Origin of the sequence: Ferruginibacter yonginensis (assembly GCF_042651465.1) — a bacterium.
Lineage (GTDB): Bacteria > Bacteroidota > Bacteroidia > Chitinophagales > Chitinophagaceae > Ferruginibacter > Ferruginibacter yonginensis.
In genome coordinates this window covers 57,672-115,342 of the sequence record NZ_JBHSCZ010000005.1, presented here as the reverse complement: position 1 = coordinate 115,342, position 57,671 = coordinate 57,672, and the positions used below count along the sequence as shown (strand labels likewise).

Here is a 57,671-nt window from a genome sequence, read left to right as displayed (position 1 = left end):
GCCACGTTAGTTGGCATTCGATTATTATACAGTAAAGTTGTATGGTATTAATTTGTAATAGTATAGATATATATACGATAAATGAGTAGCGAATTTTCTACAAAGTAACTGTTTGTTTACGCAGCAATTTTACCCATGGCTGCTTGTTTCATGCGATGTGCCGTTTCTTTTCCTAAGAATGCATCAATACGATTTTCTAATAAATAAATGAGGGGCGTTAGTATAACTGCCACCGTAAATTTATACATATAGTTTACCATGCAAATGGCTAATACTTTTTGCAGGCTCCAATCTTTACCTAAATAAAAGGCAATAAACAACACAATAAAACTATCTACCAATTGCGATACTACGGTAGAGCCCGTTGCCCTCAACCAAACTTTTTTATCGCCTGTTACAGCTTTAATTTTATGGAACACTGTAACATCTACAATTTGACTTACCAAAAATGCTGCAATACTACCCAATATAATCCACATACCTTGGCCAAACACACTGTTAAATGCAGCACCCATATTGGGTACACCATCATTAACGCCTGTACCATACCAAAAATCGGCACCGGGTACACTCATAGCCATATAAAACATTAAGAATGCATATGAAATAAGTGCTACTGCAATAATTGAGATACGCCTTACTGCTTTAGGGCCATAATACTCATTCACAATATCCGTCATTATAAACTCTAAAGGCCATAATAACACACCACAAGTTAAACTCAACGACAACCCACTTTCGCCCAATAGTGTAAAGTTAAAAGGCGTAAAACCCAACAACTTTTCTAATGAAAAAATTTTGCCGCCAATACACTCTGCAATAAGCGCATTCGCTACAAAAAATGAAGTGATGATGATAAAAAGTTTGGTGCCTTTATCTTTTAAAATATCGTTGACCATGGTTACTTAATTTAATAAGCTTTAAAAAACGAATACCATATTTCAATTGGTAACATAATAATGTTAAACCATAATATATATCGATGTACAGGTATGCCTTTGCGGATTGATTTACGATACAACACAATAAATACAAAGGCACTGTTCAATAATATAGCAACTATAAAACCCAACACTACAATGGTACCTTCTACAAAAGGCAACGGTATAATACCATCCTTACTACCGGCTTTACGCATGGGTATTTCTATCAAACGCATGATAGATGATAATATAAAGCACAGGTTACAAACAGCCACTATTTTTGAAAAGAAACGCATGATGGTTTATTTATAAATGGTGATTAACCTTTACCTCTACCATAACCTATCCAATCGTTTAAATTTGCATATAACATCAATGAAAGCAAAATAACCATCCCTACAATTTGGGCTCTCTCTAAAAACTTTTCACTTGGTTTACGGCCAGATATCATTTCGTATAAAGTAAATAATACGTGCCCCCCATCTAATGCTGGTATAGGTAATAAGTTCATAAATGCCAACACAATAGAAAAGAAAGCAGTCATATTCCAAAACTGTTCCCAATCCCAACTTGTTCCTGAAAATACCGATCCCATTGATTTAAAGCCACCCACACCTTTTGCTGCACCAGTAGCAGGCGTAAATATTAATTTAAACTGTTGAATGTACTCTCCTAATTTTTCGCCAGCTAAACGAATGCCTGCCGGAAAAGCACTAAAAAATCCATAGCTTGTATGTTTTATTTTAAATACACCTAAACTATCATACTGTTGAGGTGTTAAAAAAGTTGGATTTATTTTTCCTTCTTCATTAATAGCTACTGGTAATTGTAGCGTATCGCCTTTGCGAAGCACCGTAAGTTGTACAGTTTTATTACGCTTGGTATCAAAATATGTTGCAGCTTCATCAACAAAATTTACTGGTAGCGTATCTACTTTTAATACTTTATCCCAATATTGTAAACCAGCTTTTTTTGCATTGCTGGTATCATCTTTATCAAAATCGCCTACAATAAAAGGTATTCGTTGTAATACTAAAGTTTTTACTTTCTTTTTTTCTACCAACTTCCCAATTAAATCAACCGGTATAGTAACATTAGTTTGCGTACCATTACGTTCTACTAAAATATTACCACCTCCACTAAATACAATCTTTTTAGAAATTTCTTCAAAGTTTTTAATAGTATCAGCATTTACCGCTAAAACCTTATCGCCAGTACGTAAGCCTATTTCATAAAATAACGAATCGGTTACCCAAATACCATTTTTAACACTGCTGTTTGGAATTTTATCATCGCCCCATTTCATTAAAATACCTGCATAAATAATGAATGCTAGTATTACATTGACCGTAACACCACCTAACATAATAATTAAGCGTTGCCAAGCTGGTTTGCTTCTAAACTCCCAAGGTTCAGCTGGTTTGTTGAGTTGCTCTTTATCCATGCTCTCATCAATCATACCGGCTATTTTAACATAACCGCCTAATGGCAACCAGCCAATACCATATACTGTTTCACCAATTTTCTTTTTAAAAATAGAAAACCATGGATCGAAGAAAAGGTAAAATTTCTCTACCCTACATTTAAACCATTTTGCAGTGATGTAGTGCCCAAATTCGTGTAATACAACTAATATTGAGAGCGATAATAATAACTGTGCAGCCTTTAAACCAACACTACCCCAGTTAATTGCCAATAATTCCATGTGTTATTATAATTGAATAAAATTTTGATTGGGTTACATTTTCATAATTGAAGCAGCGAAGTTACGAGCCTCACCATCGCTTTCAAAATATTCGGCTAAGTTAGGCTTTTCAATAAACGGAATTTTAGCCATCGTTTTTTCAACCACAGCGGTAATATCTAAAAAGCCAATACGGTTTTTTAAGAAAGCCCAAACTGCAATTTCATTAGCAGCGTTGAGTACACAAGGTTTGTTACCGCCTGTTTTTAATGCTTCAATAGCTAAGCCTAAATTTCTAAAGGTTTTATAATCAGGTTCTTCAAAAGTAAGTTGTGGGTACTTTTTAAAACTAAAACGTGGAAAATCATTTTTCAATCTTTCAGGAAAACCCAGGGCATATTGAATAGGCAACTTCATATCTGGCAAGCCCATTTGTGCTTTCATACTACCATCTTCAAACTGCACCATGCTATGGATAATACTTTGTGGGTGTACTACCACTTCTATTTGCTCAGGCTGTAAATTAAATAACCATTTTGCTTCAATCATTTCAAGCCCTTTATTCATAAGGGTTGCAGAGTCAATTGAAATTTTAGCGCCCATGCTCCAATTGGGATGTTGCAGGGCATGGTCTCTTTTTACATTTACTAAAAAGTTGGGCTTTTTCCCTAAAAATGGACCGCCACTTGCCGTTAAAATAATTTTTTCAATGGGGTTGCGTTGTTCGCCAACTAGGCATTGAAATATGGCAGAGTGTTCACTATCAACCGGAATAATGGGCGACCTATTTTCAAAAGCCTGTTGCATAACTATATCGCCAGCAACCACCAACGTTTCTTTATTAGCTAAAGCAATTACTTTACCTTTTTGTACGCCTTTTAAGGTAGATCGTAAGCCGGCAAAACCTACAATTGCGGTGAGCATAATATCATACGTATCAAAATCAGCTACTTCTTCTAAAGCAGCTTCGCCACTAAACACCTTTACATCGGTATGGGCTAATGCAGTTTTAACATCATTATAACGGTTGGTGTCGCCAATTACAACTGCATTGGGTAAAAATTCTAATGCTTGTGCAATTAAAAGTTGGTAATTGGTTTGGGCAGTAAGTATTTCTGCTTCTAACAAATGACTATGTGCACGAATTACATCGAGTGCTTGCGTACCAATAGAACCTGTTGAACCAAAGATGGCGATCCGTTTTTTAGGTGTTTGTTCAGCCATTATTTTTTAAAAATTGTGTAGCAAATCTAACTGATTAATTGTTGCAACGCAATTTTCACTTTATCAAAATTGAATTTATGAACAATCTGCTGCATGGCCGCTGTAATTTGCTCATTACACAAATTACCAATAGAGCCTTCATGCGTATGATGTACTACGGGTGAATATGAAAACGCACCTTGCTCAATTTCCGTTCCAATTTGCTTATAAGCATCTCTAAAAGGCATGCCTTGTAAAACCAATTTGTTCACAGCCTCCACACTAAATAAATATTGATACTGTTCATTTTCTAACAAATTAGGTGTAACCTCAATATGTTGTAACATCAAATGCATCATTTGCAAACACTGTTGTAATTGATCAAAAGCAGGCATGATGTGCATTTTAAGCAATTGCATATCACGTTGGTAGCCTGATGGTAAATTATTGGTAAGCAATGTTACTTGTTGGGGCAATGCTTGTATATTGTTACAATGTGCCCTTACTAATTCAAACACATCCGGATTTTTTTTATGGGGCATGATGCTGCTGCCCGTGGTGAGCTGTTCAGGAAAACTGATAAAATTGAATTGTTGGTTAACGAACAAGCAAACATCCATACACATTTTTGACAAGGTAGCAGCTATATTTGCCATAGCACTAGCCAATACCCTTTCGGTTTTACCCCTGCTCATTTGAGCATATACAACATTATAATGCAAATCATCAAAACCTAATAATTGTGTAGTAAGTGTTCGGTTTATAGGAAACGATGACCCATACCCTGCTGCCGAACCTAAAGGATTTTTATTGACAACAGTATAAGCTGCTTGCAATGCAATCATATCATCTACAAAACTCTCTGCATAGGCCCCAAACCACAACCCAAATGACGATGGCATGGCTAATTGCAAGTGCGTGTAGCCCGGTAATAAATGATGCTGATGTTGGTTACTTAGCTTTATTAATAGCTGAAACAATGATTGTGTATCACTCACTAATTTTTCTATAGCGGCCCTATAAAACATTTTTAAATCAACAAGTACCTGATCGTTTCTACTACGAGCACTATGTATTTTTTTACCAACATCACCCAACTGTTCCGTAAGCAAATACTCTATTTGAGAATGTACATCTTCTACATCATTACTAATGGTGAATTTTCCATTTGTTACGTCATTATAAATAGATTTCAAAGCAGTTTGTAACAATGTAAATTCTTGTAATGTTAATAAACCTACTGATTGTAACATTTGAATATGCGCCAATGAACCTAACACATCATATTGAGCCAAGTGCTCATCTAACAATCGATCATTACCTACCGTAAATTGATGAACAGCTGCAAGTGAATCAATATTTTTTTGCCAAAGTTTCATGCTGAATAGTTTAGATGCTGTTTTGAATTATAGAACGATATTGTTCAATAAATGAATATATACTGCTATGCCTTGCTGAATATCATCTAAATAAATAAACTCATCAGCAGTATGACTTCGAGCACTATCGCCTGGCCCCATTTTTAAAGTTGGAAAAGGCATTAAAGCTTTATCTGACGTAGTAGGCGAACCATAATAGGTTTTACCCATTGCCAAACCTGCTTGTACCAAGGGGTGCTCTAGTGCAATACTAGTTGATTTTAAACGGGTTGATCGAGGCGTTAATGTACTTTGCAAATTACTGCGTAACAGTTGTAAAATTTCATCGAACGTATACAGTTCATTAACACGAACATCCATTACAAAATGACAATGTGCTGGTACAATATTGTGTTGTGTATTTTCAGTATTAATAACAGTTACAGTAGCAAACGTAGCTCCCAATAAATTACTTACCCTATCAAAAGTATACTGCTGTAACCATTGAATATCATTTATGGCTTTGTACAAAGCATTGTCACCTTCTTTACGTGCCGCATGGGCTGCAGTACCCGTTGCAACAGCATCTATCACCATCAACCCTCTTTCAGCTACGGCCATTTGCATTTGGGTAGGCTCACCCACAATACCCATATCAATACGAGGCAAATGGGGTAACACTGCTTCTATACCATTTACGCCACTAATTTCTTCTTCGGCACTTGCAACAAAAATTAGGTTAAATGGCAATGCTTGTTGATGATAAAAATGAAGAAAACAAGCTAATAAACTTACCAAACAACCACCAGCATCGTTACTACCTAAGCCATATAATTTACCATTATTTTCAATAGGCTCATACGGATGTAAAGTGAAGCCTGCATTGGGTTTTACTGTGTCATGATGCGAATTGAGAAATATGGTAGGTTTCGCAGCATCAAAATACTTATTTTGGGCAATAATGTTATGTTGTATGCTTGTAAAAGGTATACCACGTTGCTCCAAAAAAGTACGGATAATAGCAGCAGTACCACTTTCATTTTTTGAAAAAGAAGGGGTCGCAATTAATTGTTTCAGTAACAATACAGCATCATTAAAAAGTAGGTTGGTCATGATGTTGTTATTAAAGTACCTTTAATATTATGGGTTGTATTTTGGATGATATTGCTGGCATGACCAATTAAAACCTCATGTACGCCTTGCTGAATAGCAGCAAAAGCATTATCAATTTTAGGTAGCATACCATCAAATAACAAACCTGCTGTTTTCATTTGATGATAAATAGTTGGTGTAATAAGTGGCACTACACTTTCATCATCATGAATATTTTGTAATACCCCATTTTTTTCAAAGCAATACATTAATCTTACTTTGTAGTGAGTGGATAATGCAGCAGCCAATACCGAAGCAATAGTATCGGCATTTGTATTGAGTATTTGAGCAGCGCCATCATGCGTTAATGGTGCAAATACTGGTGTTATGCCTTGTTGTATCAATGAAAGTAGCAATGAAGTATTAACATCATGAACCAATACATCACCTACAAAACCATAATCCACATTAGTAACTGAGCGTTTTTGAGCAGGCATAATGTTACCATCGGCACCCGTTAACCCAACGGCATTACAACCAAAACTTTGCAATTGTGCCACAAGTTGTTTATTGATGAGGCCGCCATACACCATCGTGACTAATTGAATAGTAGCAGCATCAGTAATGCGCCTACCACCTACATATTGTGATGTAATACCTAATTGATTGCCTATTTGTGTAGCAATTTTTCCGCCGCCATGTACTAATATTTTAGGAGCGTTAATGGTTGCAACATCTGCTAAAAATGAGTGGAGAGCAGTGGCATCATCCAACACATTTCCACCAATTTTTATTACGAATAATGATGGCATTATAATGTTTTTAAAATGGTTGATAATACAGCTTGCGCTGCCCAAACCCTGTTACCAGCTTGGGTATTCACTAAACTTGCGTTACTGTCTAATATTTCATCACTTAACTCAATATTTCTTCTCACTGGCAAACAATGCATTACTTTAGCTTGATTGGTAAGTTGTAACTTTTGCTCAGTTAACATCCATGAAGGATCATTACTATAAATTTTTCCGTAATCATGGTAAGTGCTCCAATTTTTGACATATACAAAATCAGCGTTTTGTAAGGCTTCATCTTGATGGTGGGTGATGGTGGCACTTTTGGTAAAAGTAGCATCCAAAGCATAATCTTCGGGGTGTGCAATTACAAATTCTGCTTCGCCCCAGTGAGTCATCCATTGCGAAAACGAATTAGCAACGCATTGCGGCAATGCTTTGATGTGGGGCGCCCAAGTTAACACCACTTTAGGTTTAGTAGGTTTATGCCAATGCTCTTTTATAGTCAATACATCTGTAAGCGATTGTAATGGGTGCAATGTGGCACTTTCTAAACTCACAATAGGCACCGCAGCATATTGCATAAACGCTTTCATTACTTGTTCACTATAATCATCTTGTTTATTTTGCAATGCAGGGAAGGCTCTTATACAAAGTATATCAAAATATTGCCCTAGTATAGGTGCCGCATCCTTAATATGTTCAACGGTATGTCCGCTCATAATAGCCCCTTCCTCAAACTCCAAAGCCCAGCCATCTTTATCTATATTAAACACTATGGCTTCCATACCTAAGTTACTTGCGGCAATTTGAGTACTTAAACGGGTACGTAAACTGGGGTTTAAAAAGAGTAATCCGATTCGTTTGTTTGCACCCAAATGCTGATCAATAAATGGATGTTGTTTGTAATGCATAGCTAACTGCACCATATCGTTCACGTTAGTAACATCATGTACCGAAATAAAATGTTTCAATAGCTGGTATTCATTTTTAATGTTAAAAATTAGGCAGTAGTTACTGCCGCTTTTAATGCTTGTAAAAAAAGGTCTGCTTCTTTTTGTGTAATATTTAATGCAGGTAAAAGCCTGATGATATTGGGTTTGGCTTCGCCAGTAAAAATTTTATACTTTTCTAACAACAACTTTTTTATATGACTTAAATGTGGTGGTAAAACAATACCTATCATCAAACCAACGCCTCTCACTGTTTCAATTTGTGGTATTTGTTGTAATTGCTCCATCAAATATTTACCCATATTTGTAGCGTTAAGCATTAACTGCTCTTGCTCCATTACTTCAAGCACTGCTAAAGCAGCTGCACAAGCCAAATGGTTACCACCAAATGTAGTACCCAACATAAAATGTTTTGCAGCAATTTTGGGTGCAATAGCTACACCAGCAACCGGAAAACCATTACCCATGCCTTTGGCCATGGTATAAATATCAGCTGCTACACCGCTGTGATCATGGGCATAAAATTTACCGGTTCGTCCGTACCCACATTGTACACTATCAGCAATAAAAATGCTATTGTAGGTATCACATAAATTACGAATAGCTTGTAAAAAAGAAGCAGTAGCAACATTAATACCACCAACACCTTGTATACCTTCAACAATAACAGCAGCAACGGTTTCACCATCAGTAGCAAAATATTGTTGCAAGGCTGCAACATCATTAAATGGTAAAAAAACGATGTTATCTGTTTCATTTACAGGAGCAATAATCGCAGGATTGTCAGTGGCAGCAACCGCTAAAGATGTTCTTCCATGAAACGCCTTTGTAAATGAAATGATTTTTTTTCGTCCGTTATAAAACGAAGCTACTTTCATGGCATTTTCATTGGCCTCTGCCCCTGAATTACATAAAAATAATTGATAGTCAGTTTTACCAGAAACAGCCCCCAACTTTTGTGCTAATTGCACTTGCAATGGTATTTTAATAGAGTTAGAATAAAAACCAACTTTATGTAATTGTGCGGTGAGTCGCTCCACATAATGTGGGTGAGTATGACCAATAGAAATGACCGCATGACCACCATATAAATCTAAATATTGTGCTCCTTTATCATCCCAAACATAAGCCCCTGCTGCCTTTTCAATGGTAATATCGTTAAGCGGATATACATCAAATAATTTCATATTTGTATCTTTTAAAAATAATTGGCTTTTAATTGTAACCCAGTGGTAGCAGCTAAACCAAACATGAGGTTCATATTTTGCACAGCTTGTCCGCTAGCACCCTTCAATAAATTATCTATTGCAGTATGTATCACTATTTGATTACCTATTTGTTCAATTTGAATTAAACATTTATTGGTGTTAACCACTTGCTTTAATGAAATAGCATTTTTACTCATTTTCACAAAAGGATCTTGCACATAAAATTGCTCATACATATGATACAATTCAGTAATAGCCATGCTACATGGCAGTTGGGTGCTCACAAAAATACCTCTGGTAAAATCGCCTCTCCAAGGCACAAAATTAATTTGGGGTACAACAGAGGCAGTTTGTAGCCCTTGTACGCTTGCATTAATTTCTACAAGATGTTGATGTGTTAAGGTTTTATATGCTTGGATATTATTGGCACGCCAGCTAAAATGACTGGTTTCGGCAAGGCCTTGTCCGGCACCAGTAGCACCCGTAATACCTGTTACATAAATGGAAGTAGGTAAAGCATTTGCTTTAGCCAATGGCAATAAACCAAGTTGAATAGCTGTTGCAAAACAACCAGGGTTAGCAATATTTTGTGCAGTTACAATTTCGTTGTAATGCAGTGCTGGTAGGCCATACACGAAATACCTATTATTAAATTGATTATGTTGCGGCAACCTAAAATCATTGGCTAAATCAATAATTTTTAAAGGAGCTGGTATATCATTGTCTTGTAAAAATTGTGTTGATTCTCCATGACCAAGGCATAAAAAAATAACGTCAACATCAGTTTTAATTGTAGCATCAAAAACCAAATCAGTATCTCCAATTAAATCTTGATGCACTTGTGCAATAGCTTTACCAGCATTGCTTTTACTGTGAATACACTGCAATTGTACATTAGGGTGGTGTAATAATATTCTTATTAATTCGCCTGCTGTATAGCCTGCGCCACCCACAATACCTACTTTAATTTTTGGTAGCATGTGCACTGTTTTTTACTTGATGATAAATAGCTGTTTGGTTACCAAATATTTTACTAAACCCACGTACATCATCTCCGGTGTAACCTGTATTCATTTCACCATACTTTCCAAATTCGGCACTCATTAAATCGAAGGCCGATTCAATACCTATTATTTGAAAATGATGTGGCAGCAATTGCAGTAGCACCTTGCCTGTAACTTGTTGTTGTGTACTTTCAAAATAAGCTTCAATATCTCTCATTACGGGGTCAAGTATTTGTCCTTCGTGTAACCAATTACCATAAAACAATGCTAATTGATCTTTCCAATTCAATTGCCATTTGGTAAGTACATGTTTTTCTAAAGCATGGTGTGCTTTAATAATTAGCATAGGAGCTGCAGCTTCAAAACCAACCCTACCTTTAATACCAATAATAGTATCACCAACATGAATATCTCTACCAATACCAAAAGGCGCAGCTAGTTGTTGTAAGTATTGAATAGCATCGCTTGGGTGCTCAAAAGTTATATCGTTTACAGCTACCATTTCGCCTTTTACAAAATGTAATGCAACTGTTTCGGTAGTATGTTTGGTAATAGGCGTAGGCCAAGCACTTTCCGGTAACATGCCCATACTTTCAAGGGTTTCAACACCACCTACACTTGTGCCCCACAAGCCTTTGTTGATGGAGTATTTGCTTTTTTCAACATTCATTTGTACCCCTTTACTTTGGAGGTAATTAATTTCAGCAGTTCTACTTAATTGTAAATCTCTTATAGGTGTTAAAATGGTAGTACCGGGTATCATTATATTAAAAATCATATCGAACCTTACCTGATCATTACCTGCGCCAGTACTGCCATGCGCTACAGCATCAGCGTTTAACTTTTTTGTGTGTTCGGCAATACACAAGGCTTGGCTCAACCTTTCGGCACTTACGCTTAAAGGGTATGTATTATTTTTTAAGCAATTGCCAAACACTAAATATTTAATGATGCTGTCGTAATAATTTTTAACAGCATCAATACATGTATGTGAAGTAACGCCCAATTGATACGCATGTTGTTCAATTTGAGCTAACTCAGTAGTAGTAAAGCCACCAGTATTTACAATAACGGTATGTACTTCATAACCTTTCTCTTCAATAAAATATTTTACACAAAAAGTAGTATCTAACCCTCCGCTAAAACCTAGCACTACTTTTGAACCACTTGGTAAACTGTGTTGTTCCATATTTAACATCGTTAATTTTTTAGAAATATTTTAAAAAAGCCTTAGTGATGCCCACACCATTGCCAGATGATTTATCAAAAATATTTTTCAATAATTTCCATTGTTTCAAACGCATGAGGCGTTCAATACCCTTCTTCTTTTTTTGAAAATATTGTTGCGTTTCCGCAGGCTCGTAATGATCGTTGGGGTCGTACAACATTGCAGTACACATGCAATTTTTTCGATCTTTACTCATTAAAATATCATAGTTAACACAGCTTTTACAACCAGCCCAAAACGCATCATCATTAGTAAGTTCGCTGTAAGTAACTGGCTCGTATCCTAAATCAGAATTTATTTTCATTACGGCCAAACCAGTTGTTAACCCAAATATTTTTGCTTGTGGATACATTTTTCTACTCAACTCAAAAATGCAGTATTTAATACGTTTGGCTACACCACTTTTACGATAGGCTGGTGCTACAATTAAACCGCTATTGGCCACAAATTGTTCATGTTCCCAAGCTTCAATATAACAAAAACCTACCCACTCGTTTTGAGGAGTTACGGCTATCACGGCTTTACCTTCTTTTATTTTTTGTTCAATATAAGCAGGGGTTCGCTTGGCAATACCAGTGCCACGGGCTTTTGCTGAAGCCGCCATTTCATCAGTAATGGTGTTGGAAAAATGTACATCTGCAATAGTAGCAGCACGTACAATAATGCTATTGTTGCTCAACTATGTAAAATTGAAATTGTTTAAAAATGTATGTGAAGTGAAGGTTAGGATTATCAATTTCATGCTAGGTGAAACATAACCCTATTGGTATCATCTCTCTTGTCGGGGTAAAGCATTGGTAACACTCATGCCAACGGTACGCATACTTAAAGCAAGTATCGTTTCAGGTGTTGGGCAATATGTTTGAATGTTACACAGCATTTGCTTAGTAGTTATGGTGCAAAACTATAAATAAAAAAGATACAGTAGGTAAAAAAATTTTCTACAGGTTAAAATAATGCTTGTAAAGTACGATAACCAGTTATAGATAATTATAGATGATGCCATACTTCATTAATACCATCAGTCAATAACTCAATGAGTTCATCATCCATAAATTCATACGTATCAGGAATATGTAACACAGTAATAAGTGGTACATCTAACTGTGTAAACATTTGTTGTAAGTGTATTTTTTGTGCAGGTTCCATCACCACAATTACATCAGCCCAAATTATATCAGCAGCGGTAATTTTTTTGGCGCTTTTTGAACTTAACCCTGCAGAGCGTATACTGAAACGATCATCATTTTTAAACAAGTGTTCAGCAGTTCTGCTACGCCTTTTGTTGCGGCCGCATACAACTAATAAGTGTGGTCTTTCTTTCAAGCAATAATGAATTATGGTTGCTTAAACATACTTTAATGCCGTTAATGCAGAGGCAATAGTACGATCATTACTTAGTTTAGGCACTTTGTTTTGTCCGCCCAACTTGCCCACACTTTTCATGTATTGTTTAAAACCATCTTTTTGTATGGGGGTAATTTTCAGTACTTGTAAAATATTACCTTTTATTAAATCATCGTAGTACACATTTTTTGTTCGCAATGCATCGTCAATGGCTTGTGCAAATGCCTCCATATTAAGGGGTAAATCTTCAAACTCAATAAACCATTCGTGGTAACTTTTGCCTTTATCAGCAGCTACATAAGGTGCCACCGTAAATTCATTGATGCGTACACCTGTGGCTGCTGTAGCTGCTAAAATAGCCGCCTCAGCTTCTTCTACAATTACATGCTCACCAAAAGCAGAAATAAAATGTTTAATACGACCACTTACTATAATGCGATACGGATTGGTTGAAACAAACTTAACCGTATCACCAATGTTATAAGCCCACAAACCTGCATTGCTACTAATGATTAAAGCATAGTTTTCACCAACCACTACATCTTTTAAAGTAAGCCTCGTTGGTTGTTCATTACCTAACGTATTCACCGGAATAAATTCATAAAAAATACCACTGTTGGTATTGAGTAACATTCCTTTTTCTTTTTGTGAATCTTGAAAAGCAAAAAAACCTTCACTTGCAGGAAACAATTCAATGGTATCAATTGGCTTACCAATACTTTCAATAAGCTTGGCTTTGTAAGGTTCATAGTTTACACCACCCTGCACCATCACACTGAAGTTGGGAAACAACTCACTTATTTTTTTACCAGATTTTTCTTGTAGCTTATCAAAATACATTTGCACCCAAGGTGGTATACCACTAATGAGTGTCATGTTTTCGTTGATGGTTTCATCAACAATTTTTTCCAACTTTTCTTCCCAGTCTTCAATACAATTGGTTTCGTATGATGGTAATTGGTTGCTGCGTAAATATTTTGGTACATGATGGTTTACAATGCCGCTTAAACGACCTGTTGGTATGCCTCCTACTCTTTCTAATGTTGGTGAACCACTTAAAAAAATGAGTTTACCATCAGCAAATTTGGTATTACCAGTTTCAACCATATAACACAACAATGCATTACGAGCAGTGTTAATGTGGTTAGGAATTGAATCTTTCGTGATAGGTATATACTTTACACCACTAGTAGTACCGCTGGTTTTAGCAAAATAAATGGGTTGACCTTTCCACAAAATATTGTGTTTGCCTTCTTTTATTTTGTTGATGTATGGCGTAAAAGCTTCATAATCTCTAATGGGTACTAGCTTCGCAAAATCAGCAGGGGTTTTAATGGTATCAAATTGATGATCTTTCCCAAAAACAGTTTTACCGCCGTTTTTTATAAGTTGCTGAAAAATTTGTTCTTGATCAGCAACGGCAGTTGCCATGCCTTTTTTTATTTGCTTGTATATGTAGTTGGCAAAGGGTTTTGCCAAAAATGATTTTATTTTCATTTCAAAAATGCACTTTTAAAATCGTAAAAAACGATTGTTAATGATCTTAAACGATCGCCACAATTTACGACGCACTTATCATAATTTAATTACAATATTGATGACTTATTTACAGTCACATGGCCAATCTTTATCTAAATCAATTACAGTTACCACCGTTACTTCGTTACCATGTGGAGCAAATACAATGCGAACATGCTGACCATCAACCGTTGTACCTTCTACGGGGTAAGTGGTGCCCCTATCATCTTTCTCAATTTTATTAAGATTAATGGTACCTTTTTCAAATATATCTTTTACTTCAGCTTCATCAATATGCCTACAGGCCATTCTGCAGGTGGCATGTTTGCTGTATACAATATTGGTTTTGCCCTCTTTTAAATCGGTATAAGCGGTTGTTACAGCATCAACAGTAACGGCAGTGGTATTTTTTTTACCACGTTGGCTCTTTTTTACCCAAAAGAAAAGTAAAACGGCCGCTAGCAATATTAAGTAAGGTAAATTTTTATTTTTCACGGACGCAATGTACAATAATTAAGCAACCAACTGCAGCCAAAACAGTAATTTTTAGCGTTTGTATGTAAGGCTACAAATAAAAAATAGCTAAATTTGCAACCCATGCAAAAAACAGTTGCTTTACATACATTAGGTTGCAAACTCAACTACAGTGAAACCACTGCATTAGGGCGTATGCTCGAAAATGATGGTTTTGAAAAAAGAGATTTCGATGAAGTAGCGGATGTGTATGTAATTAACACTTGTTCTGTAACTGAAAATGCTGATAAAGAGTGCCGACAAATTGTTAGAAAAATACAAAGAAAAGCACCTGAAGCATTGGTGGTTATTACAGGTTGTTATGCTCAATTAAAGCCTAAAGAAATTGCTGAAATACCTGGGGTTGATTTGGTTTTAGGTGCTGCAGAAAAATTTAATATTGCGCAACACCTTAAAGAAATTACCAAAAACGACGCCACCAAAATTTGCAGTTGCGATGTGGAAGATGTAAACATTTTTGTGCCTTCGCATTCTGTTAACGAACGTACCCGTATATTTTTAAAAGTGCAAGATGGTTGCGATTATAACTGTAGTTTTTGCACCATACCAATGGCTCGTGGTAAAAGCAGAAGCGATGCTATTGACAATGTAATTGCAAACGTTAAATCAATTGCTACTGGTGGCGCTAAAGAAATTGTTTTAACGGGTATTAACTTAGGCGATTTTGGAAAAGGCTATACTGGTGGTAAAAAACACGGTGAAAATTTCTTTGATTTAATTAAAGAATTAGATGCCTTAGACGATATAGAACGATACAGAATATCATCTATTGAGCCTAATTTATTAAGTAACGAGATTATTGAATTTGTTGCGAACAGCAAGCATTTTATGCCGCACTTTCACATACCATTGCAGAGTGGTAGTAACCATACATTGGCAGCTATGCGCAGGCGATATAAAAAAGCGTTGTATGCTGAAAAAGTTGGCTTAATAAAACTTTTAATGCCACACTGTTGTATTGGGGTAGATGTTATTGTGGGTTTTCCTGGCGAAACCAATGAACACTTTGCTGAAACTGTTGAATTTTTAAGAGGACTTGATATTTCATACCTACATGTATTTACTTATAGTGAAAGGGATAATACACATGCACTGGAATTAAAGCCTGTGGTACCTATGCAAGTAAGGCACGAACGCAACAAAATTTTGCGTAATCTCAGTTACGAAAAAATGCAAGCATTTACCCAACAGCACATGGGTGAAACCCGTAAAGTTTTATTTGAAAGTGTAAATAAAAATGGTATGATGGAAGGCTATACCGATAACTACATTAAAATTACCGCTCCACACCAACCAGCTTGGGAAAATAATATTATTGAGTGGGTTATTTAATTTTCCTCATTATTGGTTACTACATTCATTGCTTCATTATCCGCTTTTAATTGTTCTAAAAAAGCATCTAAGGTAACAGCATTAGCAGTATCAAAATCACCAATTTTGGTACGACGTAATTCACTTAAATAAGCACCACATTGTAATGCCTGTCCAATATCGTGTGCTAAGCTTCTAATATAAGTGCCAGTACTACAAGCAACCCTAAATTGAACAACAGGCAAAGCAACGGCTGTAATTTCAAATTCGTAAATGGTAATGGGCCTTGCTTGTAAATCAACATCTTTACCTCTCCTAGCTAGTTCATATTGTGCTACGCCATCTTTCTTAATTGCAGCATATACTGGCGGAAATTGTTCAATAGCTCCTACAAATTGCTGGGCGGCTTGTTTAATTTGTAGTTCGGTTATATGTTCAAAAGGCTGTTGATTTTCAGGATCACTTTCTTTATCGTAGGTAGCCGTAGTAGCACCTAAAGTAAAAGCACCTGTATACTCTTTTACTTGAGCCATGTATTCATTTATTTTTTTAGTAAACTTACCTGTGCAAACAATGAGGAGTCCAGTTGCTAAGGGATCTAAAGTACCTGCATGACCAACTTTTTTTATTTTGATGGAATTACGAATTTTTCTAACCACATCAAACGATGTCCAATGCAAGGGTTTGTCAATCAACAATACTTTACCTTCTTCAAAAGTTTTGCGTAAAGGCTCATGAATAGCCACTTGTTGCAAACGTTTTTGTGCTTGCTCCTCGGGTGTACCATGTATTTTTGCTTTGTGTTTTGCGTAGTATGAACCTTTACTTGCCACTTGTTTTTTTGCGAAAGTAATTAATAAATTGAAAAGCACTTTTATAATACTTGCTTGGCCTTTAAATCCAAATATTTATTAATACTATTTATGGTTAAGTTTTGGGGGGAACTAATGATAGAAGTAATACCGTATTGCTGCAATTCTTTCACCACCATTCGTTTTTCATAAGCTAGTTTTTCGGCAATGGTTTTTACATATACATCTTCAATATTAAAAGCTTTAGCTTGCGATAATGCAGTAAGGGCTGTGTTTTCAAAAAATACCACTAATAATAAATGGTGTTTTGCAATAGAGCGGAGGTAATTCAATTGTCGCTTTAAACCATTAAGCGATTCAAAATTGGTATATAAAATTAATAAGCTACGTTGCTTTATTTTGCTACGCACTTGCATGTATAACATTTCAAAATCACTTTCCATAAAGTCAGTGTTTTCTTTATACAGCACCTGCATAATATTTTCCCTTTGTATGGGCTTTCTATCTGCTGCAACAACGCTACCCATTTTATTAGAAAAACTAATAAACCCAATTTTATCTTGCTTTTGCAAACAGGTATTGGTTAATGCTAAAGTGGCATTAATGGCATAATCGAGCAACGTCATACCCTCAAAAGGCATTTTCATGAGCCTACCTTTATCAATAATACAATATACTTGTTGCGATTTTTCATCCGTATAATTATTGACCATTATACCACCTTTACGGGCAGTAGCTTTCCAGTTAATCGTACGAATATCATCACCCATTACATATTCTTTAATTTGCTCAAACTCCATACTCTGCCCTATTTTACGCATCACTTTGCTACCATGTTCGCTAATAGTAGTTTGAGAAATTAAACCATGTTTACCTAAGTTAGTAAACGATGGATATACCTTAACATTTATAGCAGCATCAACCAAAGTTTTACGTTCAACAAAACCAAGTTGCGATTGTATAAATAAAATGATGTTGCCAAACTGATAAACGCCACGTTGCAGCGGTTTAATTTGGTACTGTAATGTACCCCTCTCCTTTGCACCTAAAGTTTGTTGCATTAAAAAATTACGTTCTTGAAACTGCTGTGGTAACTCATCAATGATTTGTAATTGTATTACGAAGGGCATCTTATTAAAAATGCCAATGCTCACCGTGTGAGTATCACCATTACTTAACCGATCGTTTACTTGCCGGGTTACATGTGGATCTTTAAACAATAAAAAAACAACAATATAATCAGTAGCAACTAAGAGCAAGATAATAGTGAGTGCAATATTGCTTATAACAAAAAGCGCAGGTACAAAATAAGCTACTACGTACAGCAAGGCGCAAGCGCTTAAGGCTACATAAAAACGCAGCGTTACAAATAAGTTACCTATATATTTTTTATACAAACTCATTAACGAGGTACTTCAATAGATTTTAAAATGCTATCAATTAATTGATCAGGAGCTACACCTTCCATTTCTTTTTCGGGTGTTAACATAATACGATGGCGCAATACATGCGGTGCCATGGCTTGTACATCTTCAGGTATTACAAAATCTCTTCCATTAAGGGCTGCCGTAGCTTTAGCCGCTTTTAGTAATGCCAACGATGCCCTTGTTGAAGCACCTAAATACAAGGCTGCATTATTACGGGTTTCGTTTACAATGGTGGCAATGTAGGCAATCAATTTAGCATCGATGTTGATTTGCTGTACCAATGCTCTGTAACCGGCTATTTCTTGTGCAGAAATTATTTTATGAGCATGTTGCAATAACTCTTGTTGTGTTTTGCCCTGCTGTTGGGTAAGTATGGTAATTTCTTCTTCTAACGTAGGGTAACCAATTTCAATTTTGAATAAGAAACGATCGAGCTGTGCTTCGGGTAAACGATATGTACCTTCTTGCTCAATAGGGTTTTGGGTAGCCAATACCAAAAACGGATATTCCATTTTATGCGTAAAACCGTCTACGGTAACTTGACGCTCTTCCATTACTTCAAACAAGGCCGATTGGGTTTTGGCTGGTGCTCGGTTAATTTCATCAATTAAAACGATGTTGCTAAAAATAGGACCAGCTTTAAAATAAAAATTACCTTCTTTTGGGTTAAAAACGGCAGTACCTATTACATCACCAGGCATTAAATCAGGCGTAAACTGTAACCTCGAAAAATTAACATCAATAATATGTGCCAATAATTTTGACGCCAATGTTTTGGCCACCCCGGGCACACCCTCTAATAACAAATGCCCATCGCACAACAAACCAGTTAATAACAAATCAACTACTTGTTGTTGGCCTACAATTACTTTACCAATTTCGGCACGAATAATTTGTAACTTTTGATTGAGTTCGGCTACCGGACTCGTTTCTTGAAATAAAATATCTTCCATTATGATTGATTTTTTTGGAATGTTTCAATAAGATGATTGAGTTGTAACAGTTGTTCATCTGTTACCTTAATTGTATTTTCAATTTGATGAATTTTTTTAATGAGTGGTGTAGTTATATCAATGGATACACCTGATTTTCTGCTCAATGTTGCTGCAAAATGTTCATCTTGCAATTGAACTTGAATAAAATATTTGCTGCGAATTTGTTCTTTAAAATAAGTGATTATTTTTTCGGCAATATTATCATTGTCTTTTTTTGCTAAATATAAACCAGCAATAGCTTCTGCAAAAGCCACACTATTGTTTTCGTTCGGTTTTATTATTGGTACAATACGTTGTTTGCGTTTACTGTTAAAAAATAAATACAGTAACAACAACGCTAGTAATATGTAAAATGCTTTTGCTAAAGCTGGATATTTGAGTATGGTTGATAAGGTTGAACCATCACTATCGTTATTAGAAACGTAGTTTTTGCCCACATAATAATTATCCCAATAAATATAGTTAGGCGTTTCAGGAAACATTTTTATAAACTGTTGTAAGTACAAATAATTATTTTTTTGCAACAAAAAATAATTGCTCAACGTACGAGGTTCGCAATGAAAAAATATACGCCCTTTACCCCAAAAAAATACAAAACAATTGGCTTTGTTGTAGGCGTTGTAACCTACTACCCTTGCATATAATCCATTTAATTGCGAAAAATTATTTTCGAATGGATAAAAGTAATAGCCATAGGTTTCATCATATAAATTAATAGCATCATTAAAAGTGGTAACACTATTTTGGAACGAAGGTTTGCTGAAACCATAAATACCATTATAATTCACTTGTTTACAATACAGCCTATTCAGTAATAAGGTATCAAATTTATTAGCAGCAATAAAAGCAGTATTACCTTTTTCAACAAAATTGAGCAGGGCATCAATATCGGCATTGTTTACATAATAATTACGACTGATGTTAATGTACAACGAATTAGTATCTGCTGTATATGAATAATTTTCAGCAAACTCTTTTTGACTTAACTCGATGCTATTATCTGTATAAGCATTTTTAAAAATTGAATATGCCACTGCAGCACCAAAAGGCCTACTGTCTTTATAGCCGTAGGTTTCCTTTAAATCAGGCATATTGGCTTTGTTATTACCACAACCGATGGTTAAAAAAGCAACCACAAAAAAAATAATGATATGTATAGTAAACTTATACAAGCCTATAATTGATTTAAAAATTGTTGATATTGTTGTTGAATTTGATTGAACACATCGTTACTAATGGGTGTATTACCGTACCAAACGTATTCATAATACATGGCTAATTTGGCAAATTGATTGCGATGTTGTGCAGGCAACTCACTCATATAAATGGCATTGGTTTTATCAGCAGTATAATGAATCAATTCTTTTTGATGCAGGGTTTGAATGGTTTTTAAAAACAAATAACGCATGGCCATTTTTAAATTACCAGCTTGGTATGCTTTGTTTAACAGGGTATCAAAATCATTTTCCATAGAATCTTCCACCACCTCTTTTTCAACAACTTCAACAAGCTTTTTAGAGCTGCGTTGAAATATGCCTTTATTTAAAAACAATTGGTAAATGATATACAATACCAATAAAATAGCAGCACTCCACAAAATACCTTTAAGCCAAAGTGAGTTAAAAACATTTTCAAAAAAACCACCGCCGCCAGTGTCTTTTATAGGTATTTGTTTTACAGATGAGGCTTCTTCCTCTTGTTGACTACGTAGCTGCTTTTCAATATTTTTAAGCCAACTATACGCCGGTTTATTTTTTAAAGCAATGAGTGAATCTTTATCAACCATACGTTCATTAAAACTAACGCTGGTATCACCTATAACTTCTTCAGCAAAATCGTTGTAGGCGCTATCAGGTTCATTGTAGTTGGTAATTTCATCTATTTTATAAACAGAATCTATCGTTGTGATGGTTTCACTTGATTGTGCTTGCACATTTTGCAATAGCAACAACCCTACAAAGGTTATAAATAATGTTAGGCTATTTTTCATCTTCATTTAAACGGGCTACTATACCTTCTTTCTTAATAAAGAAACCTTTGTTATGTAATTTAATAGGCCAAATAATAAAGTACCAAATAATTAAAAATGCTGAAGCTGATAATATTAAAACACTTACCCATGCTGGCATACCGCCGGGTGCCCGGTCGTAAGTTTCACTCATTAAATGGGTGATATAACTTTCTAAAAATGCAGCAGCAATAAAAAACGGTATTAAACAAATTAAAATTTTTGCAGCATCTTTTGCATTGCGTTTAAATGACTCCATACGTTTGTATGTACCGGGGAACAAAATACCATTCGCTAAAATAAAACCAGCTGCACCTGCAATTACAATAGATGATATTTCAATGGTACCATGTATCCAAATCACTAAAATAGATTTTATACCGAGGCCGTTGGCAAAAAATATGTATTGAAAACTACCTAACAATAAACCGTTGCTCCACAATAAATTTAAGGTTAAAATACCCAAGGTAAAGCCCCCAATAAAAGTTACAAATGCTACCCTAATATTATTGAAAGCAATGCGGATAAACATGTTAAACTTACTATCATCTTTATACACACCAAATGGATCACCTTTGGCAATGTTATCTTCCGTCATGCGTACATAATCATCACCCAAAATACCTCTTACAAAATCAGGATCTTGAATGGATGCAAATACACCAATGGCAACAAAAACAGCAAACAATATAAACGTAAATAAAAAAGTACGATGATGGCGACGAATAATTAGCGGTAATTCATATTTAAAAAAACTAAATATGCGACTGTACTTTTCTTTTTTATTAATATAAATTTTTTGGTATACACTAGCAGCTAGTCCGTTTACCCATAATGTAGCTTTACTACGAGGATAAAATGTTTTAGCATAAGCCAAATCGTCCATTAAAGTAATGAAACGTTCGGCTGCTTCATCAGGGTTTGATGGGTCTTCCTGTTGGTAGGCTTTCCACTTTTCAGCATTCTTCTTAATAAACATCGCCTCCCTCATAAAAATAGTAACGTAGGTTGTAGGTATGATTTTGTAGGTACAATTTCATGTATTTTTATTTAATAAAAAAATATGCTTTTTGTACTTTAAAATAACTAAGTAGGTAAATTGCAAATAACATGGCATCTGTACAAATAAATACCGCATTTAATGTAGCCCTTGATTTTGAAATAGCCCCATTTCATAAACGTTTGGTAGCCTACTTTATTGATTTTATTTTGTTATTGACATACCTCTACTTTTGGAAGTACATGTTGTATGATGTAATGAACCTCGGCGTTAGAGAGCATATGGGGTTAGATATTTTACTAATATCAGTACCAATGTTGTTTTACTCTTTGCTAACGGAGTTGTTGATGAACGGACAAACGATTGGTAAAAAATTAATGGGTATCAGGGTAATTAGTTTAGATGGTGGCGAACCTACTTTAGGACAGTTTATGTTACGGTGGATCACCAAGTTTTTTGAGTGGCCTTTTCTTTTCGGGTACATTTACGCATCGCACATTATGATTATCATTTTTGCATTGTACACTTGTTTTTTTGGAATTGCAGTGGTTATACTAATTATAGCAACAAAAAACAGTCAACGCTTGGGCGATTTAGCGGCAGGTACCGTTATTGTAAATGCCAAAACAAGCATGAATATTAACGATACTATTTTTATGGAGATAGATGAAGCCACGTACCAAGTGAGCTTTCCGCAGGTAATGCAGCTTTCTGATAACGATATTAATACCATTAAAACCGTAATTACCCAAGCTAGAAAAAACAATAACCACAACGTGGCTATTAGAATTGAGTACAAAGTAAAAGATGTACTTAAAATAGAATCAAGACTTTCATCAGTTGACTTTTTAGAAAAGTTGATGGAAGATTATAATTACTTAGCAACGAAAGAATAGAACAAATAGATTACTGGTAATTGATAATTGAAGAGCAGTTACAACAATTGGTTATGACCAGTTGAAACGACCATTGGTATATCGCTTCTACATATCTGACCTTAAAATTTGCCTAGATTTTTCAAGACCATAGAAAATTAAATCATTGGTGAGGGAAACCACCACTGCATTTTTTACCAATAATTTACTTGCTACTCTTTTAGCTAGTAAAGAAATGTCAACTGTATTTTTATCGGATTCAATATAAAATTTTCCTTGCGGTAAAATGTATGAGTCGCCTGATTTTGCTACTATTTTATTTGAAAATCCTTCACTAAGCATCAAATCATTTAGTTTATTATAAAAGGAGGTAATGCCATTAGCACCTTCGAGGTCAATAGTAATTAAATAGTGGTTTACTAACATATTTAGGGGGTATGTTATGGGGTTAAAAAAATAAAATTACAATTAACTAACTAACATTAGTTACATTATTATGAGCAATTTTACATAAATCATACCATTAATAATGATAAGCAATTGCTTTTACAAGTATTTAACCAAAGGGTTAGATATGAGCTACATTGTTGAATAGCCGACCAAAATGAAGTAAGCTGTTAAGGAATAATTTATTACAGGGGCGAATTCACTTTTTGCAGGATGTTATTCACTATTTGCAGGGGTGAGTTCACGGTTTACAGGGGTGAGTTCATTGTTTGCAGGAGCTCGTTCACTGTTTGCAGGACTGAGTTCACTATTTGCAGGGGTGAGTTCACAGTTTGCAGGGGCTCGTTCACTATTTGCAGGCCCCAGTTCACTGTTTGCAGGACTGAGTTCACTATTTGCAGGGGTGAGTTCACTTTATACAGGACAAAGTTCAAGGTGTACTACTGCCAAGTTTCTTGAATTTAAGAGCCAAATTTATTGCTGTGCTGTGTTGTTTCAACACGAACAAGACAAATAGTAAAAGTTGAAAATAGTACAACCGCCCAATGGCTTCGGGATAGCAGCGGATAGCCCGGAACCCGAGGTACGAGGGTGAGGACTTGTAGCGAATAGCCCGACACCGCTGCTGATTGATACGCTACTGTTGACAGCCCCCCACATAAATAATATCGGTAAAACAAATAAGCACCTCTCTAAAGGTGCTTATTTTATTATTAAATGAATTGACGATATTAATATTTACCACCGTTGCGAACGGCTTCCATAAAAAATGCACCAAAAAATATGATATAAAAAATAATGATCAATAAAATAATAGCACCAATAACCAACCCAATGATAGAGCATATTCTGCCAGAGTTACTAGTACTTAAACTTGCTGGGGAATATACGCCAGGGTTATCGTTGTACAACCTACGATCTTTATTGGCTAATACTAAACCAATAATACCGCAAATAACACCTACAAAACCATAACAAAAACCACCAAGTATGGAAATAATACCAAGTACCAAAGAGGCCGTTGCATTGGGTAAATTAAGTTGTGGTTGATCGTTGGGGGTTAAATAATTTCGTTGATCCATTAGTAAGGAATTTAAAATGTTAGTTTATAAATGTAAGATAATATGATTATGCTAAAAATGAACAGCAATCCATATTTTAATAGCAACTGCTGTTGCACCACCGCCCAACGCTGGTTTACAACCACCAATAACAACCAAACGATAATAGGAATGAGTGCTGGATAGTACTGTACACTTTGCCACCACTGCCCTTGCAACAAAGCAATGGCACTGCGTTGCAACCCACAACTAGGGCATGCCACCCCAATTGTGCTTTTTACCAAACAAGGCAATTGGTGCTGCGTAAGCCATTGCGTTATGTTTAATAAAATGGTTTGCATACTGGCTATAATTTTAAAAAATCGCTACAACCCCTACCCCTCATTCATCATTCCTCATTCCTCATTCATAATTCCGCATTCATCATTCATCATTCATTAATAAGCCCTAGCAAATAACACCCTTTGCGTACTCGGATTACCCGTTAACACACAAACACCAGCTTCGGCTACATTATTTAATGGTATACAACGAATGGTTGCTTTTGATAGTTCTTTAATTTTTTCTTCTGTTTCAGGCGTACCATCCCAATGTGCTGCTACAAAACCACCCTTATTTTCTAACACATCCATAAACGCATCCCAACTATCTACAGGGGTAATATGTTCATTACGAAACGCTAAGGCGTTGTTGTACATATTCTGTTGAATAGTGGCCAATAATTGGTGTAAGTAGGTTGCTAATCCGTCCATTGAAACGGTTTCTTTGGCTTTGGTATCTCTACGGGCTACTTCTACTACATTATTTTCAAGGTCACGTAAACCCATGGCTACTCTTACAGGTACGCCTTTTAATTCGTACTCAGCAAACTTCCAACCTGGTCGTGCATTATCGCTATCATCGTACTTTACACGAACGCCCAATGCTTTTAATTCAGCAACCAAAGTAGCTACTTTACCATCAATAACTGGTTTGCTATCGTCGCCTTTATAAATAGGTACAATCACCACTTGTATAGGTGCAATTTTGGGTGGCATCATTAAGCCTTGATCATCGCTATGAGCCATTATTAACGCACCAATTAAACGGGTAGATACACCCCAACTGGTTGCCCATACATACGCTTGCTTGTTATTTTTATCGCTGAATTTTACATCAAAAGCTTTGGCAAAATTTTGTCCTAAAAAGTGGGAAGTACCTGCTTGCAGGGCTTTACCATCTTGCATAAGTGCTTCAATACAATAAGTATCTTCAGCCCCTGCAAAACGTTCGTTGGCTGTTTTTACACCTTTAATTACAGGTACGGCCATATATTCTTCTACAAAATCGGCATAAACATCAAGCATTTTTACAGTTTCTTCTACAGCTTCTTCTTTAGTAGCATGGGCTGTATGACCTTCTTGCCATAAAAACTCCGCAGTACGTAAAAACAAACGGGTACGCATTTCCCAACGTACCACATTGGCCCATTGGTTAATGAGGATGGGCAAATCACGGTAAGATTGAATCCAGCCTTTATATGTATTCCAAATAATGGCTTCGCTGGTAGGCCGTACCACTAATTCTTCTTCTAGCTTCGCCTCAGGGTCAACAATTAATTTGCCTTTATTGTTAGGGTCGCTTTTTAAACGGTAATGGGTTACCACTGCACACTCTTTTGCAAAACCTTCTGCATTGGTTTCTTCTGCTTCAAACAAACTTTTGGGCACAAACAAAGGAAAATAGGCGTTTACATGTCCGGTTTCTTTAAACATTTTGTCTAGCTGGTCTTTCATGTTTTCCCAGAGTGCATAGCCGTAAGGTTTAATAACCATACAACCCCTCACCGCTGAGTGATCGGCCAATTGGCTTTTTACCACAAGCTCATTGTACCATTGTGAGTAATCGTCGGCCCTTTTTGTAAGTTCTTTGCTCATAAAATTTGTATCTGTATAAAATCAAAATAAAGTTGCCTTATAGCAACGTTGTATAGTGGCGAAGATAACACTTGCTTATAAATTTAACGAACCACTTTTAAGGAAAATATATAGTGCAGCATGGATGGGTTGTTTTGTTCATCAAAAAATAGATACATAAATATACTTCTGCTGCTATCTTTGCCGCATGCAACATGATTTTATAAAGGCATTTAATGAACTTATTGTTACGAGGCGGTCTATTTTTCCTGATCAATTTGAAGCAGGTGCCACCGTTGACGATGCTGTTATTGAGCAAATTTTAACCAATGCCACCTGGGCGCCCAACCATGGTAAAACCGAGCCTTGGCATTTTACTGTTTTTACAGGTAAGGGGCTCGAAGTATTGGCAAAACACCAAAGCCAATTTTATAAAGACAATGCCGGTGATAACTACGTAGAAAGCAGGTACCAAAAACTACTGCAAAATCCTTTAAAAGCTTCGCATGTAATTGCTATACAAATGGTACGCACTACCACCAAAAACATTCCTGAAATTGAAGATATTGAAGCCGTAGCTTGTGCTGTGCAAAACCTTCATTTATCAGTACATGCCTATGGGTTAGGTGGCTACTGGACCACCGGAGGTATTACCTACAAACCAGCAGCTTGGTCGTTGTTGGGTATAGAACCACCCAACCAATTACTCGGCTTTTTTTACATAGGCAAAATTGCTACACCAAGCACCAATGCCAAACGCAAACCACTTGCCGAAGTAACACAATGGATACGATAAACTATAAAAATATTACCACTTTAAATATTACTACAAATGGATATTCAATTCAATAAAAACGAAGACGAACAAAAACTAGCTTGGAGCCAAGTGCAACGTCAATTGGAAAAAATTTATGAAGGTGGCGGTAAAAAAAGCATAGCCAAACAAAAAGAAAAAAACAAGTTGGTAGCAAGGGAACGCATTGCATATTTATGTGACCCTAATACGCCGTTTATTGAAATTGGTGCTTTTGCTGGCTTTGAAATGTATGAAGAACAAGGCGGTTGCCCTGCTGGTGGTACCGTTAGCGGTATTGGTTATGTAAGTGGCCGGCAATGTATTATTGTAGCCAACGACCAAACTGTAAAAGCTGGTGCTTGGTTTCCTATAACGGGTAAAAAGAATTTACGCATGCAAGAAATTGCTATGGAAAACCACTTACCCATCATTTATATTGTAGATAGTGCTGGTGTATTTTTACCGATGCAAGATGAAATTTTTCCTGATAAAGAACATTTCGGTCGCATATTTAGAAACAATGCCAAAATGAGTGCAATGGGCATTACCCAAATTGCAGCCGTTACAGGTGCATGTGTGGCAGGTGGTGCGTATTTGCCTATTATGAGTGATGAAACATTGATGGTAAAAGGTGCAGGCTCTATTTTTTTAGCAGGTCCTTACCTCGTTAAAGCTGCTATTGGTGAAGATATTGATGCAGAAACCTTAGGAGGAGCAGGCACACATAATGAAATTAGTGGTATTGCTGATTACCAATTTGATACCGAAGAAGCTTGTTTAGACCAAGTAAAACGCATTATCAGCAAACTAGGTAAACCAGCCAATGCAGGTTTTGATAGAATAACGCCTGTGTTACCTGCAAAAAACACCACTGATATTTATGGCGTTATTGCTGCAGATAACAGCAAACCTTATGATGTGTTAGATGTTATTAATTGTATTGTGGATGCTGATAGTTTCGATGAATTTAAAAAAGATTATGGCAAAACCATTACCTGCGGTTATGCTCGGGTAGATGGTTGGGCCGTGGGCATTGTAGCCAACCAACGCTTAATTGTAAAAAGCAAAAAAGGCGAAATGCAATTAGGTGGTGTTATTTACAACGATAGTGCTGATAAAGCAGCTCGTTTTATTATGAATTGCAACCAAAAGAAAATACCATTGGTGTTTTTGCAAGATGTAACAGGCTTTATGGTAGGCAGTCGCAGCGAACACAGCGGCATCATTAAAGATGGCGCTAAGTTGGTGAACGCAGTGGCAAACTCTGTAGTGCCAAAAATTACCATTATTACTGGTAACTCATATGGAGCTGGTAATTATGCCATGTGTGGTAAGGCCTACGATCCACGTTTTATTTATGCTTGGCCAGGCGCCAAAATTGCGGTAATGGGTGGCGAACAAGCAGCTAAAACCATGTTACAAATACAAGTAGGTGCCATGAAGGCAAAAGGACAAGAAGTGACACCCGAAGAAGAAAAAAATATTTTAGATAAAATAACAGCTAAATATGTGCAACAAACCAAAGCACAATATGCTGCGGCACGTTTGTGGGTAGATGCTATTATTGACCCTGCTCAAACAAGGCAAGTGATTAGTGAGGGTATTGCTGCAGCCAACCATAACCCTGATATTGCTGAATTTAAATCGGGTGTTTTTCAAGTATAAGTGATGGCATTTTTAACATTGAGAAAGGTTGCATGAGTAAAATATTATTATATACAGATGGTGCTGCTAGGGGCAACCCAGGGCCAGGTGGTTATGGGGTATTGTTGTTGTACGGACCACACCAAAAAGAATTATCTCAGGGCTTTAGGTATACCACCAACAACCGAATGGAATTATGGGCCATTATTGCTGGTTTACAAAGCATCACCAAAAAAGATATACCAGTACATATTTTTTCTGATAGTCAGTATGTGGTGAACGCTATTAACAAAGGTTGGCTCAACACCTGGATAAAAACCAATTTTAAAGGCGGTAAAAAAAATGCTGATTTATGGAAACAGTATTACGTACTAGCACAACAGTTTAACATCACTATACATTGGGTAAAAGGCCATGCAGATAACCCATATAACAATCGTTGCGATATATTGGCTACCACCGCTGCAGATGGTAAACAATTATTGATTGATAAAGTGTACGAAGAAGAAAACCAAATAGCTTAAATAACAAACAAAAAAGCCAACAATAATTGTTGGCTTTTTTAATAATATGAGTGGAGGGCTTAAGCAGCTTTTTTAACCAAAGTAGTTTTTGCCATAAGTACATAAGCACCAAAAAATACAGCTGCATAACATGCTGTTGCAAACAAACTCGTTTTTAAGAAAGGTAAGCCAGCAATCATATTTTCTACATAACCAGCAACTGTTTGTGGGTACATTTTATACACCGGGTTGCTAATAAAAAAGTTGGCCGTGTTTGATAATAAATAAAAACCTACACATGAACCCAAAACATAGCTCACCACAGTTGTGATATTTATTTTTTGTAAGTAACTTCCACAATAAGTAATACCAATTAATAAAGCATAGTTTACTAATTGCGACCAGCCATAAAACCCTGGTGCAATATTACATACCTCAAACAAAACATCTGATAAAAAAATGGCTGCAATGGGTATTAACAATGAAAAACGCTTATCGCTGATAACAGCACCGCCAAAAATAGACATTGCAATTAGTGGAGAAAAACTCACAGGGTATAACACTACTCTCGATAACGCTGCCGCAACAATCATGATAATGGCCACCGCTATAACTTTATTATTTTGTTTCATTTTTTTGTAAACTTTGATGCGAAAATAAAGAATAATTTGCTGATTGTATAACTAGAAATTATGGCTACCCACAATGAAACCGGAAAAACAGGCGAAAACCTTGCTGCTGCTTGGTTTACAAGCAACGGCTACAACATCATTCACCAAAACTGGCGTTATAAAAATTTAGAAGTAGATATTATTGCCCACCGCAACAACTGTTTACATTTTATTGAAATTAAAGCGACTACTACCCTAAAATTTGGGCATCCTGAAACGAAAGTAACACCCAAAAAAATAAAACACCTTATTGATGCTTCTGAAGCTTATTTGTACCAATACCCTCAATGGCAGCGCATTCAATTTGATGTGTTGGCCATCACCATCTTACCCAACAGCAACCCACAATATTTTTATATTGAAGATGTTTATTTGTGAAGCGTTAATGTAGCTACTCGATCTTTTAATTTTTGAACCATTAAAAATGTAGCCGGACAGTAATCTAAGTTTTGTTTGTGTACATGAGCATATTCTTCAAACTTCTTTTTTGATAAATGTGGAAACCCAGCACAATCCGCCGGACGAACTTCGTATATACTGCACATGTTGGTTTGTTTATTTAAAAACTGGCAAGGCTGTTTTACATTAACCCAATCGTTATTTTTATCTTTCAACAACCACTGTTCTTTAAATGCATCAACAGTTTGGTTAAAATGTGCTGCAATACGCTTTAAATCTTTTGCAGTAAAAGTAGGTGTCATTTTTTTACAACAATTGGCACATGAGGTACAATCAACTTGCTGCCATACTTCTGCCGCCACAATGGGCGTTAATTGATCAATTTTTGGCGCAGGTGTTTTTTCCATCTTATTTAGAAAGCTACGGTATGTTTTGCGATGGATGGCTAATTTTCTTTTAAACGAACGTAAATTTACAGCAAGCATATGTTTGATTGAAAGTTGAAATTGTTGCAGCAACGAAAATAATGTTTAATAGTATTGAAAAACCAAGTTTTTAAAAAACAAACAAAGCAATGTGGGTAGGTTATAAAAAAGGTTATAAAGCATGGCTGCAATTAGAGAAATCGTTGCAAGAAAATTCTGTTATGGCCTACCTACATGATGTGAATTTACTTACAACTTTTTTACAACAACAGCACCACAACAGCTCCCCCGAACAAATTACTTTACAACATTTAGAAGCTTTCACTAAATGGATACATGGGCTGGGCATCAGCAATACATCACAAGCCAGAATAACATCTGGCATTAAAAGTTTTTTTAAATATTGCTTGATTGAAGATATTATTAAAATTGACCCTTCTGCATTATTAGAAGCACCAAAGAGCAGCCGTAAATTACCCGACACTTTATCATTTGAAGAAATTGAACGCATTATTGGTGCTATTGATTTAAGTAAACCAGAAGGCGAACGTAACAGAGCCATGCTTGAAACCCTTTACAGTTGCGGCTTACGTGTTAGTGAACTCATCAATTTAAAAATTAGTTGTTTGTATTTAAACGAAGGTTTTATAAGGGTAATTGGTAAAGGCGATAAAGAACGATTGATACCTATTGGTAGTGATGCTATCAAATACATTAACATATACCACAACCATGTACGTAATAAACAACCTATAAAATTAGGGCAAGAAGATATATTGTTTTTAAACAGAAGAGGTAAACAACTTACTAGGGTAATGGTATTTTTAATGTTGAAAGATTTGGCCATAAAAGCAGGCATTGCAAAAACAATTTCGCCACATACTTTCAGGCATTCATTTGCAACTCATTTAGTAGAAGGTGGCGCAGATTTAAGAGCCGTGCAAGAAATGTTAGGGCATGAAAGTATTACCACTACTGAAATTTATACCCACCTCGATAAAACTTTTTTGAGAACAACCTTGCAACAATTTCACCCAGCATTTAAATAATGCTAAAAGGTTTTGGCCGCTACATCATGTGGTTTAACTGCTTCAATATCTGCAACGTTTACTTTTACTTTATGGCGATAATTTTTAAATAAGCTTTGCCATTTTAATTGCAGTACGCCCAAAATACCTTCTTTTATTATGCCTTTATTCATTTTACTGGCACCGAGTTTTCTATCTTTAAAAGTAATGGGTACTTCTACAATATTGAAACCCAACTTCCATGCAGCAAATTTCATTTCAATTTGAAAAGCATAGCCCACAAAACTAATGGCATCTAAATTAATGGTGCTTAACACTTCAGCCGTATAGCAAACAAAGCCAGCAGTAGGGTCTTTAACGGGCATAAAAGTGATGATACGTGTATAAAGTGATGCTCCTTTTGATAAGGCGATTCTGTTCATTGGCCAGTTTTCAACAGCGCCATTTTTAATATACCTTGAGCCCACAGCTACAGCAGCACCATCAACACAAGCTTGTTGCAAACGAATTAAATCTGAAGGGTTATGAGAAAAATCAGCATCCATTTCGCAAATGAATTGATACCCATTTTTCAACGCCCATTTAAACCCATGTATATAAGCAGTACCTAAACCAAGCTTGCCTTTACGCTCTTCTAAAAATAGTTGATTGGGGTATTGGTTGAATAATGATTTTACAATTTGTGCTGTACCATCTGGTGAACCATCATCAATAATTAATATATGGAACGATGCATTTAATGCCATTACTGCGGCAATAATAGCTTCTATATTTTCACGTTCGTTGTATGTTGGTATAATAACTACTTTCTTCAAAAAAGAATATTAACTTTTAAGGGGATATTCAAAAATAATTAAATAATATAAAGTGTGTCGTTAAATATTGTAAAAACTTACTTTTTTAAAAGAGTCCTATTAAAAATTTCGGTGAGTTTCTTTTTGGTGTGCATAGCAAAGTCGCCCCTCATCATCCAATCATAATACTGTGGCTCTTTCCTCAACACATCTTCAACAGACATTCCTTTGTATTTACCAAAGTTAAACACTTCAACACCTTTATCGTTAAAACTAAACCTACGGGCATAGTCTACAATTTTTTCTTCGCCAATACAAGCTAAAATGCTATCTACAGAATTACCTAGCTTATCATATTTTTTTAGTTGTGCTTCTAATACCTCTATTGTGGCATTAATATCAGCCTCTGCACTATGAGCATCCACCAAAGTTTTATTGCAGAAAAATTCATACGCTGCAGATAAGGTACGTGGCTGCATGGTATAAAAAATATGCTGTACATCAACCATACGGCGATTGGTTAAATCTACCTCTAAGTCTGCCCTTAAAAACTCTTCCATCAACATAGGTATATCAAAACGGTTGCTGTTGTAGCCTCCAAAATCACAGTTATCTAAAAACTGTTTTACTTCGTTTGATATTTGTTTAAATGTTGGTGCATCTTTTACCATATCATCCGTAATACCATGTATTTCGCTTGATGATGCAGGTATGGGCATTTGTGGATTGATGAGCCTACGCTTGGTAATACGAGTACCATCAGTATTAATTTTTACGATGGCTAATTCAACAATACGATCGGTTGAAAGGTTAACGCCTGTGGTTTCTAAATCAATAAAAGCAATGGGACGGGTTAGTTGTAACATACTTGTTCGTGGTTAATGGTGTTGTTTATTGTTGCAATATACATATTTGGTGAAAACTTAAGTTACTGCTAATATTTAATTGTAATGATGTTTGGGTTAAATGTTTAATTTATATTTGTAATAATTGTTTCAATTTTACGTTAAAGGCCTATCATTGTTGATATTATACCATCACAAAGTGTTTTAAATACATTTTTGTAAAATAAATGAAATAGGCATATTGAACATTTAAAATTTAAAAAAATGAAAAAGATTGTTGTAACATCAATGTTGTTGTTTGCTTTAGGGGCAATTATAACGAGTTGTGGTAGTAGTAGAAAAACAGGCTGCCCTAATAACCAAGGAATTGTACATTAATAAAAAAAATTATGAACTGGATTGATTTGCATGATATTGCTGGGATAGAAACCATTAAACAAAAAAGTAACGAAAAGGCACAAGTTATTTTTAAACATAGTACACGTTGCTCCATTAGTAGTATGGCTAAAAGTAGGTTAGAAAGAGCCACAACACCTGATGGTATTGATTTTCATTATTTAGATTTAATTGCCCACCGTGATGTATCTGCAGCCATTGCTGATACGTTTGATGTACAACATGAATCGCCTCAAATATTAATTATTAAAAACGGTACTTGTATTTTTGATGAAAGCCATAATGCAATAGATATGGATGAAATTGTAGAACAAGCGACTGTTTAAACAAATATTTACTAAAAAAACAACCCGTTAGTTAAGTTACTAACGGGTTTTTAATTTTTACAAAAAATTAAAAATATGTTACATGATTACGCTCTACACTTAGGCTATCATTTGAATATATTTACCCAATACAATACTTAACAGCCTATGTTAATATGAATTGTTATTACAACTATTGTTTTTAATTATTTGAAAGTTTCGCTATCACCTTACACAAAAACGTATTGTTATTTTTTAATGCGGCAATGAATCTCTCCACAAACCATACACCCAAGTACCCAATAAAGCACTTAATAAAGTAACGATAATAACGGTGGCACCTGTACCAATTTGTGCGTATAATGGTCCCGGACAAGCTCCCGTTATAGCCCAACCCAAACCAAATATTAACCCACCATACACTTGTCCTTTATTGAATTTTTTATCATGAAAAACAATGGCTTCACCATCAATCGTTTTAATATTGAATTTTTTAATCAACCAAACCGAAAGCATACCCACCACTACAGCACTACCTATAACACCGAACATGTGAAAAGATTGTAATCGGAACATTTCTTGAATTCTAAACCAGCTAATCACTTCTGATTTCACAAAAACGATTCCGAATAAAAGTCCTACCAATAAATATTTAAGAAGATGATACCATTTTTGTGTGACAGTGCTTTCATTGATACAAATGCTATCGAGTGAACGTATTGCTGCATCAGATTGAGACGTTGTGTTTATTTGCATAAAATTTTTTAAAGTGATAATATAAAAGGTAACAGTAAATGAGTCATAATAAAGCCACCCAACATAAAGCAACAGGTAGCCACAAGCGATGGCCATTGCAAGGTAGATAAGCCCATAATGGCGTGCCCACTTGTACAGCCACCTGCGTAACGAGTACCAAAGCCCACTAAAAATCCACCTACAACCATCATTACAAAACCTCTCATGGTTAATAAAGCTGGCCAATTAAAAATTTGTGTAGGTACCAACCCTTTATAATCTGTAATGCCGTAATGCCATAATTCGTTGGCTAATGATGCATTTACAACCACTGGATTAGGATTGGCTAATAATTGAACAGCAATGATGCCTCCTATAAAAATACCCAACACAAAGAATAAATTCCAACTTTCTTTTTTCCAATCGTATTTAAAAAAGGGAATATTAGCTGGTACACATGCAGCGCATATATGCCGTAATGACGAACTAATACCAAATGATTTATTACCGATTATTAATAAGGTAGGCACTGTTAGTCCTATCAAAGGGCCAGCAACATACCATGGCCAAGGTTGTTTTATGTATTCAAAAACGTTCATTTTACATTTTTATATTCTTTACAAAAGCAACAACATCAATACAAAACATTTAATAAAATATTTTATACATTTTAATATGCCTATTGTTAACCAAAATTACTTTTTTTATAAGCTTATTAAATAAAATTGCCAATAGAAAGATTATCTATTGGCAATAAAAAATTATTTAAAAACCTAGTATACCTTTTCACCTTTTTTTAGCCATATGCCCCAGGTTTTGCTGTATGCATGTACTTTGTTGGTAGCAGCACCCGTAACATCAACAACCGTATGATTGGTGTTTTTCCATTCAAAAATGCCACCATATAAATTACTCACATTGGTAAAACCATTGTTCAATAACTGTTGCGTAATTTTTTCACTACGATAGCCTACGGAACAATATACAATGATAGGTGTATCTTTTTTAAAAGATGCTACCCTACTCAAGCTAAAATCATTGTAACCAACCCAAGTAGCATTTTTTATATGACTTACTTCAAACTCGTTTTTTTCTCGTGCATCGAGGTAAACAATATTTGTATTGCTCGTATCTATTTGCAATACGCCAACCTCTTTTACTTTGTGTGATAATAAAGTATGCAACACTGCATTGTACATTTTACTTTTCACCATTTGAGCCATTGTAGAAAAATATATAAAACCTGTAATAAGTAGTACCGAAGCAATTTTTACTAAAAAATACGAACGCTTTTTAATTTGCATATACTGAAACAATTAAACAAACTACGATAGTTTTTCCATTACCTCCATTTGCGACTCAATAACCCTTCCCGTATCAGCCGGTGGTTCATGCTGCCAATTTTTATTATAGCCTACAAAAAATGACAACCACACCCTTCTTGCTAAGCGCATTAACCAAGGTTGTAAAGCAATTAATAAAAATGCATTGAAGCCAAGCCAATAAAAAATTCGATTATCATATAATGACAAACCAACAATAACCCACCATGCAATAAATGAAGCTACTGATATGGCTACTGTTAATGCATAACTCACATAACTTGAGCCGTAATAAAAACCTACCTCAATTTCTGAACGTTGCATACAAGCCGGACAATGCTCATGCATACGCATGAACCCCTTGGTGTATGCTGATTTTGTTACAAACAAATTACCAGTTCTACAACGTGGGCATTTATTTGATAACATGGCAATTATGTAATTCATACAATTGATTTAGGTGAGAACAGAAAATAACAACATGCAAATTTAAAAATTAAAAACAGTAATGCTGATTATAATATTAATGAACCAAGTTTTAAATAGCTATTTAACAGAAAAATCCTAATATGAAAAGCAGTAATGAGCCTCCTTTGATATTTGCTTATTTGAATTTTAAATTTAGCGAAATGATATTGGCATTCATATCTATACTTTTTTGATAATGCCCGTAACGCAACTCAAGCATGCTGAAGTGCTGCAAACCAAAAACACCTGTTGGTGGTACTAAACGTATACCAGCACCATAAAAATTACTACTGAATTTTGATAAATCATAATTGCTAGTGTAATATTGATTAGCAGCCGTGTGTGTTTGGTAGGCGGCAAAATATTTTGATGCTGTTTGATTATAGTACCTGTAAAAAGGTGCTACCGATATAAATGGAGTAATTTTTATTGGTACTTCAATATTGGCAGTATTAGATTGAATGCCCCAATTATCAGTGTAATAACGGTAATACGTTCTAATGATAAATTTATCACTCAAAAAATAATTTGCCCTAAAACCGAGTGGAAATTTGGTACGTGCATCCGGCAATTTTTCTTGATGAACAGAACCATCTTTAAAATACACCCTGTAAAAAGGCAAACTTAAAAAACCGTTTTGAGTTACCGCATCAGCCAATAAAGCAAAGTGAAATTTTTGATTTACGATTTGTGCATATGATAATGAACCAGCAAAAGTATTACGAGCAGCAGTACCATAGTTATAATCATCACCACGACCACCACCTGCTGGTCGTAACTCAATAGGTGTAACCAACTTTACCTGGTCAAGATAGGTTTGCAACTTTGCAGAAAACTCACCATTTTTATTCTTAGTTTTTTTGGCGAATAATACATTTGCTCCAAATGATTGGTAATCAAATTCTGTAGATGATGATGCTCCAACGGTAAAGGTGGTTCCTTTATTTTCGTTTTCAACACTCCAACTTACAGAAGGGTAAAAACGAGTATCAGCATGCGATGCAGAAGAATTTACTTTTAAATCAACTCTATCTGATGATGCCGAGGTATAGTGATCAATACCAATTTCACCTGTAAAAGTTTGCTTACGAAACTTTTTATCATAACGGTAAAACTTAACATCAAACACATTGGCAATATCAGTTAATTTTTGTGAACCTATACCACCTGTTACGGCAGCATTATTACCATCTTGTTGATAATAACTGGATACTAAATTGGCTTCCTCAAATTTTAATTTACGGCTTTTATAGCCAGTACTATCTGCAATAGTTTGTGCTTGTGTATGTAACAAAGCAAAAACAGCTGCAGCAGTAAAAAGAATTTTTTTCATGTTACATTTTTATGCTTGTCATTATTTTAGTTACAGCCACAACCACCACCGCTTTTACCAGCATTAGCGCCAGAAGCTCCTTCACGATAGCCTTGAAAACTCAGTTCAGATTTTTCAATTTTTCGATTGCCTAATGTCATTTCGCCATCATTCAATTTATTTTTTTGATATTCTTTTACGGTGGTACATGACACCATCGCTGTAACCATCATAGTAGCAAAGCCAACCCATTTTTTTATTTGCATAATTGTTAGTTTAGGTGAATATTTTTTGATGTATAGATGTTGTTATCATCAGTAATAATGATACACTCCAAATGATGAATTTGGTTAATTAAATGTAAACCAGCATTAACGCCCATTATGGTAACAGGGGTTGCCAATGCATCGGCCAGTTCAGCATTTGGACTAATAATGGTTACGCTTTTGATTCCGTTAACTGGCAAACCAGTACGTGGGTTAATGGTATGGGAATATTTTTTACCATCAATTATTACAAACTTTTCATAATTACCCGATGTAGCAATAGCCATATTGCTTAGTTGCAAGTGCGACAAAGGCACATGTGGCATATCGGGGTTAGCAATACCGACCCTCCAAGGTTGTCCGTTAGCTTGAACACCCCATGTAGTTAAATCGCCTGATGCATTTACGATACCACTTGTTACACCGTTTTGTATTAATAATTGCTTGGCCATTTCAGCAGCATAGCCTTTACCAATGCCACCAAAACCAATTCGCATACCGGCTTCTTTTAAAAAAATGGTTTGTTGTTCTGCATCAACGATTACGTTTTTGTAATTGATTAATCGAACCATGGATGCTGCTGTTTTAGCATCTGGCAGGGCAGCCATTGTTTTATCAAAATTCCATAAGCTTTTATCAATAGAACCATAAGTGATATCAAAAGCACCATCTGTAAGCGCTGAAATTTTTAATGAACGTTGTACCAAGCCCAACATTTCGGCACTTACTTTTATAGGATGTTGGCCTGCAGCTTCGTTAATTTGGTTGGTTTCACTGGTTGCTTTAAATGTACTTAATAGGTTTTCTATTCTTTGAATTTCGGCAATGGCTTTTCGTATATTTTCATGTGCCCATTGTTCATCATCAGCCACAACGGTTATCTCAAAATGATTACCCATTAGTTTTTGAGCAAGTTTAAATTCTTGCAAACCAACCAACGTGTTATTAGTAGCCATCGCAAATAGTTTTTACAGTATGTGCAAATTGTGTAGCATTTTGATTGGGTATACCATCCCAAGTTTTAATGACTTTACCAGCAGGAGTAATTAAAACTGTGAAAGGAAATTTGCCTTGGGGATTATATTTTTCAGCCAACATTTCATTTTGCTGTACCACTGCAGCCGGTAATTGATGTTTTTTACTCCGAGGAAAATCTGCATTTACCATTACCAATGTAGTATCTGCCATGCTTAAGAAACCTGCATCAGCAAAAATTTCTTTATGCATTCTAATGCAGGGTACACACCAATCAGACCCAGAAAAATTCAATAAAATAAGTTGTTTTTTTTGTTGTGCAGTTTGTGTTGCCTTTACAAAATCTGGCTCCCATGTAGTGAATGAAAAGAGCAAAACAGCTACACAAACAGTTGTTAATAGCTTCATGGATTTTATATTTATAATTGAAAATTAAAAAACATACGAATGCTATTTCTTGTAAAGACATCACATCTTTATACAAAATTTAGATTGTAACATTAAACAGAATTAATGAGGTATTTGGTTAAACAAATGTTGTAGACGAATGTTTAACAATTAAAAAATGATACCCTTTACTCTTCGTCTTTATTTTTCAATTTCATTAATAGTGTATACGCCCCTTTGGTCACAATTTTTGATTGGCCAAAATCAGCTGCATTAGATATAGCAACAAAACCATTTTCTTTGATACCCAAGGTTACTGCTGTTAAAGTAAATTGCTGTGCACTATTGGCTACAAACACATAATTTTTTCCTTCAAAATTTACAACTGCTTCTTCTGGCAAAGCATTGTTTACATTCGTTGCTACCTCAATAGCAGCATTCATATACATGCCTGGCATGAGCGTCTTATCGTATTTTTCGAAATGACAATGTACTTCTGTAATGCCCTCATTGGTGATATCTTTACTAATTAAAATAATTTCACAATCGTATAAAACGTTGGGGTTATTGTTAGCATAGGCTTTTAATTTTTGCCCAATAGCCAACTGTGCAATATCTTTTTCGTAAATTTTTAAATTGAGGTGTATATCAGTAGGATCAATCAATTCAAATAAAACATCAGCAGGGTTTACATATTTACCAATATTAACATTTACCTTACTTACATAGCCATTAATAGCACTGTAAATATTGATACTGTTGCTAATACTTGTGGCGGTTACATTAGCAGGATTAATATTGATCAACCTTAATTTTTCTGACAAAGCATTCATTGCAATTTGTTGCATACTTACTTCTGCCTGTGCTTGTTGCGTTACTTTATCGCTACTAGCTTGGTTTTCATTTAACGCTTTTTGTCGGTTATACTCTAGCTGTGCAAAATGTAATTTTGATTTTGCAACGAGGTAATCTTGTTGCAGTTGTACATACTGAGGATCTTGCATGGTAGCAATAACTTCACCCTTGCTCACATGCATACCAGGCAATAGTTTGGTTGTTTTTAAATAGCCACCTAGCGGAGCTGAAACGGAAACCATATTTTGTGGAGGCACATCAATTTTACCATTTACATTAACCACAGTGGCAATATTTTTTGAACTGAAAGTACCCATTTCAATTTGAGCATTTTTGAGTTGTGCAGGCGTTAGTGTTACCACATTTTCTGGTGCTGCTGGCTCCATAGTATCGGGAGCTGATTGTTTATTGCTACATGCATTTATTAGTAATGCTAAGCCTAAAATAATATATAATGATTTCATTTTATTGTTTTAAATAATGATAAAACTGTTTCAAAAATTATAATGAAGCAGTGAGGTATTGCAACGTTATTACAGCATCGTTGTATGCTTTAACAGCACTCGTATACTGGTTTGTAACTACAAAACATTGGTTAATGAGTTGTACAAAATCTAAGTAATTAATATCGCCACTATTAAATTGCTTTAAAGCAGTACTGTATATCAGTTGGTTATTTTTTAAAATACCATTTTCAAACTCAGCTAACAACTCCATTGACTTTTTATATTGCTCCATGGCTGTTTTTAATTGAAGTTGTAAAGCTGCTTTTTCAGTATTAATAGTAGCATCTACAACAGTTTCATTAAACTTACTGGCTTTTACTTTTGCTTTTTGTGCTGCATTAAATAGGGGAATACCCAGCCCAACTTGTACTGAATTAAAGCGTTGCGATGCGGTGTACAATTTATTATCGGCCCCTACCCCTCTAATACTTCCATTGCTGTAACCTAACAATAAATCAGGCGCCAACTTTGATTTTTCAACTGCCGTTACAGCCGTTTGAATTTTCTTTTGTTGTGCTAACAATTGCAAATAAGGAGTGGTGCCAATGGCAGTATCTATTAACACAATAGCAGGTGCTTTGTAAGGAGCCGTTGGCATATACAATGTATCTGTTTGTAATAAATATTGCAGTTGAAACTGTGCAATATGTAAAGCTTGCGCTACTTGATTGCGTTGCGTTTGTATGGCTGCATATTGATTTTGAAAAGTTGCCTTTTCTAAGATATTACTTTCACCTTTTTGCAAACGTAAAGTGGCTTTATTTAACAGTGCTTGGTACATACTATCTGCACTTGCCAATGTTTGTTGTTGTTGTTGCAAATACAAATACTCATAAAATGTAGTAGCTACTAATTTTTTAATTTCTACTTCTTTTGCAGTTTTTGAAAGTTTACTCAAATCCCACTCAGCGGTCAATAATTGCTGTTGCTTTTTATATACTATGGGAAAATTGAGCGTTTGTGTTATCGCAAATTTAGTATCAGTAAAAGAACTGTTTATTTGTCCAACATCTGCTAACACATTGGTATTGGGGATGATGTTTGCTGTTTTCATCATCATACCTGCATAGGTAATTTTTTGCTGTGCTTCTTTTAAAAGCAAGTTATTATTTACAGCAATTTGTGTAGCCGTTTTTAAATCAATTGGCTGTTGAGCCTGCACATAAGTTGAAAACAATACAAGGCATAATAACGCTGTTATTTTTGATAATTGTTTCGGTTTTGCACCCAAACCATTTTCAAAAATGATGTACAAAATCGGCAGTACAAACAAGGTTAAAAAAGTAGCAATCATTAAACCACCAATTACTACAGTTGCTAAAGGACGTTGTACTTCAGCACCTGCACCATTGCTCAATGCCATAGGTAAAAAGCCCAATGATGCTACAAAAGCAGTCATTAAAACAGGTCGCAAACGTACCGTTGTTCCTTTAACAACTACGGCCAATAAATTTTTCATACCACTTAATTTTAATCGATTAAATTCTGCAATTAATACAATACCATTTAATACGGCCACACCAAAGAGTGCAATAAAACCTACACCAGCACTGATACTAAAGGGCATGCCCCTTAGTGCTAAAAAAAAGATACCGCCAATGGCTGATAGTGGAATGGCTGTGTAAATAAGTAAGCCTTGCTTTACTGATTTAAAAGCAAAAAACAACAAAATGAAAATGAGCAGTAATGAAATGGGCACTGCTATCATTAACCTTGCTTTGGCTTTATTGAGGTTTTCAAAACTGCCGCCATAGGTAATGTAATAACCAATTGGTGTTTTTAATTGAGCATTTACTTTTTGTTGTAATTCCGTTACAATACTTTGTACATCTCTACCTCTTACGTTAAAACCCACTACAATTCTACGTTTAGCATCTTCTCGTTGAATTTGATTAGGACCATCTTTTATGGACACAGTTGCTAATTGTCTTAACGGAATTTGATTACCATTGGGCGTTGGAATCAATAAATTTTGAACATCTTCTAATTGTTGTTTTTGAGAAGCATCTAAGCGAACCACTAAATCAAAACGTTTTTCATCTTCAAAAACCAGCCCGGTTGATTGGCCAGCAAAGGCGGTATTGACAACATTGTTAATGGCTTCAATAGATAAATTATATTGAGCAATTACAGGCCGATTGTATTCAATAATAATTTGTGGCATACCTGTAACCGTTTCAACATATAAATTTTTTGTACCGGCAACGGTGTTAACAATCTTTCCTAACTTTTCTGCGGTGGCGGCCAAACTATCTAAATTTTCACCAAAAATTTTACACACTACATCTTGCCTTGCCCCTGTCATCAACTCATTAAAACGCATTTGAACAGGGTATTGAAAACTAGCGGTGATGCCTGGTACATCTTGCAAAGCTTTACTCATTTTTGCAGAGAGGTCATCAAAATTGGTAGCGGATGTCCAGTATTTTTTATCTTTCAACACCACCATCATATCACTAGCTTCCATCGGCATCGGATCGGTGGGTACTTCCCCACTTCCTATTTTAGTCACTACTTTTTCAACCTCAGGAAAACGAGTCTTTAAAATATGAGCAGCCTTTTGGGTATAGTCGATGGTGGTATTTAAATTACTACCCGTTAATACCCTTGTATCAACAGCAAAATCCCCCTCTTCTAAAGCAGGAATAAATTCGCCCCCTAAAGAGGTTAACACAACGACCGCCAATACAAACAAACCCACCACAGCACCTAAAATAATGGTAGGTATGCGTAATACTTTCAGCAAAACTTTTTGATAAGTACGCTCAATGGCTGCCATTAATCTATCTGAAAAATTTTGTTTATGTGTCGTTTTTTTACTTAATACCAACGCACTCATCATCGGTATATAAGTGAGCGATAAAATAAATGCACCTAATAAAGCAAAGGCAACCGTTTGAGCCATTGGTTTAAACATTTTGCCTTCAATACCTTGTAACGTAAAAATGGGTAGGTATACAATTAAGATGATGATTTGTCCAAACACAGCGCTGTTCATCATTTTACTGGCAGATTGTGTTACTTGATGATCCATTTGGGCAACCGTTAACGTATTGCTGCTGTTCTTTTTTTGATGCATGAGTTGGTGCATCACCGCTTCTACAATAATGACAGCACCATCTACAATTAAACCAAAATCTAACGCACCCAAGCTCATTAAATTACCACTCACACTAAATAAATTCATCATACTAATAGCAAATAACATCGCCAATGGAATTACGGATGCTACCAATAAACCTGCCCTAAAATTGCCTAAAAACAATACCAATACAAACACTACAATTAACGCACCTTCTAATAAATTTTGTTCAACAGTACTGATAGCATTGTTTACCATTTTAGTTCTATCTAAAAATGGCTCAAGCACAATACCTTCTGGCAACGTTTTTTGTATTTGTGTAACCCGTTCTTTTACTTTTTTGATTACCTCACTGCTATTAGCGCCTTTCAACATCATTACAATGGCGCCGGCTACTTCACCTTCATCGTTATAGCACATTGCACCATACCTTGTAGCATAACCAATTTTAACTTCAGCAACATCCCTCACCATTAAGGAGGTACCTTCAGAATTTTGCTTGATAGCAATATTTTCTATATCCGTTTTATTGGTAATTAAACCTTCACTTCGTATAAATAAAACGGTAGGACCTTTTTCAATATACGCCCCACCTGTATTTTGATTATTAGCAGCAATTGCTTTAAATACATCATCAATACTAATATGATAGCTATTTAATTTATTGGGGTTGATGGCAATTTCATATTGCTTTAATTTACCGCCAAAACTACTTACTTCGGCAACACCTGGTACGCCGAGTAATTGGCGTCTAATAATCCAATCTTGAATAGTACGTAACGCAGTAGCATCATATTGTTGCTCGTACCCTTTTTTAGGTTTAACTACATATTGATAAATTTCACCCAAGCCCGAACTAATTGGCCCTAAGGTGGGCGTACCCACGCCTTTTGGTATTTGACTTTGCACTTGTTGTAAACGTTCCGCCACTTGTTGTCGAGCCCAATACACATCAATAGCATCATCAAAAACAATAGTAACTAGCGATAAACCAAAACGAGAAAAACTTCTTATTTCATGAATACCTTCTATGTTACTATTTACTTGTTCAATGGGGAAAGTTATCAAACGTTCTATATCTGTTGCACCCAATGCAGGTGCTGTTGTAATTATTTGAACTTGATTATTGGTAATATCTGGCACTGCATCAATAGGTAATTTGGTGGCTTGGTAAATACCCACACCAATTAAGGCCAATACAAATAAACCAATGATGAGTTTATTCCTCACGGAAAACTCAATTATTTTTGTAAGCATACAATCGTAAAACTTTAAATGATTAATTAATACACGGCGTTACCTCACTTTTGTACATACAAAGCGGTAACATTATAGTTATTAATTAAGCCGATTTTGGAGGCTGCCATATAGCAGCTAAATAAGAAGAAGTGAAATGTTGATCAACAGGAACTATAAATTTTTGCTCCAATATTTTTACAGATTTCTGAATAGTAAAATGATTGACCAACGGTACAAAATCTTGCAGGGTACAACCCATACAAGCGGTATGTGTTTTAAAGGGCAGTTGCATGTCTCTATCATAGTCCTTATCTTTCGGAGAACCATTTAAATAATGCATGGTTAAAAAAGCAGTCCATGATATAGTTGGATTTTCTTTTTTGTGTTCAAAAAAATGTTGCACCACCACAGGTAATTTACAAAGCTCAATTGCTTCGGTAGAAGCGAATAGATACATTGAAAGAAATAATATGGTGGTAATTTTTTTCAGATGCATAAAATTATGCATTTTTTTAGAAAGCAACATCAATCATTTTTGTTTCTGCCAACCTCATTTGGGTACAAAAGTGGTAATGCATCGCTTTGCCAATAAGCTTTTGTGGCAACATCCATTATACTCAATTTGCCTTTAAATGCTGCACCTGTATCAACATTTATAATATTACCCACTTGCATAGGCGTTGTACAATCGTTGTAAGTAGTGGGTGTATGACCCATAAATATTTCGCTGTACAATTGCATTCGTGTTGATAAAACTGGTTTAGTTTGAGGCCCTATACCATTTAACTTAATGGCTTCGTACCAGAGTGTACGATCCCATTTTTCAGGAGCTGTAGTAAAATCAGTCGTTACATTTTGCCCTTCAGTAAAACCGGCATGTATAAATAAACGATTAGCTTCATCTATATAAAAGTATGGCAGGGATTTAAAAAACTGAAGATGCGCTTGCATGGTTTCAAATGTATAGTCTTTATAACTCTGCATAGTTTCAGCACCACCGTGTTGAACCCAAGTTTCATTAGCTATACCTGTTGCCAGCCACTGCTCACACCACCAATCGTGGTTACCTTTAATAAAAATACATGGTTGTTGTGTTGCCAATTGCATCACAAAATCAACTACTGGCGCTGCTTCGCTCCAACCATCAACATAATCGCCTAAAAAAATGAGGGTATCATGGGTGTTAATAGGCGCTAATTGTAATACCTGTTGCAATGCCTTTAAACCTCCATGTATATCGCCAATTACAAAAGTTTTAGCCATGTACTGTACCTTGAGTATACTGTTATTTGCAGCAAAAAAGATGCTGTTATGATATTCAAAGTTACGTTACACAAATTTTGTAAATGAGGTTCGTACATTTTATTTGTACAAACCTCATATGTTTATTTTATTGTGTTGCAGGTGCAGCATCAGTAGTAAAAATATCTCTGTGCATTTTCCATTTACCATCTTCCATTTTCCACACCACTACAAATTTTCCTTTATCTAAACTTTTATTTTCAGCTCCAAGTAATTCATACTGTCCGGTTTCAACTACTACTTCAGGCCCACCCATTACCTCTTCTGTTGTTAAACGAATATTTTGTACTCCCATACCTTGTGCTCCTTTAAAAAACATACCAATTGCCTGACTGCCGCATAGTTTAGGTGCATTTGCTGGCATAATACAGCCATCTTTTGTGTACTTACTAATAAATAAACTCGAATCTGCTTTTGCAAAACCTTCGCCATAGGTTTTGTTACTTTCTGCAATGGCCATTTTAGCACTATCTAAACTAAATGTTGGGGTAACAACCGTTTTTTGTGTTTCGTTATTACAAGATGCCATAACCAATGTTACCATCGAAATAAATAATAATTTTTTCATGATGTTATTTTTAATTCAAATCTATATTATGCAAATAATTATTATGTACCCAGCAGTGGGTATATTTTCCTTATCGGTTTCTTCGCAGCAACGTCTCTGCCCTTGCAGGACGTTGCGTCAATATCTCCACTAACTTCTTTAAAAAACGAAAACCTTCTCTTATCGGTTGGTGTCATCACCAACCGAAACCATTAAGTAAAAAAACCTCAAAATTATTTGCGTTTCACTTTTAGCAAGTTCTTTAAAAATACTATTTTCAACAAATGAATCACAACCCCTATAAGCGCCAAGGACAGATGGATTATTTACAGTCCTACTTCTACACCGATACTATCATTGGACATAAACATTTATTACAAGATGATGGATTCAAAATGATTGTTGTTGATTCTTGGAAATATCTAATAGCGCAGGTGAAGATAAAAATCTATGATTATGTCATAATACCAAACCATATCCATCTCCTATGGCAAATGTTAGCATTGAATGGAAAGGAAAGCCCAGCAGGAAGTTTTGCTAAATTCACAGCTCATTTTTCTTACGCAACGTCCGGCAAGGGCCGAGACGTTGCTGCGAAGGAGGAATATCCGTGGAGTAGTACTAAATTTTATGAACTTGGTATTGACGAATTTGGAATTGTTACTGATTATAGAGATTAAGATGGAAGTACTGATTTCGGTTGGTGAGGACACCAACCGATAATGAAATGATTGGATTGACTACATAGCTAGGGAAAAACTTGTAAATTTAAATGACCCAATTCAACAAAGTACAAAAACTGCAATATTAAATTCACCAACAGGGTTTATTAAAAAGTATATCGCTGCTGTTGATAAAAATACTGGTGTATTGAAATTTTTAAAATTAGGTTCATCTTTTTAGATATGCGAAATATAGATTTTTTAGTAGAACAGGATAATATAAATTCAAAAATTTGGATTATCCATATTTTAAATAATCCTGAGAATATAAATAAAATGGCATTAAATTTTAGGTTTTTAGAGGTTTCTCATGCTATTAAGTGCATTGCAGATGAAAATTTCCAACAATCAAAACAACATTTCTATACTGCTTCTCTTTTAGATCAATTGAGGATAGAACAATTTAACGGTGATGTTTTGTCCTACGATGTTAAATCTGTATGTAATCCTATTCTTTCAGACAATGAAGAATTAGTAAAGCGTTTTTCAAAACTTCGTTACCATGCTTGGGGTAAAATGCCTGGAATGGATGAAAATGTATTGAAAGGTAAAAATGATGTTTGGGCAAATACTGTTCAGTTCTTTATGATGAATGATGTAGAAAAAATTGAAAGAAATTTGAATATAATTGAAACGATAACTATTAAAAAGTTGCCAAAAAATCAGCAAGAATTATTGATTGATTTTGATTTTTTCAAAGCACTTTATTTAGGTGATAAATCAAAAATGGAAGAAGCATTAGATAATCTCGTAAGTCCAAAAATTCATAAAAAAAAAATATAAATGATATTCATGCACAATACGTTTCATTTCCTGCTTTGGGTTATGCAAAATTGGCTTGGCTCAAAGGAATCGAAGTGGAAGTAAAAAGTCATTTAGTTCCAAAAGAATTACTTCCAATTCAGCCTTTGGAAAAATATGAAATTCCTTATGATTTTTTGAAAGAAAGCTAATGAATGATATTATATTTCAAAAGTCAAACTGAATCCTCAGAAAACTCATTTTAAGCGGTGCAGTTCTCCGCTTTTTGAGATGTTAGCGTAGCGCATCTCGAAATAAGATAAAGCAGATTTTTATCTGCATAAATCGATGACATTAAAAATAAATTTTTAATTTATATTTTTTATGAGCTTGGTATAGACTAATTTGGAATTGTTACTGATTATAAAGAGTGAGATGGGCGTACTGATTTCGGTTGGTGAGGGCACCAACCAATAATAAAATTTTTTTATGATCTTGGTATTGACGAATTTGGAATTGTTACTGATTATAATGAGTGAGATGGACGTACTGATTTCGGTTGGTGAGGACACCAACCCATAATAAAAAAGATATAGGTTAAAGATTGTTTTTTATTATAGGATTTTATATTAAGGCAACAATATTATTATGAGTTTAAAAGGGTTATCGGGTTGCATTGAAATCACTAAGGAAAAATATAACATAATTTTTCCTGAGAAGATTAAAATGAAAGTTGAGCAAAAAAAATTTAGAGAATTTATCAACTTACATAAAGATATTTTTTTGTGGGAATAAGAAACTTCATTAGGTAAAAAAACATTGGAAGAAATTGAAAGTTTTCCTAACAGAGAATTAGTATTAAGAGATCTAAATGAATTTCATGCCTATGCCTTTTATAAAAAGGATAAAGGCTACTACGCCTTAGATGTTGTTTGGAATCCTGTGTACGGAATCGTTTCAATTAATTTTAATAATTCGTATGTTACTATCCCAACCTTAGAAATATTATTGCAAATGGCAAATTATTGTGATGCCATGCTATTAGTAAGGGGTAAAAAGCATATTACAAAAGAGTTTATCGAAAAAGAAAAAGCTGAAATAAATGAAAGGAAAATATCAAAAAATAAAAGATGATAAAGTAATCAATTTCCCTTACCTGAAGAATATCCGTGGAGTAGTGCAAAATTTTATGAACTTGGTATTGACGAATTTGGAATTGTTACTGATTATAAAGAGTGAGATGGACGTACTGATTTCGGTTGGTGAGGACACCAACCGATAATAAAAAACATCTCGAAGAGCAGTTTGAAGTATACAAACCAACTTGGATGAAAAATGTTTATTGCTATTTAAAAGATAAATATCTTTTGTATTTAAACTTCGAGATGCGCTGCGCTAACATCTCGAAGAGCAGGATGAACTACGAAAATTAAAATTGTTGGCACCAGTACCGCCAAAAGAAGGGTTTATTATTACATTAATAGCAGAGGCTGATTTCGAAGATTGCGTAGCAAATGGTTTTGGGCATACTACAGACGATGAATTTTAAGAGGTGTAATAAGAATTTAAACATATATTAATTCATTAAAATTTGGGGGATGATTTTATAATTTTTGCAATAGAACCTATAAATGTTATTAAAAATTAATTTTTAAATTATAATAATTATGGATGACATAAAACACCATGACCATTACAAAAAAGTTTTTGGGTTCAATAGTGATGTTGTTTATTACAAGATGAATTTTTTAGAAAAATTTGCAGTTATAGGAAATGATACACGTGTGGATTTAAAAGATTTTAAAATCGAAATTGAAACTGTAATAAGTTTAGCAAAAAAAATGGGTCATACTATTAAATTCTCAAACGCAAAAAAATTTTATGGCAATGAGGTTTCCGAAAAAATAATTTCTATCCCTGCATTCGATACAAAATATAATCGTTTTGAACTTGGCGCAGTCTTCAAATTTCCCCCCAAAAAAAATTTAATTTCTGGCGGCACCTGGGCTAATATAGCAAATATGCTATCAGATTATCAGATTAAACATTTTAATCCAAAATGTGAAACAGCTCAAGAAATGGAGTTTATATTGGAAAACTATTTTAAAATTTATGAAGAGTTAAAAGTTGGTATGATAGATTATTTTAAGGGATATAAAATATAAGAATAATTCAAAATGTTTTGAAATTTTGCAAGAGATATTATGAGTCCGCTTTTTGAGATGTTAGCGTAGCGCATCTCGAAATAAGATAAAGCAGATTTTTATCTGCATAAATCGATGACATTAAAAATAAATTTTTAATTTATATTTTTTATGAGCTTGGTATAGACTAATTTGGAATTGTTACTGATTATATAGAGCAAGATGGACGTATTGATTTCAGTTGGTGAGGACACCAACCGATAATAAAAATATCTTTTGTATTTAAACTTCGAGATGCGCTGCGCTAACATCTCGAAGAGCAGATGTTAAAATCAATGGCGCCCAATAATAACGCTGTAACAACAATTTCTTTAGGCCAAATAAATACAAGTTTAACAGGTAAAAATACTTTATACCTTGATGCTGCTTCGTTGTTCGATAAAAATTTACATGGACCAGTAAAACAAATACTCGGAACTTTTGTTAATGAAGAAACATTACCTAATTCTGCTTATATTTACATAAAGAAAAATGAAGGTTTTGTTAAGGGAGAATTTGATGTAGTAGAAACTGTGTCAGGTAAAATTTATTTATCTCCTAAGAATCTAAAAGGGGTGGGGAACTCGCTTTTTGGTAGAAATATTATCAATGGAATCAATGGTTTTTCAGATAATATTGCTACTATTTTATCACAACGTGGATTAAGTTTAAACGACTTTAAGTTACTACAACAAAAGCGATATGATTTAATGACTATTGTAGAGAAGGCACATATAGATGCAATCAGAAATTCAATACCAATTCCTGATGGAAATACTCTATTGCAAAAAGTAATTCCTAAAAATCAAATTCAAAGTTTTATTGATGTACCCAACGACAATTTTCGTAAAGTTGGTGGTTTTGTTTCAACAGCTAAAGATGCAAAGCATCTAAATACTTTTGAAGATGTTTATCAAGGTATGCGTTTAGATTATCCAGGCACACAATTCAATTTATCTGATGGCAGTTTTGGAGTAATAAGATATAAAACGCCAACTCCTAATTTAACAGTACCCAAATTACCAGAAGTTACTGGAGATTTACCATATACAGGAAATGGTTTTACAGGAGGTAATAATGGTAAATTGGGAACTCCTGAATGGAAGCCACCATATAATACGCCAACCGAAGGTTCTGAATTGTGGGAAGTATTTTCAGATGGCACGGAAGTATTGAGAGCGAAAATTTCGACTGCACAAAACAAATTTATTCCAGTGCCATGACAATAAGAATTGGAACATACACATTATATGAAAATATAGAAATGGCTATAAATGAATACTACGGTCATGGGCTAGATCAAGAGTTAGAAAAAAATCATAGAGTTTTATCATATTCAAAAGATTACGGGCAATTGAGTGGGTTTGCTTTAGATGAAGTGTCAAATAGATATAGAAAAGACATTCTGATAAAGGATTTAAAAAACGCTTTTTTTGTTACTACAAAAGCAAAATATAAAGGTGGGATTTTTGTAGTTGAACCTTATCATGGAGATGAAATACATTTACATTTAGCCACTAAAGATTTGGAATTAGGCAAAAAGCTAAATTTTTATGAGTTACACGATGGAATCGGGAACCCCTATTATTTAGGTGAAATAAGAATTTCAGAAGTAGAAAAGATTTGGGAAGAAAGACAAAAGTCTGTTTACGATGTCCCAATTCCTGAAAATATTGAATTATTAAAAGTAATAAAAACCGCTTAATTGCGGTTTTTATTATTCTGCCAGTACATCAATAAGCAATTGTAGTTCTTTATCGGATATATTTTCTTTTAGATTAGTGTCCACACCAACCTACTTCGCTGCAACGTCTCTGCCCTTGCAGGACGTTGCGTCAATATCTCCATTAACTTCTTAAAAAACGAAAACCTTGTCTTTCATTTCAACTACATTTTCTATTTTATAAAAGCCATCATCACCTATTTAATAAAATTTTTCTTATAGGTTGGTGTCTACACCAACCTATTCTTACGCAACGTCCGGCATGAGCCGAGACGTTGCGTAAGAATGAAGCATTGTTAAAACTAAGAATATTTGATTCAATTTTATAAATAGCTTTGGTTGTATTTACAAAAGTATTGAGCGTATACTTACGCAACGTCCGGCAAAGGCCGAGACGTTGCTGCGAAAATAAAATACCAGCTTTGATAAAGCTTTAATACAGCTATGTAAAAGCTATCAACAACATCTCAGCGTAAGTAGGTAAGTATAGTTGTAAAAACGGCAGCATAAAAAATAAAAAAACCGTTACCACAATAAGTGATAACGGTGCTGTACATTTTAAGAGTGGAGCCGACCGGACTCGAACCGGTGTCCAAACATATTCGCCGTAAGCTTTCTACATGTTTATTTTTGCATTACTTTTCGAGATAACACCGGGGCAAAACAAACCAATGGTATCCTTAGATCAATAGTCTTAGGCAATAGTCATATCATTCTATTGCAGCGTGCTATTTCTTTTTTGAGTCGGCGGCGGAACGTGGCAGTAGCAAAGCCTGCTCGGCGGCCCTAATGGTGCTAATCTATCGATTAAGCAGCCATGGCATACTGTGTATTGCCATTTAAAGTTTTCGTATTCATATTAAAGTGCTAATTACGCAACGCACTACATGCTTACACCTACAAAGATCTATGCTGTCAAAACCAAAACGGCCCCATAACAACTTTGCAAAAATACAAAAACGCAACCGTAGTGTACACTTTTAAATTTTAAATACTTAGGTATTCATTTAACTTTATCAAACATTACTACATTGTATTTCAATTGCTACTATTTAATCAAAAAAATACCATGCGTTTTTTTTATACAATAATTTTTGTTGCCATCACAGTAAACCAAGCAACAGCGCAGCTAAATCCTTATAATTACAACAACATTAAATTAAGTGATGATCAAAAAAATATAGTAGTAAGTGCACATGCACTGGCCAGCGATGCTGGTGTACAAATGCTTCAATTAGGCGGTAATGCATTTGATGCGGCCATTGCAACGCAACTTGCACTTGCAGTGGTATACCCGGGTGCTGGTAACATTGGTGGTGGCGGCTTTTTAGTAGCACACACCGCAAAAGGTGAAAACATTGCATTGGATTATAGAGAAGTAGCCCCTGCCAGCGCAAATAAAGATATGTACCTTGACGATAAAGGCAACCCAATAACATTGTTAAGTATGCAAGGCCATTTAGCCAGTGGTGTACCCGGTACAGTTGCTGGTTTATTTGCCACCTTACCCTATGCCAAATTACCATTTACCACACTAATTGCCCCTGCTATTAAATTGGCAAAAGAGGGCTTTGCAGTTACAGCTGCACAAGCGGCAGATTTTAATAATAGCAAAGCCGTGTTTGAAAAAAATAATAAACAACCCGTAGCATTTGTAAAAGCTATTGCTTGGAAAGCTGGTGATACGCTCATACAACCACAATTAGCAGCTACATTACAACGCATCAGCGATTTCGGTTTAAAAGGATTTTATGAGGGTACTACAGCCACAATGATTGTCAACGCTATGCAAAAAAACAATGGTATTATTTCGCTAAGCGATTTAAAAAATTATACTGTAAAGAAAAGAGTTGTTATGAAATTTGGTTACAAAGGTTATGACATTGTTACGATGCCTTTACCAAGTAGCGGTGGTATTATTTTACAGCAACTACTTAAAATGACTGCCCTTAAAAACCTTGCTAGTAAACCTTTTCAAAGTACTGCAAGTGTACAACTAATTACAGAGGCAGAAAGATTGGCATTTGCAGATAGAGCCGAATATTTAGGTGACCCTGATTTTGTAAAAGTACCCGTAACCACATTGGTAAGCGATGGTTATCTTAAAAAAAGAATAGCCAATTATACCGAAGGAAAGCCCGGTAAAAGTAGCAATACAACCGCTGGCATTATTAAAGAGAGTGAACAAACGACTCACATAAGTATCATTGATGCTGCAGGTAATGCCGTTGCGGTTACCACTACTTTAAATGATCATTTTGGCAGCAAAACCATTATTGATGGCGCTGGCTTTATCATGAACAACGAAATGGATGATTTTAGCGTAAAACCTGGCGTACCCAATATGTATGGTGCTATTGGTAACGATAAAAATGCCATTGCGCCGGGTAAACGGATGTTGAGTAGCATGACCCCAACAATTGTATTAAAAAATAACCAACCCTTTATGGTAGTAGGTACACCCGGCGGTACAACCATACCCACCAGTGTTTTTCAAACAATTGTTAATGTAATTGATTATAAATTGAGCCCTCAAAATGCGGTAAATCAACCTAAATTTCATCACCAATGGTTGCCAGATGTTGTTTATGTTGAAAATGATTATCCTCAAACAACCATTAATAACCTTACAAAAATGGGATATACTGTAACTGTAAGAGGCAACATAGGTAGAACAGAGTTAATTGTAATAGATAATAAACAAAAAACAGTTCATGCAGTGGCTGATAAAAGAGGCGATGATGATGTAAGGGGATATTAAATTGTTAAACTTTTTTGAGTTTACTTAAAATTCAATGTTTAAACATCGTATATTTGAATTTATAAAAAAATGTATATGTCTAATAAAAAATCAATTGTCAAAAAAATATTAATAGCAGGGGTTATATTATTAGCCATTGGAGGTGGTGCTGCTTGGTATATTTTAACCAAAAAGTTTGATGATACCGCTACTATTAAAGCTGCATATACAGTAACTTCTAGCGAACTTATTAAAGAATTTACCGCCAATACAGCGGCTGCCAATAAAAAATACAGCGAACAAATTATTACAGTAAATGGCCCTATAACCAGCATTGAGCAGGCAGATACTACTTTAAATGTTAAAATGGAAGATAGTACAGGCGCTTATATTATATTCGCTTTTCAGCAAAAAGATATTGCTGATGTAAAAAAGTTGAAAGAAGGTGATCAAGTATCTATTAAAGGTTCATGCAATGGCGGTACATTTAGTGCCATTCTAGAAACGGTTTACATAGGTTTAAAAAGATGTTCACTCAACAAATAAAAACTATAATCAAAATAAAACAACACAACAAAATGAAAAAAACACTCTTAATTGCTGCAATCGCTTTAACAGCTACTAGTTTATTTGCACAAAAGAAAACCACTTCATCAGCAACCATTACTTTTGATGCTACTACACCAGCAGATGCTTTTCCTAAAGCGGAAAACAAAACTTCTGTAGCTGCGATAGATACTAAAAAAGGAACCGTAGCTTTTGAAAGCCAAATTAAAGGTTTCAACTTTAGCAACCCAACAATGCAACAGCATTTTAACAGCCCACGTTGGTTAGATTCTGAGCAATTTCCTACAGCAACTTTTACAGGTAAAATCACCAATTTAGCTGATGTAAAATTTGATAAAAATGGCACTTACACTGCTAATGTTGAAGGCGATTTATCAATACATGGTGTTACCAACCCTGTAAAAACTACAGCTACAATAGTTGTTGGTAAAGATGGTATCGCTACTTCATCAAAATTCGAAATAAAATTAGATGCTTACAAACTTAGCAACGCAGGTGGTAAGTTAGATAACAATACTAAAATTACTGTAGCAGCAGATTTTAAATAAGCTATACGCATCATTTTAAAAAAGCAACTATTCAATAGTTGCTTTTTTTGTGCCCGTCATAAAACAATACAAGCCTAAGTTCCGTATGTAGCAACAACTAATAATGGTTAGTATTTATTTTTGCATTATTAAATAACAACGTGTTATGAACAAGCATATTGAGAAAATTAAATTAGCTGCAGAGCCGCTACGTGAACAAATCATTAATCACAAAGTATATTCACTCATAAAAGATATTGAAGACCTTAATATTTTTATGCAATACCATGTATATGCCGTGTGGGATTTTATGAGTCTACTCAAAACACTACAAAATAATTTAACCTGCACCAATGTACCTTGGTTTCCGGTAGGCAGTGCAGATACTCGTTTTTTAATCAATGAAATTGTAGTAGGTGAAGAAAGTGATGTTGATATGAACGGCGTTCGCAAAAGCCATTTTGAATTGTATTTAGATGCGATGCAACAAGCTGGTGCCGATAGTACAGAAATGCACCAATTTATTAATGCTTTACGCAATGGCCATAACCTAACAGCAGCATTTGAGGTTGCCCAAACGCCTGCCGCTGCTCGTAGTTTTGTAAATTTTACATTTGATATTATTAATAGTAACAAAGCTTATTTACAAAGTGCCATTTTTACTTTTGGTAGAGAAGATTTAATACCGGGTATGTTTATTTCAATGGTGAACGATATTTACCAACGCATACCTGAAAGTATTGCTACATTTAAATATTATTTAGAAAGACATATTGAAGTAGATGGTGATCACCACAGCCATTTAGCTTTAGAAATGACGGCCAATTTATGTGGCGACAATGAAACCTATTGGGCAGAAGCTGAAGCCGCTACCCTACTATCATTACAAAACCGCATTAAATTGTGGGATGGTATTTATGAAGCCATCACTGCTAAAAATAAAGTACAAACAGCTGTTACAGCATAAAATAAAAACTTCTAAATGCCCTGAT

The 57,671-nt window shown here is 35.1% G+C and carries 62 protein-coding genes and 1 other RNA gene; 20 read left to right on the top strand and 43 right to left on the bottom strand.

Features of this window, described 5'->3' with window-relative positions; translation table 11 throughout:
- Positions 1-116: 116 nt before the first annotated feature.
- The 15 genes from ACFOWM_RS13760 to ACFOWM_RS13690 form a co-directional block, all read right to left on the bottom strand.
- Entirely contained in the window at positions 117-899 is a 783-nt protein-coding gene (locus tag ACFOWM_RS13760) for a queuosine precursor transporter (protein WP_379711144.1), read from the bottom strand.
- A gap of 11 nt (positions 900-910) precedes the next feature.
- A complete protein-coding gene (locus ACFOWM_RS13755) occupies positions 911-1,219 on the bottom strand; it encodes a hypothetical protein (RefSeq protein WP_379711141.1) in 309 nt (102 codons plus the stop codon).
- A gap of 23 nt (positions 1,220-1,242) precedes the next feature.
- Positions 1,243-2,628, bottom strand: a complete 1,386-nt coding sequence (rseP, locus tag ACFOWM_RS13750; RefSeq protein ID WP_379711138.1) for an RIP metalloprotease RseP — start codon at positions 2,626-2,628, stop codon at positions 1,243-1,245.
- A gap of 33 nt (positions 2,629-2,661) precedes the next feature.
- Positions 2,662-3,831, bottom strand: a complete 1,170-nt coding sequence (locus ACFOWM_RS13745; RefSeq protein ID WP_379711136.1) for a 1-deoxy-D-xylulose-5-phosphate reductoisomerase — start codon at positions 3,829-3,831, stop codon at positions 2,662-2,664.
- Positions 3,832-3,857: 26 nt separating this feature from the next.
- On the bottom strand, positions 3,858-5,189 hold the full coding sequence (argH, locus tag ACFOWM_RS13740) for an argininosuccinate lyase (RefSeq protein WP_379711134.1): 1,332 nt from the start codon (positions 5,187-5,189) through the stop codon (positions 3,858-3,860).
- A gap of 27 nt (positions 5,190-5,216) precedes the next feature.
- The gene (locus ACFOWM_RS13735) at positions 5,217-6,281 is read right to left on the bottom strand and encodes a M20 family metallo-hydrolase (RefSeq protein WP_379711132.1); all 1,065 of its coding nucleotides are present in this window, start codon (positions 6,279-6,281) and stop codon (positions 5,217-5,219) included.
- Positions 6,278-7,072, bottom strand: coding sequence for an acetylglutamate kinase (argB, locus tag ACFOWM_RS13730; protein ID WP_379711130.1), 795 nt, complete (start codon positions 7,070-7,072; stop codon positions 6,278-6,280). Before argB ends, ACFOWM_RS13735 begins: the two co-directional genes overlap by 4 nt.
- Complete coding sequence (locus ACFOWM_RS13725) at positions 7,072-8,025, bottom strand: N-acetylornithine carbamoyltransferase (RefSeq protein WP_379711128.1); 954 nt, start codon at positions 8,023-8,025, stop codon at positions 7,072-7,074. The genes argB and ACFOWM_RS13725 overlap by 1 nt, the downstream gene beginning before the upstream one ends.
- A 29-nt stretch (positions 8,026-8,054) precedes the next feature.
- Positions 8,055-9,191: an aspartate aminotransferase family protein gene (locus ACFOWM_RS13720; RefSeq protein WP_379711126.1), complete on the bottom strand. Its 1,137-nt coding sequence runs from the start codon at positions 9,189-9,191 to the stop codon at positions 8,055-8,057.
- A gap of 11 nt (positions 9,192-9,202) precedes the next feature.
- Complete coding sequence (gene argC, locus ACFOWM_RS13715) at positions 9,203-10,192, bottom strand: N-acetyl-gamma-glutamyl-phosphate reductase (RefSeq protein ID WP_379711124.1); 990 nt, start codon at positions 10,190-10,192, stop codon at positions 9,203-9,205.
- The gene (locus tag ACFOWM_RS13710; protein WP_379711122.1) at positions 10,176-11,405 is read right to left on the bottom strand and encodes an argininosuccinate synthase; all 1,230 of its coding nucleotides are present in this window, start codon (positions 11,403-11,405) and stop codon (positions 10,176-10,178) included. The genes argC and ACFOWM_RS13710 overlap by 17 nt, the downstream gene beginning before the upstream one ends.
- A gap of 19 nt (positions 11,406-11,424) precedes the next feature.
- Positions 11,425-12,123 carry a GNAT family N-acetyltransferase gene (locus ACFOWM_RS13705; RefSeq protein WP_379711120.1) on the bottom strand — a complete coding sequence of 233 codons (699 nt, stop codon included), beginning with the start codon at positions 12,121-12,123 and terminating at the stop codon, positions 11,425-11,427.
- Between the two features lie 311 nt (positions 12,124-12,434).
- Positions 12,435-12,770, bottom strand: a complete 336-nt coding sequence (locus ACFOWM_RS13700) for a hypothetical protein (protein WP_379711118.1) — start codon at positions 12,768-12,770, stop codon at positions 12,435-12,437.
- A 21-nt stretch (positions 12,771-12,791) separates the two neighbouring features.
- The gene (locus ACFOWM_RS13695) at positions 12,792-14,288 is read right to left on the bottom strand and encodes a GH3 family domain-containing protein (protein ID WP_379711116.1); all 1,497 of its coding nucleotides are present in this window, start codon (positions 14,286-14,288) and stop codon (positions 12,792-12,794) included.
- A gap of 105 nt (positions 14,289-14,393) precedes the next feature.
- Positions 14,394-14,804 (bottom strand): DUF4258 domain-containing protein, encoded by a 411-nt coding sequence (locus ACFOWM_RS13690; RefSeq protein WP_379711114.1) that lies wholly within the window; start codon positions 14,802-14,804, stop codon positions 14,394-14,396.
- Between the two features lie 102 nt (positions 14,805-14,906).
- On the opposite strand from ACFOWM_RS13690, the gene mtaB reads away from it, so the two are divergent.
- Positions 14,907-16,175, top strand: coding sequence for a tRNA (N(6)-L-threonylcarbamoyladenosine(37)-C(2))-methylthiotransferase MtaB (gene mtaB, locus ACFOWM_RS13685; RefSeq protein WP_379711112.1), 1,269 nt, complete (start codon positions 14,907-14,909; stop codon positions 16,173-16,175).
- On the opposite strand, the gene truB is transcribed toward mtaB, so the two are convergent.
- From truB to ACFOWM_RS13655, 6 genes are read right to left on the bottom strand one after another with little or no spacing between them, the layout of a single operon-like run.
- The gene (truB, locus tag ACFOWM_RS13680) at positions 16,172-16,987 is read right to left on the bottom strand and encodes a tRNA pseudouridine(55) synthase TruB (protein WP_379711110.1); all 816 of its coding nucleotides are present in this window, start codon (positions 16,985-16,987) and stop codon (positions 16,172-16,174) included. The genes mtaB and truB overlap by 4 nt on opposite strands.
- Before the next feature lie 41 nt (positions 16,988-17,028).
- Complete coding sequence (locus ACFOWM_RS13675) at positions 17,029-18,369, bottom strand: DUF58 domain-containing protein (RefSeq protein WP_379711108.1); 1,341 nt, start codon at positions 18,367-18,369, stop codon at positions 17,029-17,031.
- Positions 18,369-19,346 (bottom strand): AAA family ATPase, encoded by a 978-nt coding sequence (locus ACFOWM_RS13670; RefSeq protein WP_379711106.1) that lies wholly within the window; start codon positions 19,344-19,346, stop codon positions 18,369-18,371. Before ACFOWM_RS13670 ends, ACFOWM_RS13675 begins: the two co-directional genes overlap by 1 nt.
- Positions 19,346-20,560 (bottom strand): DUF4350 domain-containing protein, encoded by a 1,215-nt coding sequence (locus ACFOWM_RS13665; protein WP_379711104.1) that lies wholly within the window; start codon positions 20,558-20,560, stop codon positions 19,346-19,348. Before ACFOWM_RS13665 ends, ACFOWM_RS13670 begins: the two co-directional genes overlap by 1 nt.
- A 2-nt stretch (positions 20,561-20,562) precedes the next feature.
- A complete protein-coding gene (locus tag ACFOWM_RS13660; protein ID WP_379711102.1) occupies positions 20,563-21,378 on the bottom strand; it encodes a hypothetical protein in 816 nt (271 codons plus the stop codon).
- Positions 21,368-22,375 carry a stage II sporulation protein M gene (locus tag ACFOWM_RS13655; protein ID WP_379711100.1) on the bottom strand — a complete coding sequence of 336 codons (1,008 nt, stop codon included), beginning with the start codon at positions 22,373-22,375 and terminating at the stop codon, positions 21,368-21,370. Before ACFOWM_RS13655 ends, ACFOWM_RS13660 begins: the two co-directional genes overlap by 11 nt.
- A gap of 131 nt (positions 22,376-22,506) precedes the next feature.
- Between ACFOWM_RS13655 and ACFOWM_RS13650 the strand changes: the two genes are divergently transcribed.
- Complete coding sequence (locus tag ACFOWM_RS13650; protein WP_379711098.1) at positions 22,507-23,292, top strand: RDD family protein; 786 nt, start codon at positions 22,507-22,509, stop codon at positions 23,290-23,292.
- An 87-nt stretch (positions 23,293-23,379) separates the two neighbouring features.
- On the opposite strand, the gene ACFOWM_RS13645 is transcribed toward ACFOWM_RS13650, so the two are convergent.
- Positions 23,380-23,697 carry a hypothetical protein gene (locus ACFOWM_RS13645; protein WP_379711096.1) on the bottom strand — a complete coding sequence of 106 codons (318 nt, stop codon included), beginning with the start codon at positions 23,695-23,697 and terminating at the stop codon, positions 23,380-23,382.
- A gap of 256 nt (positions 23,698-23,953) precedes the next feature.
- Here ACFOWM_RS13645 and ACFOWM_RS13640 point away from each other — a divergent pair, with 256 nt between their 5' ends.
- Positions 23,954-24,235 (top strand): hypothetical protein, encoded by a 282-nt coding sequence (locus tag ACFOWM_RS13640; protein ID WP_379711094.1) that lies wholly within the window; start codon positions 23,954-23,956, stop codon positions 24,233-24,235.
- A 214-nt stretch (positions 24,236-24,449) separates the two neighbouring features.
- On the opposite strand, the gene ACFOWM_RS13635 is transcribed toward ACFOWM_RS13640, so the two are convergent.
- The 3 genes from ACFOWM_RS13635 to proS all read right to left on the bottom strand — a co-directional run bounded on the left by ACFOWM_RS13635 (position 24,450) and on the right by proS (position 26,695).
- The gene (locus tag ACFOWM_RS13635; protein WP_379711092.1) at positions 24,450-24,800 is read right to left on the bottom strand and encodes a CCC motif membrane protein; all 351 of its coding nucleotides are present in this window, start codon (positions 24,798-24,800) and stop codon (positions 24,450-24,452) included.
- Between the two features lie 11 nt (positions 24,801-24,811).
- Positions 24,812-25,120 carry a DUF2752 domain-containing protein gene (locus ACFOWM_RS13630; protein ID WP_379711090.1) on the bottom strand — a complete coding sequence of 103 codons (309 nt, stop codon included), beginning with the start codon at positions 25,118-25,120 and terminating at the stop codon, positions 24,812-24,814.
- A 96-nt stretch (positions 25,121-25,216) separates the two neighbouring features.
- Positions 25,217-26,695, bottom strand: a complete 1,479-nt coding sequence (gene proS / locus ACFOWM_RS13625) for a proline--tRNA ligase (protein ID WP_379711088.1) — start codon at positions 26,693-26,695, stop codon at positions 25,217-25,219.
- A 187-nt stretch (positions 26,696-26,882) separates the two neighbouring features.
- On the opposite strand from proS, the gene ACFOWM_RS13620 reads away from it, so the two are divergent.
- From ACFOWM_RS13620 to rnhA, 3 genes are read left to right on the top strand one after another with little or no spacing between them, the layout of a single operon-like run.
- A complete protein-coding gene (locus ACFOWM_RS13620) occupies positions 26,883-27,470 on the top strand; it encodes a nitroreductase family protein (RefSeq protein ID WP_379711086.1) in 588 nt (195 codons plus the stop codon).
- Between the two features lie 36 nt (positions 27,471-27,506).
- On the top strand, positions 27,507-29,135 hold the full coding sequence (locus ACFOWM_RS13615; RefSeq protein WP_379711084.1) for an acyl-CoA carboxylase subunit beta: 1,629 nt from the start codon (positions 27,507-27,509) through the stop codon (positions 29,133-29,135).
- A 32-nt stretch (positions 29,136-29,167) separates the two neighbouring features.
- The gene (rnhA, locus tag ACFOWM_RS13610) at positions 29,168-29,638 is read left to right on the top strand and encodes a ribonuclease HI (protein WP_379711082.1); all 471 of its coding nucleotides are present in this window, start codon (positions 29,168-29,170) and stop codon (positions 29,636-29,638) included.
- Positions 29,639-29,697: 59 nt separating this feature from the next.
- On the opposite strand, the gene ACFOWM_RS13605 is transcribed toward rnhA, so the two are convergent.
- Positions 29,698-30,249: a DUF6580 family putative transport protein gene (locus ACFOWM_RS13605; RefSeq protein ID WP_379711080.1), complete on the bottom strand. Its 552-nt coding sequence runs from the start codon at positions 30,247-30,249 to the stop codon at positions 29,698-29,700.
- Positions 30,250-30,309: 60 nt separating this feature from the next.
- On the opposite strand from ACFOWM_RS13605, the gene ACFOWM_RS13600 reads away from it, so the two are divergent.
- Positions 30,310-30,666, top strand: a complete 357-nt coding sequence (locus tag ACFOWM_RS13600) for a YraN family protein (protein WP_379711078.1) — start codon at positions 30,310-30,312, stop codon at positions 30,664-30,666.
- Here ACFOWM_RS13600 and ACFOWM_RS13595 read toward each other — a convergent pair.
- Positions 30,657-31,172 (bottom strand): YkgJ family cysteine cluster protein, encoded by a 516-nt coding sequence (locus ACFOWM_RS13595; protein ID WP_379711076.1) that lies wholly within the window; start codon positions 31,170-31,172, stop codon positions 30,657-30,659. The two genes, ACFOWM_RS13600 and ACFOWM_RS13595, sit on opposite strands and share 10 nt — an antisense overlap.
- Before the next feature lie 89 nt (positions 31,173-31,261).
- On the opposite strand from ACFOWM_RS13595, the gene xerD reads away from it, so the two are divergent.
- Complete coding sequence (gene xerD / locus ACFOWM_RS13590) at positions 31,262-32,161, top strand: site-specific tyrosine recombinase XerD (RefSeq protein WP_379711074.1); 900 nt, start codon at positions 31,262-31,264, stop codon at positions 32,159-32,161.
- A gap of 2 nt (positions 32,162-32,163) precedes the next feature.
- Here xerD and ACFOWM_RS13585 read toward each other — a convergent pair whose 3' ends face one another.
- Positions 32,164-32,955, bottom strand: coding sequence for a polyprenol monophosphomannose synthase (locus tag ACFOWM_RS13585; RefSeq protein ID WP_379711072.1), 792 nt, complete (start codon positions 32,953-32,955; stop codon positions 32,164-32,166).
- A 77-nt stretch (positions 32,956-33,032) separates the two neighbouring features.
- Positions 33,033-33,800, bottom strand: coding sequence for an exonuclease domain-containing protein (locus ACFOWM_RS13580; RefSeq protein ID WP_379711070.1), 768 nt, complete (start codon positions 33,798-33,800; stop codon positions 33,033-33,035).
- Between the two features lie 368 nt (positions 33,801-34,168).
- Between ACFOWM_RS13580 and ytxJ the strand changes: the two genes are divergently transcribed.
- Positions 34,169-34,501, top strand: a complete 333-nt coding sequence (gene ytxJ / locus ACFOWM_RS13575; protein WP_379711068.1) for a bacillithiol system redox-active protein YtxJ — start codon at positions 34,169-34,171, stop codon at positions 34,499-34,501.
- Between the two features lie 234 nt (positions 34,502-34,735).
- Here ytxJ and ACFOWM_RS13570 read toward each other — a convergent pair whose 3' ends face one another.
- The 13 genes from ACFOWM_RS13570 to ACFOWM_RS13510 all read right to left on the bottom strand — a co-directional run bounded on the left by ACFOWM_RS13570 (position 34,736) and on the right by ACFOWM_RS13510 (position 47,497).
- Positions 34,736-35,236, bottom strand: coding sequence for a DUF6691 family protein (locus ACFOWM_RS13570; RefSeq protein ID WP_379711066.1), 501 nt, complete (start codon positions 35,234-35,236; stop codon positions 34,736-34,738).
- Positions 35,237-35,244: 8 nt separating this feature from the next.
- Complete coding sequence (locus ACFOWM_RS13565; protein ID WP_379711064.1) at positions 35,245-35,814, bottom strand: YeeE/YedE family protein; 570 nt, start codon at positions 35,812-35,814, stop codon at positions 35,245-35,247.
- A 174-nt stretch (positions 35,815-35,988) separates the two neighbouring features.
- Positions 35,989-36,519, bottom strand: coding sequence for a rhodanese-like domain-containing protein (locus ACFOWM_RS13560; protein ID WP_379711062.1), 531 nt, complete (start codon positions 36,517-36,519; stop codon positions 35,989-35,991).
- Between the two features lie 21 nt (positions 36,520-36,540).
- Positions 36,541-36,984, bottom strand: a complete 444-nt coding sequence (locus ACFOWM_RS13555; RefSeq protein ID WP_379711060.1) for a DUF983 domain-containing protein — start codon at positions 36,982-36,984, stop codon at positions 36,541-36,543.
- A gap of 157 nt (positions 36,985-37,141) precedes the next feature.
- The gene (locus ACFOWM_RS13550) at positions 37,142-38,338 is read right to left on the bottom strand and encodes a DUF3570 domain-containing protein (protein ID WP_379711058.1); all 1,197 of its coding nucleotides are present in this window, start codon (positions 38,336-38,338) and stop codon (positions 37,142-37,144) included.
- Positions 38,339-38,364: 26 nt separating this feature from the next.
- Positions 38,365-38,583: a DUF4266 domain-containing protein gene (locus tag ACFOWM_RS13545; RefSeq protein ID WP_379711056.1), complete on the bottom strand. Its 219-nt coding sequence runs from the start codon at positions 38,581-38,583 to the stop codon at positions 38,365-38,367.
- A 5-nt stretch (positions 38,584-38,588) separates the two neighbouring features.
- The gene (locus ACFOWM_RS13540; RefSeq protein ID WP_379711054.1) at positions 38,589-39,539 is read right to left on the bottom strand and encodes an FAD:protein FMN transferase; all 951 of its coding nucleotides are present in this window, start codon (positions 39,537-39,539) and stop codon (positions 38,589-38,591) included.
- On the bottom strand, positions 39,529-39,966 hold the full coding sequence (locus ACFOWM_RS13535) for a thioredoxin family protein (protein ID WP_379711052.1): 438 nt from the start codon (positions 39,964-39,966) through the stop codon (positions 39,529-39,531). The genes ACFOWM_RS13540 and ACFOWM_RS13535 overlap by 11 nt, the downstream gene beginning before the upstream one ends.
- A 167-nt stretch (positions 39,967-40,133) precedes the next feature.
- Positions 40,134-41,264, bottom strand: a complete 1,131-nt coding sequence (locus ACFOWM_RS13530) for an efflux RND transporter periplasmic adaptor subunit (RefSeq protein ID WP_379711050.1) — start codon at positions 41,262-41,264, stop codon at positions 40,134-40,136.
- A 37-nt stretch (positions 41,265-41,301) separates the two neighbouring features.
- Positions 41,302-45,645 carry a CusA/CzcA family heavy metal efflux RND transporter gene (locus ACFOWM_RS13525; protein ID WP_379711048.1) on the bottom strand — a complete coding sequence of 1,448 codons (4,344 nt, stop codon included), beginning with the start codon at positions 45,643-45,645 and terminating at the stop codon, positions 41,302-41,304.
- 85 nt (positions 45,646-45,730) lie between these two features.
- On the bottom strand, positions 45,731-46,123 hold the full coding sequence (locus tag ACFOWM_RS13520) for a hypothetical protein (protein WP_379711046.1): 393 nt from the start codon (positions 46,121-46,123) through the stop codon (positions 45,731-45,733).
- Between the two features lie 29 nt (positions 46,124-46,152).
- Positions 46,153-46,890, bottom strand: coding sequence for a metallophosphoesterase family protein (locus tag ACFOWM_RS13515; RefSeq protein WP_379711044.1), 738 nt, complete (start codon positions 46,888-46,890; stop codon positions 46,153-46,155).
- A gap of 127 nt (positions 46,891-47,017) precedes the next feature.
- Entirely contained in the window at positions 47,018-47,497 is a 480-nt protein-coding gene (locus ACFOWM_RS13510; protein WP_379711042.1) for a YybH family protein, read from the bottom strand.
- 263 nt (positions 47,498-47,760) lie between these two features.
- Between ACFOWM_RS13510 and ACFOWM_RS13505 the strand changes: the two genes are divergently transcribed.
- From ACFOWM_RS13505 to ACFOWM_RS13475, 7 genes are all read left to right on the top strand, one after another.
- Positions 47,761-48,156 carry a hypothetical protein gene (locus ACFOWM_RS13505; RefSeq protein ID WP_379711040.1) on the top strand — a complete coding sequence of 132 codons (396 nt, stop codon included), beginning with the start codon at positions 47,761-47,763 and terminating at the stop codon, positions 48,154-48,156.
- 225 nt (positions 48,157-48,381) lie between these two features.
- Positions 48,382-48,981, top strand: a complete 600-nt coding sequence (locus ACFOWM_RS13500) for a hypothetical protein (protein WP_379711038.1) — start codon at positions 48,382-48,384, stop codon at positions 48,979-48,981.
- Positions 48,978-49,151, top strand: a complete 174-nt coding sequence (locus tag ACFOWM_RS13495; protein WP_379711158.1) for an Imm49 family immunity protein — start codon at positions 48,978-48,980, stop codon at positions 49,149-49,151. The genes ACFOWM_RS13500 and ACFOWM_RS13495 overlap by 4 nt, the downstream gene beginning before the upstream one ends.
- A 607-nt stretch (positions 49,152-49,758) precedes the next feature.
- Positions 49,759-50,073, top strand: a complete 315-nt coding sequence (locus ACFOWM_RS13490; RefSeq protein WP_379711036.1) for a hypothetical protein — start codon at positions 49,759-49,761, stop codon at positions 50,071-50,073.
- 533 nt (positions 50,074-50,606) lie between these two features.
- Positions 50,607-51,104 (top strand): hypothetical protein, encoded by a 498-nt coding sequence (locus ACFOWM_RS13485; protein WP_379711034.1) that lies wholly within the window; start codon positions 50,607-50,609, stop codon positions 51,102-51,104.
- A gap of 314 nt (positions 51,105-51,418) precedes the next feature.
- Positions 51,419-52,345, top strand: a complete 927-nt coding sequence (locus tag ACFOWM_RS13480) for a hypothetical protein (RefSeq protein ID WP_379711032.1) — start codon at positions 51,419-51,421, stop codon at positions 52,343-52,345.
- Positions 52,342-52,827 carry a hypothetical protein gene (locus ACFOWM_RS13475; protein WP_379711030.1) on the top strand — a complete coding sequence of 162 codons (486 nt, stop codon included), beginning with the start codon at positions 52,342-52,344 and terminating at the stop codon, positions 52,825-52,827. Before ACFOWM_RS13480 ends, ACFOWM_RS13475 begins: the two co-directional genes overlap by 4 nt.
- Before the next feature lie 580 nt (positions 52,828-53,407).
- Here ACFOWM_RS13475 and ssrA read toward each other — a convergent pair.
- Positions 53,408-53,779: a transfer-messenger RNA gene (ssrA, locus tag ACFOWM_RS13470) on the bottom strand.
- 135 nt (positions 53,780-53,914) lie between these two features.
- Here ssrA and ggt point away from each other — a divergent pair.
- The 4 genes from ggt to ACFOWM_RS13450 all read left to right on the top strand — a co-directional run bounded on the left by ggt (position 53,915) and on the right by ACFOWM_RS13450 (position 57,646).
- A complete protein-coding gene (gene ggt, locus ACFOWM_RS13465; protein ID WP_379711028.1) occupies positions 53,915-55,606 on the top strand; it encodes a gamma-glutamyltransferase in 1,692 nt (563 codons plus the stop codon).
- Between the two features lie 75 nt (positions 55,607-55,681).
- Positions 55,682-56,131: an OB-fold protein gene (locus tag ACFOWM_RS13460; protein WP_379711026.1), complete on the top strand. Its 450-nt coding sequence runs from the start codon at positions 55,682-55,684 to the stop codon at positions 56,129-56,131.
- Between the two features lie 32 nt (positions 56,132-56,163).
- Positions 56,164-56,700: a YceI family protein gene (locus ACFOWM_RS13455; protein ID WP_379711024.1), complete on the top strand. Its 537-nt coding sequence runs from the start codon at positions 56,164-56,166 to the stop codon at positions 56,698-56,700.
- Between the two features lie 145 nt (positions 56,701-56,845).
- On the top strand, positions 56,846-57,646 hold the full coding sequence (locus ACFOWM_RS13450) for a DUF3050 domain-containing protein (protein WP_379711022.1): 801 nt from the start codon (positions 56,846-56,848) through the stop codon (positions 57,644-57,646).
- Positions 57,647-57,671: the final 25 nt, after the last annotated feature.

Coding starts and splice junctions, on each gene's coding strand:
- ACFOWM_RS13620 (WP_379711086.1), top strand. CDS start 26,883: ATGCAACATGATTTTATAAAGGCATTTAATGAACTTATTGTTACGAGG.
- mtaB (WP_379711112.1), top strand. CDS start 14,907: ATGCAAAAAACAGTTGCTTTACATACATTAGGTTGCAAACTCAACTAC.
- argC (WP_379711124.1), bottom strand. CDS start 10,192: ATGCTACCAAAAATTAAAGTAGGTATTGTGGGTGGCGCAGGCTATACA.
- argB (WP_379711130.1), bottom strand. CDS start 7,072: ATGCCATCATTATTCGTAATAAAAATTGGTGGAAATGTGTTGGATGAT.
- ACFOWM_RS13670 (WP_379711106.1), bottom strand. CDS start 19,346: ATGGAAGATATTTTATTTCAAGAAACGAGTCCGGTAGCCGAACTCAAT.
- ACFOWM_RS13755 (WP_379711141.1), bottom strand. CDS start 1,219: ATGCGTTTCTTTTCAAAAATAGTGGCTGTTTGTAACCTGTGCTTTATA.
- ACFOWM_RS13570 (WP_379711066.1), bottom strand. CDS start 35,236: ATGCAAATAAACACAACGTCTCAATCTGATGCAGCAATACGTTCACTC.
- ACFOWM_RS13630 (WP_379711090.1), bottom strand. CDS start 25,120: ATGCAAACCATTTTATTAAACATAACGCAATGGCTTACGCAGCACCAA.
- ACFOWM_RS13745 (WP_379711136.1), bottom strand. CDS start 3,831: ATGGCTGAACAAACACCTAAAAAACGGATCGCCATCTTTGGTTCAACA.
- ACFOWM_RS13515 (WP_379711044.1), bottom strand. CDS start 46,890: ATGGCTAAAACTTTTGTAATTGGCGATATACATGGAGGTTTAAAGGCA.
- ACFOWM_RS13595 (WP_379711076.1), bottom strand. CDS start 31,172: ATGCTTGCTGTAAATTTACGTTCGTTTAAAAGAAAATTAGCCATCCAT.
- ACFOWM_RS13505 (WP_379711040.1), top strand. CDS start 47,761: ATGAATCACAACCCCTATAAGCGCCAAGGACAGATGGATTATTTACAG.
- ACFOWM_RS13520 (WP_379711046.1), bottom strand. CDS start 46,123: ATGCATCTGAAAAAAATTACCACCATATTATTTCTTTCAATGTATCTA.
- xerD (WP_379711074.1), top strand. CDS start 31,262: ATGTGGGTAGGTTATAAAAAAGGTTATAAAGCATGGCTGCAATTAGAG.
- ACFOWM_RS13600 (WP_379711078.1), top strand. CDS start 30,310: ATGGCTACCCACAATGAAACCGGAAAAACAGGCGAAAACCTTGCTGCT.
- ACFOWM_RS13535 (WP_379711052.1), bottom strand. CDS start 39,966: ATGAAGCTATTAACAACTGTTTGTGTAGCTGTTTTGCTCTTTTCATTC.
- ACFOWM_RS13655 (WP_379711100.1), bottom strand. CDS start 22,375: ATGTTTATTAAGAAGAATGCTGAAAAGTGGAAAGCCTACCAACAGGAA.
- ACFOWM_RS13560 (WP_379711062.1), bottom strand. CDS start 36,519: ATGCAAATTAAAAAGCGTTCGTATTTTTTAGTAAAAATTGCTTCGGTA.
- ACFOWM_RS13760 (WP_379711144.1), bottom strand. CDS start 899: ATGGTCAACGATATTTTAAAAGATAAAGGCACCAAACTTTTTATCATC.
- ytxJ (WP_379711068.1), top strand. CDS start 34,169: ATGAACTGGATTGATTTGCATGATATTGCTGGGATAGAAACCATTAAA.
- ACFOWM_RS13500 (WP_379711038.1), top strand. CDS start 48,382: ATGCGAAATATAGATTTTTTAGTAGAACAGGATAATATAAATTCAAAA.
- ACFOWM_RS13660 (WP_379711102.1), bottom strand. CDS start 21,378: ATGAAAAATAGCCTAACATTATTTATAACCTTTGTAGGGTTGTTGCTA.
- ACFOWM_RS13475 (WP_379711030.1), top strand. CDS start 52,342: ATGACAATAAGAATTGGAACATACACATTATATGAAAATATAGAAATG.
- ACFOWM_RS13735 (WP_379711132.1), bottom strand. CDS start 6,281: ATGACCAACCTACTTTTTAATGATGCTGTATTGTTACTGAAACAATTA.
- ACFOWM_RS13480 (WP_379711032.1), top strand. CDS start 51,419: ATGGCGCCCAATAATAACGCTGTAACAACAATTTCTTTAGGCCAAATA.
- ACFOWM_RS13555 (WP_379711060.1), bottom strand. CDS start 36,984: ATGAATTACATAATTGCCATGTTATCAAATAAATGCCCACGTTGTAGA.
- ACFOWM_RS13485 (WP_379711034.1), top strand. CDS start 50,607: ATGGATGACATAAAACACCATGACCATTACAAAAAAGTTTTTGGGTTC.
- ACFOWM_RS13450 (WP_379711022.1), top strand. CDS start 56,846: ATGAACAAGCATATTGAGAAAATTAAATTAGCTGCAGAGCCGCTACGT.
- ACFOWM_RS13550 (WP_379711058.1), bottom strand. CDS start 38,338: ATGAAAAAAATTCTTTTTACTGCTGCAGCTGTTTTTGCTTTGTTACAT.
- ACFOWM_RS13695 (WP_379711116.1), bottom strand. CDS start 14,288: ATGAAAATAAAATCATTTTTGGCAAAACCCTTTGCCAACTACATATAC.
- proS (WP_379711088.1), bottom strand. CDS start 26,695: ATGAGCAAAGAACTTACAAAAAGGGCCGACGATTACTCACAATGGTAC.
- ACFOWM_RS13565 (WP_379711064.1), bottom strand. CDS start 35,814: ATGAACGTTTTTGAATACATAAAACAACCTTGGCCATGGTATGTTGCT.
- ACFOWM_RS13460 (WP_379711026.1), top strand. CDS start 55,682: ATGTCTAATAAAAAATCAATTGTCAAAAAAATATTAATAGCAGGGGTT.
- ACFOWM_RS13720 (WP_379711126.1), bottom strand. CDS start 9,191: ATGAAATTATTTGATGTATATCCGCTTAACGATATTACCATTGAAAAG.
- ACFOWM_RS13675 (WP_379711108.1), bottom strand. CDS start 18,369: ATGAGTTTGTATAAAAAATATATAGGTAACTTATTTGTAACGCTGCGT.
- rseP (WP_379711138.1), bottom strand. CDS start 2,628: ATGGAATTATTGGCAATTAACTGGGGTAGTGTTGGTTTAAAGGCTGCA.
- ACFOWM_RS13650 (WP_379711098.1), top strand. CDS start 22,507: ATGGCATCTGTACAAATAAATACCGCATTTAATGTAGCCCTTGATTTT.
- ggt (WP_379711028.1), top strand. CDS start 53,915: ATGCGTTTTTTTTATACAATAATTTTTGTTGCCATCACAGTAAACCAA.
- ACFOWM_RS13580 (WP_379711070.1), bottom strand. CDS start 33,800: ATGTTACAACTAACCCGTCCCATTGCTTTTATTGATTTAGAAACCACA.
- ACFOWM_RS13455 (WP_379711024.1), top strand. CDS start 56,164: ATGAAAAAAACACTCTTAATTGCTGCAATCGCTTTAACAGCTACTAGT.
- ACFOWM_RS13510 (WP_379711042.1), bottom strand. CDS start 47,497: ATGAAAAAATTATTATTTATTTCGATGGTAACATTGGTTATGGCATCT.
- ACFOWM_RS13635 (WP_379711092.1), bottom strand. CDS start 24,800: ATGGATCAACGAAATTATTTAACCCCCAACGATCAACCACAACTTAAT.
- ACFOWM_RS13645 (WP_379711096.1), bottom strand. CDS start 23,697: ATGTTAGTAAACCACTATTTAATTACTATTGACCTCGAAGGTGCTAAT.
- ACFOWM_RS13540 (WP_379711054.1), bottom strand. CDS start 39,539: ATGGCTACTAATAACACGTTGGTTGGTTTGCAAGAATTTAAACTTGCT.
- rnhA (WP_379711082.1), top strand. CDS start 29,168: ATGAGTAAAATATTATTATATACAGATGGTGCTGCTAGGGGCAACCCA.
- ACFOWM_RS13605 (WP_379711080.1), bottom strand. CDS start 30,249: ATGAAACAAAATAATAAAGTTATAGCGGTGGCCATTATCATGATTGTT.
- argH (WP_379711134.1), bottom strand. CDS start 5,189: ATGAAACTTTGGCAAAAAAATATTGATTCACTTGCAGCTGTTCATCAA.
- ACFOWM_RS13710 (WP_379711122.1), bottom strand. CDS start 11,405: ATGGAACAACACAGTTTACCAAGTGGTTCAAAAGTAGTGCTAGGTTTT.
- ACFOWM_RS13545 (WP_379711056.1), bottom strand. CDS start 38,583: ATGCAAATAAAAAAATGGGTTGGCTTTGCTACTATGATGGTTACAGCG.
- ACFOWM_RS13525 (WP_379711048.1), bottom strand. CDS start 45,645: ATGCTTACAAAAATAATTGAGTTTTCCGTGAGGAATAAACTCATCATT.
- ACFOWM_RS13530 (WP_379711050.1), bottom strand. CDS start 41,264: ATGAAATCATTATATATTATTTTAGGCTTAGCATTACTAATAAATGCA.
- ACFOWM_RS13615 (WP_379711084.1), top strand. CDS start 27,507: ATGGATATTCAATTCAATAAAAACGAAGACGAACAAAAACTAGCTTGG.